Origin of the sequence: Kitasatospora sp. MAA4, assembly GCF_029893355.1 — a bacterium.
Classification (GTDB): Bacteria; Actinomycetota; Actinomycetes; order Streptomycetales; family Streptomycetaceae; genus Kitasatospora.
In genome coordinates this window covers 284,694-340,259 of sequence record NZ_JARZAI010000006.1, presented here as the reverse complement: position 1 = coordinate 340,259, position 55,566 = coordinate 284,694, and the positions used below count along the sequence as shown (strand labels likewise).

The 55,566-nt window shown below is 69.6% G+C and carries 48 protein-coding genes and 1 pseudogene (1 of these 49 cut by a window edge); 21 read left to right on the top strand and 28 right to left on the bottom strand.

The genetic code is table 11. The features are described 5' to 3' along the window. Window positions 1–166: 166 nt before the first annotated feature. Window positions 167–688: pseudogene (locus P3T37_RS11620) on the bottom strand (site-specific integrase); the annotation flags it as partial. 1,273 nt (window positions 689–1,961) lie between these two features. Here P3T37_RS11620 and P3T37_RS11615 point away from each other — a divergent pair. The 5 genes from P3T37_RS11615 to P3T37_RS11595 all read left to right on the top strand — a co-directional run bounded on the left by P3T37_RS11615 (window position 1,962) and on the right by P3T37_RS11595 (window position 7,557). After that, a complete protein-coding gene (locus P3T37_RS11615; RefSeq protein WP_280723436.1) occupies window positions 1,962–4,070 on the top strand; it encodes an ATP-binding protein in 2,109 nt (702 codons plus the stop codon). Window positions 4,071–4,548: 478 nt separating this feature from the next. Continuing rightward, on the top strand, window positions 4,549–4,743 hold the full coding sequence (locus P3T37_RS11610; protein WP_280723435.1) for a hypothetical protein: 195 nt from the start codon (window positions 4,549–4,551) through the stop codon (window positions 4,741–4,743). A gap of 116 nt (window positions 4,744–4,859) precedes the next feature. Beyond that, window positions 4,860–5,492, top strand: a complete 633-nt coding sequence (locus P3T37_RS11605) for an RNA polymerase sigma factor (protein WP_280723434.1) — start codon at window positions 4,860–4,862, stop codon at window positions 5,490–5,492. Then, window positions 5,489–6,304, top strand: coding sequence for a hypothetical protein (locus P3T37_RS11600; protein WP_280723433.1), 816 nt, complete (start codon window positions 5,489–5,491; stop codon window positions 6,302–6,304). Before P3T37_RS11605 ends, P3T37_RS11600 begins: the two co-directional genes overlap by 4 nt. Before the next feature lie 455 nt (window positions 6,305–6,759). After that, complete coding sequence (locus P3T37_RS11595; protein WP_280723432.1) at window positions 6,760–7,557, top strand: hypothetical protein; 798 nt, start codon at window positions 6,760–6,762, stop codon at window positions 7,555–7,557. Window positions 7,558–7,604: 47 nt separating this feature from the next. On the opposite strand, the gene pepN is transcribed toward P3T37_RS11595, so the two are convergent. The 7 genes from pepN to P3T37_RS11560 form a co-directional block, all read right to left on the bottom strand. Continuing rightward, window positions 7,605–10,208 (bottom strand): aminopeptidase N, encoded by a 2,604-nt coding sequence (gene pepN / locus P3T37_RS11590; protein ID WP_280723431.1) that lies wholly within the window; start codon window positions 10,206–10,208, stop codon window positions 7,605–7,607. A gap of 48 nt (window positions 10,209–10,256) precedes the next feature. Next, complete coding sequence (locus P3T37_RS11585) at window positions 10,257–12,188, bottom strand: S9 family peptidase (protein ID WP_280723430.1); 1,932 nt, start codon at window positions 12,186–12,188, stop codon at window positions 10,257–10,259. Window positions 12,189–12,199: 11 nt separating this feature from the next. After that, the gene (locus P3T37_RS11580) at window positions 12,200–14,158 is read right to left on the bottom strand and encodes a M13 family metallopeptidase (RefSeq protein WP_280723429.1); all 1,959 of its coding nucleotides are present in this window, start codon (window positions 14,156–14,158) and stop codon (window positions 12,200–12,202) included. After that, window positions 14,158–15,435, bottom strand: coding sequence for an MFS transporter (locus P3T37_RS11575; RefSeq protein ID WP_280723428.1), 1,278 nt, complete (start codon window positions 15,433–15,435; stop codon window positions 14,158–14,160). The genes P3T37_RS11580 and P3T37_RS11575 overlap by 1 nt, the downstream gene beginning before the upstream one ends. An 8-nt stretch (window positions 15,436–15,443) precedes the next feature. After that, window positions 15,444–16,697, bottom strand: coding sequence for a cupin domain-containing protein (locus P3T37_RS11570; protein ID WP_280723427.1), 1,254 nt, complete (start codon window positions 16,695–16,697; stop codon window positions 15,444–15,446). A 143-nt stretch (window positions 16,698–16,840) separates the two neighbouring features. Beyond that, window positions 16,841–18,034, bottom strand: a complete 1,194-nt coding sequence (locus P3T37_RS11565; protein WP_280723426.1) for a cupin domain-containing protein — start codon at window positions 18,032–18,034, stop codon at window positions 16,841–16,843. Window positions 18,035–18,762: 728 nt separating this feature from the next. Continuing rightward, window positions 18,763–19,254 carry a tetratricopeptide repeat protein gene (locus tag P3T37_RS11560; protein WP_280723456.1) on the bottom strand — a complete coding sequence of 164 codons (492 nt, stop codon included), beginning with the start codon at window positions 19,252–19,254 and terminating at the stop codon, window positions 18,763–18,765. 437 nt (window positions 19,255–19,691) lie between these two features. On the opposite strand from P3T37_RS11560, the gene P3T37_RS11555 reads away from it, so the two are divergent. Next, window positions 19,692–20,981, top strand: a complete 1,290-nt coding sequence (locus tag P3T37_RS11555) for a Zn-dependent hydrolase (RefSeq protein WP_280723425.1) — start codon at window positions 19,692–19,694, stop codon at window positions 20,979–20,981. A 68-nt stretch (window positions 20,982–21,049) separates the two neighbouring features. Continuing rightward, window positions 21,050–21,634 carry a TIGR00730 family Rossman fold protein gene (locus P3T37_RS11550; protein ID WP_280723424.1) on the top strand — a complete coding sequence of 195 codons (585 nt, stop codon included), beginning with the start codon at window positions 21,050–21,052 and terminating at the stop codon, window positions 21,632–21,634. 117 nt (window positions 21,635–21,751) lie between these two features. On the opposite strand, the gene P3T37_RS11545 is transcribed toward P3T37_RS11550, so the two are convergent. Further along, window positions 21,752–22,207, bottom strand: coding sequence for a MarR family winged helix-turn-helix transcriptional regulator (locus P3T37_RS11545; RefSeq protein WP_280723423.1), 456 nt, complete (start codon window positions 22,205–22,207; stop codon window positions 21,752–21,754). A 59-nt stretch (window positions 22,208–22,266) separates the two neighbouring features. Between P3T37_RS11545 and P3T37_RS11540 the strand changes: the two genes are divergently transcribed. Then, the gene (locus P3T37_RS11540; protein ID WP_280723422.1) at window positions 22,267–22,617 is read left to right on the top strand and encodes a hypothetical protein; all 351 of its coding nucleotides are present in this window, start codon (window positions 22,267–22,269) and stop codon (window positions 22,615–22,617) included. Continuing rightward, on the top strand, window positions 22,614–22,886 hold the full coding sequence (locus tag P3T37_RS11535) for a YrdB family protein (RefSeq protein ID WP_280723421.1): 273 nt from the start codon (window positions 22,614–22,616) through the stop codon (window positions 22,884–22,886). Before P3T37_RS11540 ends, P3T37_RS11535 begins: the two co-directional genes overlap by 4 nt. Before the next feature lie 13 nt (window positions 22,887–22,899). Here P3T37_RS11535 and gatB read toward each other — a convergent pair whose 3' ends face one another. The 9 genes from gatB to P3T37_RS11490 all read right to left on the bottom strand — a co-directional run bounded on the left by gatB (window position 22,900) and on the right by P3T37_RS11490 (window position 30,280). Further along, window positions 22,900–24,369 carry an Asp-tRNA(Asn)/Glu-tRNA(Gln) amidotransferase subunit GatB gene (gene gatB / locus P3T37_RS11530; RefSeq protein ID WP_280723455.1) on the bottom strand — a complete coding sequence of 490 codons (1,470 nt, stop codon included), beginning with the start codon at window positions 24,367–24,369 and terminating at the stop codon, window positions 22,900–22,902. Between the two features lie 14 nt (window positions 24,370–24,383). Further along, window positions 24,384–25,874 carry an Asp-tRNA(Asn)/Glu-tRNA(Gln) amidotransferase subunit GatA gene (gene gatA, locus P3T37_RS11525; RefSeq protein ID WP_280723454.1) on the bottom strand — a complete coding sequence of 497 codons (1,491 nt, stop codon included), beginning with the start codon at window positions 25,872–25,874 and terminating at the stop codon, window positions 24,384–24,386. 17 nt (window positions 25,875–25,891) lie between these two features. Then, a complete protein-coding gene (gatC, locus tag P3T37_RS11520; RefSeq protein ID WP_280723420.1) occupies window positions 25,892–26,188 on the bottom strand; it encodes an Asp-tRNA(Asn)/Glu-tRNA(Gln) amidotransferase subunit GatC in 297 nt (98 codons plus the stop codon). Between the two features lie 14 nt (window positions 26,189–26,202). Beyond that, window positions 26,203–26,748, bottom strand: coding sequence for a nitroreductase family protein (locus P3T37_RS11515; RefSeq protein ID WP_280723419.1), 546 nt, complete (start codon window positions 26,746–26,748; stop codon window positions 26,203–26,205). Window positions 26,749–26,788: 40 nt separating this feature from the next. Further along, window positions 26,789–27,859, bottom strand: coding sequence for an aromatic ring-hydroxylating dioxygenase subunit alpha (locus P3T37_RS11510; RefSeq protein WP_280723418.1), 1,071 nt, complete (start codon window positions 27,857–27,859; stop codon window positions 26,789–26,791). Between the two features lie 28 nt (window positions 27,860–27,887). Continuing rightward, window positions 27,888–28,400 carry a nucleoside deaminase gene (locus tag P3T37_RS11505; RefSeq protein ID WP_280723417.1) on the bottom strand — a complete coding sequence of 171 codons (513 nt, stop codon included), beginning with the start codon at window positions 28,398–28,400 and terminating at the stop codon, window positions 27,888–27,890. Between the two features lie 66 nt (window positions 28,401–28,466). Further along, complete coding sequence (locus P3T37_RS11500) at window positions 28,467–29,516, bottom strand: ParB N-terminal domain-containing protein (RefSeq protein ID WP_280723416.1); 1,050 nt, start codon at window positions 29,514–29,516, stop codon at window positions 28,467–28,469. Window positions 29,517–29,641: 125 nt separating this feature from the next. Then, entirely contained in the window at window positions 29,642–29,815 is a 174-nt protein-coding gene (locus tag P3T37_RS11495) for a hypothetical protein (RefSeq protein ID WP_280723415.1), read from the bottom strand. A 156-nt stretch (window positions 29,816–29,971) separates the two neighbouring features. Further along, window positions 29,972–30,280 carry a hypothetical protein gene (locus P3T37_RS11490; protein WP_280723414.1) on the bottom strand — a complete coding sequence of 103 codons (309 nt, stop codon included), beginning with the start codon at window positions 30,278–30,280 and terminating at the stop codon, window positions 29,972–29,974. Between the two features lie 597 nt (window positions 30,281–30,877). On the opposite strand from P3T37_RS11490, the gene P3T37_RS11485 reads away from it, so the two are divergent. The 7 genes from P3T37_RS11485 to P3T37_RS11455 all read left to right on the top strand — a co-directional run bounded on the left by P3T37_RS11485 (window position 30,878) and on the right by P3T37_RS11455 (window position 37,861). Then, window positions 30,878–32,089, top strand: a complete 1,212-nt coding sequence (locus P3T37_RS11485) for an MFS transporter (RefSeq protein ID WP_280723413.1) — start codon at window positions 30,878–30,880, stop codon at window positions 32,087–32,089. A gap of 53 nt (window positions 32,090–32,142) precedes the next feature. Further along, the gene (locus P3T37_RS11480) at window positions 32,143–32,577 is read left to right on the top strand and encodes a hypothetical protein (RefSeq protein ID WP_280723412.1); all 435 of its coding nucleotides are present in this window, start codon (window positions 32,143–32,145) and stop codon (window positions 32,575–32,577) included. A 28-nt stretch (window positions 32,578–32,605) separates the two neighbouring features. After that, window positions 32,606–33,385, top strand: a complete 780-nt coding sequence (locus tag P3T37_RS11475) for a methyltransferase domain-containing protein (RefSeq protein WP_280723411.1) — start codon at window positions 32,606–32,608, stop codon at window positions 33,383–33,385. Between the two features lie 4 nt (window positions 33,386–33,389). Further along, on the top strand, window positions 33,390–34,469 hold the full coding sequence (locus P3T37_RS11470) for an HAD-IIIC family phosphatase (protein WP_280723410.1): 1,080 nt from the start codon (window positions 33,390–33,392) through the stop codon (window positions 34,467–34,469). 17 nt (window positions 34,470–34,486) lie between these two features. Then, window positions 34,487–35,368, top strand: coding sequence for a factor-independent urate hydroxylase (gene pucL, locus P3T37_RS11465; RefSeq protein ID WP_280723409.1), 882 nt, complete (start codon window positions 34,487–34,489; stop codon window positions 35,366–35,368). A 223-nt stretch (window positions 35,369–35,591) separates the two neighbouring features. After that, window positions 35,592–36,482: a helix-turn-helix transcriptional regulator gene (locus P3T37_RS11460; RefSeq protein WP_348533232.1), complete on the top strand. Its 891-nt coding sequence runs from the start codon at window positions 35,592–35,594 to the stop codon at window positions 36,480–36,482. Between the two features lie 89 nt (window positions 36,483–36,571). Then, window positions 36,572–37,861, top strand: coding sequence for an NAD(P)-binding domain-containing protein (locus P3T37_RS11455; RefSeq protein ID WP_280723407.1), 1,290 nt, complete (start codon window positions 36,572–36,574; stop codon window positions 37,859–37,861). 35 nt (window positions 37,862–37,896) lie between these two features. Here the strand turns inward: P3T37_RS11455 and P3T37_RS11450 are convergent, their stop codons facing one another. The 6 genes from P3T37_RS11450 to P3T37_RS11425 form a co-directional block, all read right to left on the bottom strand. Then, complete coding sequence (locus P3T37_RS11450) at window positions 37,897–39,030, bottom strand: tryptophan dimethylallyltransferase family protein (RefSeq protein ID WP_280723406.1); 1,134 nt, start codon at window positions 39,028–39,030, stop codon at window positions 37,897–37,899. A 225-nt stretch (window positions 39,031–39,255) separates the two neighbouring features. Further along, a complete protein-coding gene (locus tag P3T37_RS11445; protein WP_280723405.1) occupies window positions 39,256–40,614 on the bottom strand; it encodes a cytochrome P450 in 1,359 nt (452 codons plus the stop codon). Between the two features lie 15 nt (window positions 40,615–40,629). Further along, window positions 40,630–41,241 carry an ATP/GTP-binding protein gene (locus P3T37_RS11440; protein ID WP_280723404.1) on the bottom strand — a complete coding sequence of 204 codons (612 nt, stop codon included), beginning with the start codon at window positions 41,239–41,241 and terminating at the stop codon, window positions 40,630–40,632. Then, window positions 41,216–41,593 carry a DUF742 domain-containing protein gene (locus P3T37_RS11435; protein ID WP_280723403.1) on the bottom strand — a complete coding sequence of 126 codons (378 nt, stop codon included), beginning with the start codon at window positions 41,591–41,593 and terminating at the stop codon, window positions 41,216–41,218. The genes P3T37_RS11440 and P3T37_RS11435 overlap by 26 nt, the downstream gene beginning before the upstream one ends. Continuing rightward, the gene (locus P3T37_RS11430; protein ID WP_280723402.1) at window positions 41,590–41,991 is read right to left on the bottom strand and encodes a roadblock/LC7 domain-containing protein; all 402 of its coding nucleotides are present in this window, start codon (window positions 41,989–41,991) and stop codon (window positions 41,590–41,592) included. The genes P3T37_RS11435 and P3T37_RS11430 overlap by 4 nt, the downstream gene beginning before the upstream one ends. Beyond that, the gene (locus tag P3T37_RS11425; RefSeq protein WP_280723401.1) at window positions 41,988–43,193 is read right to left on the bottom strand and encodes an ATP-binding protein; all 1,206 of its coding nucleotides are present in this window, start codon (window positions 43,191–43,193) and stop codon (window positions 41,988–41,990) included. Before P3T37_RS11425 ends, P3T37_RS11430 begins: the two co-directional genes overlap by 4 nt. Window positions 43,194–43,606: 413 nt before the next feature. On the opposite strand from P3T37_RS11425, the gene P3T37_RS11420 reads away from it, so the two are divergent. The 3 genes from P3T37_RS11420 to P3T37_RS11410 all read left to right on the top strand — a co-directional run bounded on the left by P3T37_RS11420 (window position 43,607) and on the right by P3T37_RS11410 (window position 47,680). Beyond that, window positions 43,607–44,536: a LamG domain-containing protein gene (locus P3T37_RS11420; protein WP_280723400.1), complete on the top strand. Its 930-nt coding sequence runs from the start codon at window positions 43,607–43,609 to the stop codon at window positions 44,534–44,536. 214 nt (window positions 44,537–44,750) lie between these two features. Then, window positions 44,751–46,115, top strand: a complete 1,365-nt coding sequence (locus P3T37_RS11415) for a cellulose binding domain-containing protein (RefSeq protein ID WP_280723399.1) — start codon at window positions 44,751–44,753, stop codon at window positions 46,113–46,115. A 44-nt stretch (window positions 46,116–46,159) separates the two neighbouring features. Further along, window positions 46,160–47,680, top strand: coding sequence for a polysaccharide deacetylase family protein (locus P3T37_RS11410; protein WP_280723398.1), 1,521 nt, complete (start codon window positions 46,160–46,162; stop codon window positions 47,678–47,680). 54 nt (window positions 47,681–47,734) lie between these two features. On the opposite strand, the gene P3T37_RS11405 is transcribed toward P3T37_RS11410, so the two are convergent. Then, the gene (locus P3T37_RS11405) at window positions 47,735–49,195 is read right to left on the bottom strand and encodes a glycosyltransferase (RefSeq protein ID WP_280723397.1); all 1,461 of its coding nucleotides are present in this window, start codon (window positions 49,193–49,195) and stop codon (window positions 47,735–47,737) included. Then, entirely contained in the window at window positions 49,192–50,463 is a 1,272-nt protein-coding gene (locus P3T37_RS11400) for a nucleotide sugar dehydrogenase (RefSeq protein WP_280723396.1), read from the bottom strand. Before P3T37_RS11400 ends, P3T37_RS11405 begins: the two co-directional genes overlap by 4 nt. Window positions 50,464–50,834: 371 nt before the next feature. Here P3T37_RS11400 and P3T37_RS11395 point away from each other — a divergent pair, with 371 nt between their 5' ends. Continuing rightward, window positions 50,835–51,833 (top strand): NAD(P)-dependent oxidoreductase, encoded by a 999-nt coding sequence (locus tag P3T37_RS11395; protein WP_280723395.1) that lies wholly within the window; start codon window positions 50,835–50,837, stop codon window positions 51,831–51,833. A gap of 6 nt (window positions 51,834–51,839) precedes the next feature. Here the strand turns inward: P3T37_RS11395 and P3T37_RS11390 are convergent, their stop codons facing one another. Then, a complete protein-coding gene (locus tag P3T37_RS11390) occupies window positions 51,840–53,135 on the bottom strand; it encodes a chitinase (protein ID WP_280723394.1) in 1,296 nt (431 codons plus the stop codon). Between the two features lie 175 nt (window positions 53,136–53,310). Between P3T37_RS11390 and P3T37_RS11385 the strand changes: the two genes are divergently transcribed. Then, a complete protein-coding gene (locus P3T37_RS11385; RefSeq protein ID WP_280723453.1) occupies window positions 53,311–54,192 on the top strand; it encodes a polysaccharide deacetylase family protein in 882 nt (293 codons plus the stop codon). Here the strand turns inward: P3T37_RS11385 and P3T37_RS11380 are convergent. Then, a protein-coding gene (locus P3T37_RS11380) for a molybdopterin cofactor-binding domain-containing protein (RefSeq protein WP_280723393.1) crosses the window boundary here: on the bottom strand, window positions 54,165–55,566 show its 3' portion. Its footprint extends 1,367 nt past the window's final position; 1,402 of the gene's 2,769 nt are visible here — the last part of the coding sequence; its start codon lies beyond the right edge, outside the window; its stop codon occupies window positions 54,165–54,167. The genes P3T37_RS11385 and P3T37_RS11380 overlap by 28 nt on opposite strands.

Genomic DNA, 55,566 nt, shown 5'->3' with positions numbered 1-55,566 from the left:
GCAAGACGCTCGACTGGGATACCCCAGCCGAGCGTCTACGTGATCTACTCACCACCTAGAACCAGTGGTGTTGCGACGACCCCTGGAACCCAAGGGGGCATGATCCCTGGACTGGGCCTCTTGCTTTTGGTGGGCCGATTTGGGCCCCGTGCCCCCTGCGTGCCCGTTAGGCCGAGGGGGCCTCTTCGCCGGCGGCGGTCGTGCCCCGGCCGAGCTTCTCGTTGATCGCCGCATCCATGCCGTCAGCGATCTTCTTGTCGCGCTCGCTGGTGGCGTGTTGGTAGATCAGCGCCGCGCGGACGGAGGCGTGCCCCATACGAGCCATCAGCTCTTTGAGACTAGCGCCAGTGGTGGCCGCCAGGGTGTTGCCGGTGTGCCGCAGATCGTAGAACCGGAAGTCGGGCATGCCCGCCTTGTCGCGGGCCTTCTTCCAGATCCGGCCGAAGGACGTGCGACGGAACGGGGCGCCCTTCTCGCCGACGAACAGCAGACCCTTGGGGCCCTTCTCGGCGAATTGGTCGAGGTGCGTCCTGACGTCGGGCAGCACCACGGCGGGGATGGTCACGGTGCGCTTCCCAGCCTCGGACTTGGTGTCGCCCACGACGCGTCGGCCGGTGTTCAGCTCGGGAGCGGCGAGGCGAACGCGGACGGTGGCGGCGGTGAGGTTGATGTCCGAGCGGCGAAGCTCGGCGAGTTCTTCCGGGTGATTTGTTGCCCTAGATCATGCTTGGACCAGAGCGGACACGATGCCGACGCAGTCACTCCGTCACTTGCGAAGCTAGCAAGGGCGTTATGCGGGTCATCACCGTGTGGCCAGAATCTGAGCCACAATCAGTCCAAGCCCCTTAGCCATCCTCACGGGTACAGCATTGCCGATCTGCCGCTCGATCGCTCCGTAGTTACCCGAAAACCTGTATCCGACGGGGAAGGTCTGAAATGTTGCGGCTTCCCTGAGGGTCAGTCCCCGATTCTCTGTCGGGTGAACAAACCTTCCACAGGCTGGCGTAGTGCAACGAGTAGTCATGGTGGGGGCAGGCTCATTCAGTTTTACCCGCCCGTACGATGAGGCGGCAGAGCGCCCCTTTACTTTCTGATGGCATGCCAGCTGATGTTCAGTGGGGAGATCGAACCTGCCTCCCCCGATCGGAATAGCAGCAATGCGTGCAGCAACGGCTTCACTCGGCTGTCTGGTGATCCCAAGTGGGTCGCCAGGGCGGCTGAAGCGAGCAAGCTGGGCGAGCGCTTGGCCAGCGGTCCGAGTGTTGCGCGAAAAGCTTTTTGGAAGAAAGTCCATCAGGGCCGCAGAGGGATCTATTGTCCGATTTCCTCGGATGCCAACGAGAATGAATCGCTTTCGCCTCTGGGGGACGCCAAATGATGCAGCGTCTAGCGATGACTCTATAAAGCTATATCCGATTGCTTCAAGTTTGGAGATCAGCTGACCCAGTCGCCTGTCACGCCTAAGGCCGGGGACATTCTCAAGCAGAATTGCTCGCGGCTTCATCTTTTTGACAAATCGCGCAATATCCAGGACCAGATCATTGCGCTGTTCGTCAATTTGGCCGCTGGCAAGAGTCGAAAATCCCTGACACGGTGGGCACGCCTTCAAGAGGTCGAGCTGCCCGGCCTTCAATCCAGAAACCTTCATGAGAGTCGAAGGACTGATCTGCCTGACATCTGCCTCGAACAGGCGGACGCGTGAATGGTTCGCTCGATAGGTCTCGGCGGCCTCGGGATCGTTCTCGACTGCAGCGAGAACACTGAAGCCGGCATCCCGGAGGCCCTGCGTAGCACCTCCGGCCCCAGCGAAGAGGTCAATGGCACTTAGGGCAGGCATGGCGCGATCTTAGCGTGTCACACCAGCAAAAGCACGCGAATCGGTAGCGCGGCAGTCACCCATGGTTCACACTGACGTACTCAGAGGAACCTTCCCAGCGGGATGCGCGAGAGGGCGTGGCAGCATGACTGACCATGGCGTAGCCAAGGATGACTTCGGGGCTGCTGAGGGTGCGCTGTTCGCGGCGACGCTGCCTAGCCAGCCTGGGCCCGGACGACGAAGTGCAACGTCTGACTCAGGCGAATCGGACAAACCGTATGTTATGCGCATTAGTCGTCTCACAGTCGACAAACTGGGCATCAAGATGTACGACCGTGTCGCAGCTGTGCTGGCCGAGGTAATCGCTAATGCATACGACGCTGATGCAGAGAACGTGACTGTTTCTCTCCCATGGGGAGTGTTTCTTGCGTCTCAACCCGGACATGCGCCAGTCGGACCGTACGAGATCACCATCACGGATGACGGCCATGGAATGACGCCCGAGGAAGTGAATCGACACTATCTAACCGTGGGATCCGACAGGCGAACTCGCTTTGGCAAGGATTGTTCCAGAGACAAGAGCCGGCCAGTCATGGGCCGTAAGGGCATCGGCAAACTGGCGCCGTTCGGAATTTGCGAAACGGTAGAAGTGATCACCGCGGGTGGGGACAAGACTGAGCGCGGCTATCGTGTCGCGCATCTAATTCTGTCGCTCAATGACATTCTAGACGACACTGAAAGTGATTATCACCCCCAGCCGGGCGAAGTAAATGGAACGTGGGCGCCGAGTCGAGGCACAACCGTCAAACTGCGAGACTTCCGCAGAAAGCGCGTGCCCAGCGGGGAGGAGCTCGATAAGCAGCTCTCCGCCCGATTCGGAATTCAGCGAACTGACTGGGATGTCGAGATTGTCAACTCCCTTCCCATTCTCTTCGAAGAGTCTTTCCATCTGGGGCAGCTGAAGATTGATCTCCTCGAAGCTACTCGGATGGATGTCAGCGATCGGTTCGTAATGACCGATTCCGGCGATCGTTTGCCAATTTCCGGCTGGCTGGCCTATACGCGAAAGCCGTATAAGGACTCGGCCATGGCGGGGGTTCGCATCTTCTCTCGCGGGAAGATCGTCTCTCAGACTCGCGACTTCGGTATTGCCTCCGGATTTCATGGCGAATATAGTATTCGCTCGTATCTGGTTGGAGAAATCCATGCTGAATGGTTGGATGAAGACGAGGATCTAGTTCGCTCTGACCGTCAGGACATCATCTGGAGTTCTGAATACGGTGAGGCTCTCGCCCGGTGGGGCCAGGACACGATTAAGGAGCTTGCAAAACGCGGAAAGACAGCTCTCAATGAGCAGGGGTGGAAGGACTTTGAAGAGGCATCCCAGCTCTCAGTCCGCCTAGAAAGTGATGCGCCGGGCGACAAGAAATTCCAGGAGTCGGTAACGGCGGCAGCGAAGCTGCTAGTCACGAATAGGGATCGAGAAGCGCTAGCCGATAAAGATCACGTGGAGCAGATTTACCAACTTGCCAAGAATATTGGCCCACACAAGTCGCTGCTCGATGCTCTTCATTCGGTCTCCGAAACATCTGAGAGTGCGCTTGATATCGTAGTTGGGCTTTTCGAAAAAGCCCGAGTGGCTGAAATGTACTCCCTTGGCCAGGTGGCGCATGAGCGGATCGAAGTGCTCAATAAGCTCTCGGCTCTCATCACGGATGGGGCTACGCTTGAGCGGCCACTGCAAGAGCTGATCGAGCAAGCTCCTTGGCTACTGGCACCAGAGTGGACGCCGCTCGGCATGAATGAGTCTCTGGAACGAGTCCGTCGATCGTTCGAGGTCTGGTACCAGAAAAAGACCGGGACTGCGCTGGTGACATCTGCTATCAATCGCCAGAAGAAGGAACCGGATTTTGTGCTGCTGCATGACTCCGGAACTCTCTGGATCGTTGAAATTAAAAGGATGAACTACCATCTCACTGACGCCGAGTATCTCCGAGCCGTCGACTACCTGAGTGACCTGAATCAGTTTCTTAATGATAATCCCACGCTCGGAAATCAATTCCCTGTCAGGAAACTGACGATCGTGGCTGATCACATCAACCGGCTTAGCAGTGTATCTAAGTCTTCCCTGAATCAAGACCCTCGCATTAATGTCCGCGGATGGCACGAAATCCTGGACGATACTGAGAGGGCGCATCGAGACTTTTTGGCGAGAGTCGACGATGTGCGTCGTACCGGTGGCAACGGCAACTAGATCGCAGATGTTGCTCAGTGTGCCGTCGACGGTTGCGTGTGCTGGAGCTGCCGGCGGCATGTCTGATGTGGGGGCGTGCCCTTCGCGTGCCCGAGCGGTAAACCACGGGCAGCTGAGGCCAGTCGAGGGGCTGAAGATGGGGCCGCCAAGATGTCCATAATGGCAGGTCAGGCCCCTTGTTCAGGAGTCTAGTTGGCGAAGATTCCCAAGCTTGTAGCGCGAGTTCGATTCTCGTCGCCCGCTCAGCGCAAAGCCCAGGTCATTGACCTGGGGCTTGCTTGTTGTCTAGACCAATTCCGGGTGCGCCCGCGACAGCTGTCCACCCGGGGAGCCGGGTGGACAGCTGTGCCACTCATCGACGGAGCACGTTGCCGACACTGGGCTCCGAGATGACTCGGGCGATGTACGCCGCAGCCCGGGACAGCGAGCGACACAGCGGACGGGAGGCGAGCGAGAGTCACAGACCGCGGCGGCCCCGGTGCGCGCACCCGACCCGCACACGAAGGCGTCGCTGGTGGCCGCCCTCACCGACGCCGTCCGCGACTGCGACGAGCGGGGCCTGCGCCGGCTGCTGGCCCGCTTGGCCGAACAGGTCACCATCGCCGACCTGCACACCCTTCGCGACGCACTCGGCCCCCGGCGCCACCGCGGCCGGCGGCCAGGCCCCCGATAGCCGGTACGGAACAGCCACGCCGGGACGGCGGCCCGTCCGATCGCCTGTGAGGCAGGTCATAGGAACCGGAGTGGGTGGGGGACCAGATAGGGGGCGTGGACTCTTCAGATCGAGATGTGCGCGCGCGGGTGCGGGCCGGTGACCGGGACGCGTTCGGCGGGCTCTTCGACACGCATGCGCGCGCGGTGTACAACCACGTGTTCCGGCTCACTGGGAACTGGTCGACGGCGGAGGACGTGATGTCGTTGACGTTCCTGGAGGCCTGGCGCCGGCACGACCGGGTCGAGGCGGAGGGCGGGTCGCTGCGGCCCTGGCTGCTGGGCATCGCCACGAGACTGGTCAGCAACCAGCGCCGGGCCGCCCGGCGGCACTGGCAGGTACTGGCGCAGCTCCCGCGGGCACGCGAGGACGTTCCCGACTTCGCGCAGGAGGTGGCCGGACGGATCGACGACGCGGCGCGGATCGCGGTCCTGCACCAGGCGCTGGCGCGGTTGCGCCGTCCGGACCGTGAGGTGCTGGCCTTGTGCGTGTGGGCGGGCCTGGACTACCAGGAGGCCGCCGAGGCCCTGGGCGTACCGGTAGGCACCGTGCGCTCACGCCTGTCCCGGGCCCGGGCCCGGCTGCACCGTCTCGCCGAGACGGCCCAGCGCCGGGTGCAGCGGGAAAAAGTGGAACCCGGCCGCAGCCGGAACCAGATCCAGGGTGGGTCCGCGAGCGCGGCCCCGTCCCCGAAGGAGGTACACCAGTGAACGCCGGACAGCGGCCGGAGCCGGTCGAGCGCGCGGAACTGCTCGGGCAGGTGCCCGTGCCGGCCGAGCGTGACCTCCCCGCAGGACGCCACGCCCTACACCGGGAGCGCCTGATGCGTCAGATCGACCTCGACCTCGACACCCCCATCCCCACCCCAGCCCCCGCCAGGCCGCGCTTTCGGCGGCGGCTGGCTGTCACCCTCGCCGGTGCGCTCGTTGTGGGTACGGCCGTGGCCGTGGTCGCGACACAGTCCTCGCGGGGCGGCGGCAGCGGGCCGCTGAGCTCTGCGGAACTGGCCAGCTGGACGGGCGTCCCGGCACCGCTGGCCGCTTCGACGGGCCCGGGCGCCATCGCTGAGAAGTGGTGCCTGGACCGGATGACCGCCGGCCCCGGCGCCGGGGCACCCGTCACGATCACCAACGCGGACCTGCGGGGCAAGGTCGCCTCCATGATCGTCAACCGCGGTGGCAACGCCATGCTCTGCTACGTCGCCTCGGAGACCAGCGGTCTGTGGGAGGCGATCGACCCGGTGAAGCCCGTGGCACCCGATGCGGTCACGGACGACACGGGCGGCTCCCACGGTGACGGGGACGCCACGTTCAACTACGCGCAGGGCTCCGTCGGGGCCGACGTCAAGGCGATCACCATGCAGGTCGCCGGACGTACCTTCCAAGTCACCGTGGCGGACGGCCGCTGGACCGCCTGGTGGCCCGGCTCCACGTCACACGCCGGCGTCCCCGACACGGTCACCGTCACCCTCTCCGACGGCACCACCCGCATCGTCAGCGGCAGCTCGCTCATCGCCAGGTGAGACTTCCGGGTGCGCCGGAGGCAACCGCTGAGCGCCGCCGGGCCGGGCCGGCCGAGACTCGTCCGGCGGCCACCCGGCCAGGGCCGTGGGGGCGGACTCCCCGGCGGCCCGGTAGCGGAGCACGGCGGGCGGCGGGGCCTGCCGCTGCCATTCGGATGACCGTTCCCGCCGGTCGCGCGGGGCACGGTGCGCCGACGCCCCCGTCGGCAGGGGGTGCACGACTAGCGCACGAGTAGGGCCGGTATGCAGAGGTCAACAGGGGCAAGGAGAGGCGCCGAGTCGCGGTGCGGCGCGTGCCGTGCGCCAGGTATGCGAACCGCTGCCGGTGACCAGGGGTGCAAATCGCCGCAAGGGGGCGCGCGTGGGGCACTTCTGGCGTCCTGCAAGCATGTCCGGTCACATCAGGACAGATTGCGGATGCCCCACCATGGGCGTCCTCAGGGGAAGGGACGCCCATGGCACAGGCGGTCATTGCGTTGCTCGGCTTCGGCGCGTTGTTCTTGGTGGTCGGACTGGTCGGGGGAACTGCGCCGGTGCAGTGGGTTCCGGTGATCGCCACCATGAAGCGCTGGGAGAAGTGGCTTTGCGAGGCCTTAGGGGTCGTCCTGCTCTTCAGCGGCGCCGGGGTGATCTACGTCGCGGTCTCCCCCGCGAGCAGCAGTGCCGCGCAGGCCGCAGGTTCGTCACACTCGCCCACATCTACACAGACGCCGAGCCCCACGCCGACGCCAACGGGCATGCCAACGGACACGCCGACGCCTACAGACACGCCGACGCCAACGGACACGCCGACACCTACCGACACGCTGACGGACAGCGCCGGCGCGCAGCCTGCGCAGGTCACGCTGACGAACCTCGACCCGACTGCCGTACGAGGGGGTCTCGTGCACGAGGCGGTGAAGATGCAGGGGATCGAGTACGGAACGGCCGAGGTCATGGGGTGCACCGCCGACGAGTCGGCCATCACGTGGGACGTGTCCGGCTACACGAGGATGACGCTCACCCTCGGGATCCCGAGCGACGACCCACCGAGCGAGGTGAACGCCGCCGTGAGAGTCATGTTCACCAACCACGGTGACGGCGTACCCCTGGTACCGACCGCGACCTCATCCGTCGGTCACACGGTGGCCCTCACCGTGCCGCTCAGTGGCGTGGATCAGTTGACGATCGGGTGCACCGACGTGCCGGGGCCGTCCGGGTCGGGGAATTCCAGCATCCGCGTCGCCCTCGCGAACGCCACCCTTCTGCAGTAGGAACTCGCCACCTGGGGCTTGCTTGTTGTCTGGATCAGGTGGGTGGGTCAGTGGCGGTCGGAGGTTCGGTCGGCGGCTTGGGCCTTGAGGGCGCGTTCGATGCCGGCGCGGGCCTCGATCATCTTGCGGCGCAGGGCTGGGGCCGGGTCGGTGGTGGTGAGCCAGGTGTCGGTGGCGTCCAGGGTGGCCTGCTCGATCTGGAGGGCGGGGTAGAGGCCGACGATGAGTTGCTGGGCGATCTCGTGGCTGCGGGTCTCCCAGATGCCCTGCACCGCGGCGAAGTACTTGGCGGTGTACGGCGCGAGGAGCTCGCGCTGGTCGGCCTGGTTGATGCCGGCGATGACCGCGTCCTGGACGTAGTTGGTGAGTTGGTCGCTCTCCACCACCGAGGCCCAGGCCTCGGCCTTGGCGGCGGCGGTCGGGCGGGCGGCGCGGCAGCTGGCGGCGTGTTTCTGGCCCTCGGCGGTGTTGTCCCGCTGCACCTCGGCGTCGATCGCCTTGTCGTCGGCGCGGCCGGTCGCGACCAGGCGGAGGAGCAGTGTCCAGCGGAGCTCGGTGTCGACGGCCAGGCCGTCCAGTTCCACCGAGCCGTCCAGCAGTGCGGCGAGCAGGTCGAGTTGTGTGTCGGAGTGTGCCGCGCCGGCCAGGGTGCGGGCCCAGGCGAGCTGGTGGTCGCTGCCGGGGGCGGCTGCGCGCAGCTGCTGTTCGGCGGTGGTGGCCCAGCGGGCCTGGCCTTCGGTGCGCCAGGTGGGGTCGGCGTAGGCGTCGAGGGCGAGCTTGACCTGGCGCTGGACGGACTGGACGACGCCGATGTCGGACTCGCGGGGCAGGCCGGCGATGGCGAGGGCGAGGTAGTCGCGGGTGGCCATCTCGCCGTCGCGGGTCATGTCCCAGGCGGCGGCCCAGACCAGTGCGCGCGGCAGCGTGTCGGTGAACGCGCCGAGGTGCTCGGTGACGACGGCCAGCGAGTGGGCGTCCAGGCGCAGCTTGGCGTAGGAGAGGTCGTCGTCGTTGAGTAGCACGACGGAGGGTCGCGGGCGGCCGGTCAGCTGCGGGACGGCGGTGCGTTCGCCGTCGACGTCCAGTTCGATGCGGTCGGTGCGGACCAGTTGGCCGTCGGTCAGCTGGTAGCTGCCGATGGCGATGCGGTGGGGGCGCAGGGCGGCCTGGCCCTTGGCGCCGGCGGGCAGCGCGGGGGCCTCCTGGACGACGGTGAAGGAGCTGACCAGGCCGTCGGCGCCGATCTCGATCTCGGGGCGCAGGATGTTGATGCCGGCGGTCTCCAGCCAGGCCTTCGACCAGGACTTGAGGTCGCGGCCGCTGGCCCTCTCCAGGGCGCCGAGCAGGTCGGGCAGGGTGGTGTTGCCCCAGGCGTGCTGCTTGAAGTAGGCCTGCAGGCCCTTGAAGAACGCGTCCTGGCCGACGTACGCCACCAGCTGCTTGAGGACCGAGGCGCCCTTGGCGTAGGTGATGCCGTCGAAGTTGACCTGGACGTCCTCCAGGTCGTTGATCTCGGCCATGATCGGGTGCGTGGACGGCAGTTGGTCCTGCCGGTACGCCCAGGTCTTCATCTGGTTGGCGAAGGTGGTCCAGGAGTTCGGCCACTTCGACTCCGGTGCATCGGCCTGGCAGGCCGCCTCGGCGAAGGTGGCGAACGACTCGTTGAGCCAGAGGTCGTTCCACCACTGCATGGTGACCAGGTTGCCGAACCACATGTGGGCGAGCTCGTGCAGGATGATGCTGGCACGCAGCTCGTAGGAGGCGTCGGTGACCTTGGAGCGGAAGACGTACTGGTCGCGCAGGGTCACCGCGCCGGCGTTCTCCATCGCGCCGGCGTTGAACTCCGGTACGAACAGCTGGTCGTACTTCTCGAACGGGTAGGCGCAGCCGAACTTCTCCTGGAAGTAGGCGAAGCCCTGCCTGGTGACCGCGAAGATCGCCTCCGGGTCCAGGAACTCCCGCAGTGAGGGCCGGCAGTAGATGCCGAGCGGGACGCTCTGGGCGCCGTCGGTGTACTCGTCGAAGACGCCGACGTACGGGCCGGCGATCAGCGCGGTGATGTAGGTGGAGATCCGGCCGGTCGGGGCGAAGTTCCAGACCTGGGTGTCGCCGTCGCCGTCGCCGTCGCCGTCGCCGTCGCCGATGGGCTGCGGGGTGGGGGAGTTGGAGACCACGACCCAGCCGCGCGGGGCGGTCACCGTGAAGGTGAAGGCGGCTTTGAGGTCGGGCTGCTCGAACGAGGCGAACACCCGGCGGGCGTCCGGGACCTCGAACTGCGTGTAGAGGTAGGTCTCGCCGTCGACCGGGTCGACGAAGCGGTGCAGGCCCTCGCCGGTGTTGGTGTACGCGCAGTCGGCGACCACCCGCAGCTCGTTCTCGGCGGCCAGGCCGGTCAGCGCGATCCGGCTGTCCACGAAGCAGGACAGCGGAAGCGACTCGCCGTTCAGCACGATCTCGTGGACGGCCGGGGCGACCAGGTCGATGAAGGTGGCGGCACCGGGCTCGGCGGCCGTGAACCGGACCACGGTGGTGGACCGGAACGTGCCGCCGTCACGGGCCGAGCTCAGGTCGAGCTCGATGTCGTACGCGTCCACGTGGAGGAGCTGGGCCCGGGTCCGGGCCTCCTCACGGGTCAAGTTGGTGCCGGGCACCGGCAGGTCTCCTTCGTCGGGTGGTGGGGGTTCAGCTGGCGGCGTGCCTCACAGGTGGCGGCCCCACCACTCCAGGATCGCGTCGAACCGGGCCAGCCGGTGGCTCGGCAGACCGGTGCGGGACATGTCGTGCCCCTCGCCGGGGAAAAGCAGCATCTCGACCGGAACCTTGCGCAGCTTCAGCTCCGTGAAGAGGCGCTGTGCCTGCTCGGTCGGGCAGTGCCGGTCCTCCTCCGACTGGATGATCATCATCGGGGTCTGCATCCGGTCCACATGGGTGAGCGGGCTCTGCTCGGCCCAACTCTCCCGGTCAGCGCCGTAGAGGGCGACCGCGAGGTCGAAACCGGCGTCGTTGGTCGCGGCGTAGCTGTCGATGGCGTACGCGCCGCGCTCGCCGATCACGGCCTTGAACCGGTCTCCGTGATGGGCGTTGAACCAGGCGGCCATGTAGCCGCCGAAGGAGCCGCCCATCACGCCGACGCGCTCGCTGTCCAGGTCGGGCGAGGTGAGGGCGTGGTCGAGGATGGCGAGCAGGTCGACGGTGGACTTGTTGGCGAGGTCGTCCATGACGTACGAACCGTGGGCCTGTCCGTAGCCGGCGCAGCCGCGCGGGTTGCCGAGGATCACGGCGTAGCCGGCGCTTGCGTAGACCTGGGCCTCGTCGAAGGCGGCCGGGCCGTTGAGGGTGTAGCCCCACTGGGTGAAGGGTCCGCCCTTGATCTGGAGCAGGACAGGGTGCGGGCCGGGTCCGGCGGGACGGACGATCCAGCCGTGCAGCGGGTAGCCGTCCGGGGCGGTGGCGGTGAACTCCTCCATCGGCAGCAGACCGCCGCGCTCGCGCAGTTCGTCGCCGTAGGGCGTCAGGACACGCTCGGTCCCGTTCTGCCAGACCAGCAGGTCGCCGCCGCTCTCGGCACTGGCGACGACGGCGGCGATCGTCACGCCGTCGGGGGTCTCGGCGACGGCGTAGCCGTTCACCTGGCGGTGGCCGACGATCACGGGCTTGGGCTCGCCGCCGTCGTAGGGCACCAGGATCAGGTTGACCTCGCCGCGCCGGTCGTCGCCGAAGTAGACGCCCTCGGTGGTGGGCCAGATGGTCTGGCTGGCGAAGCTGAGGTGACGGTCCTCGTCGGTGAAGCGAAGCGGCTCGGCGGAGCCGTCGACGGGCACGGTCCACAGGCCGTAGCAGGCGGTGGCGCAGGGGCGGTTGTGCTTGTCGAGCTCGGTGCCGACGAAGATCACGGACGAGCCGTCGGGGGCGAAGCGCGGGGTGAACGCGTACATGCCGCCGTTGGTGACGGCGCGCAGGCCGGTTCCGTCCGCGCCGACGGCCCAGATGTCGTTGCGGAAGTCGTCGCCGGCCTCCTCGTGGCGGGCGGAGATGAACACCAGCTGCCGGCTGTCCGGGCTCCAGGTGAGGTCGCCGTTGTCCGCAGGGCCGCTGGTGATCCGCACCGGCGCAGCGGAGGTGTCGAACGGGTCGATGACGAAGATCTGGCGGGGCCGGTCGACGGTGTAGCCGAGGCCGTCCGTCTGGTAGCGCAGGGTGGTGATCCGGCGGGGCTTCTCCGCGCGCGGGTCACCCGTGTAGCGGCCGGCCTCGGGGACGCGGCTGGTGTAGGCGATCCGGCTGGAGTCCGGGCTCCAGACCGGCTGGCCGGCGCCCATCGGCTCCTCGGTGACGGGGTACGCCTCGCCGCCGTCCATCGGCAGCAGGTGGATCTGCGGGCGGCCGTTGGAGCCGGCACGCAGGAACGCGAGGTGGCGTCCGTCGGGGGAGAAGGCGGGGGCGCCGTCGTGCGCGCCCTGGGTGATGCGGCGGGCCGGGCGGGTGCCGCTGGTGTCGAGCAGCAGCAGTTCGACGGAGTACGTGTCGGCGGCGATGTCGGGGCGGCTCACCTCGACGACGGCGTGGCGGCCGTCGCCGGAGAGGGTGGGCCGTCCGAGGGCGGGGAGCAGCTCGATGTCGGTGGGAAGCATGGGTGTGGACCTCACAGAAGGGAGAAGCGCGATTCGGGGTCGAGGAACAGGCCGTCGCCGCTTGTCAGGTGGAAGGCGTCGTAGAACGCCGCAACGTGGCTGAGCACGCCGTTGCAGCGGAATTCGGCGGGCGGGTGGCGGTCGGAGGCGAGGCGTTGGGCCATCCGCTCCGGGGTGGTCTTGGCGCGCCACATCGACGCCCAGTGGACGAAGAACCGCCGGGTCTGCTCGGGGTCGCTGCCGGTGTGCCGGGTGAAGGCGGTGTGCGCGACGGTCACGCCGGCGACGTCGGCCATGTTCTCGCCGACCGTGCGGGCCCCGCTGACCTTGCGTCCGCCCTGGCCCTCGGGCTCGTACCGGTCGTACTGGTCGATCAGCAGCTGGGTGCGGCGGGTGAACTCGGCGCGGTCCTCGGGCGTCCACCAGTTCCGCAGGCGGCCGCGGCCGTCGTAGCGGGAGCCTCTGGCGTCGAACGCGTGGGACATCTCGTGGCCGATGATCGCGCCGAGGACCGCGAAGTTGCGTGCCGGGTCACCGGCGGGGTCGAAGACCGGCGGCTGGAGCAGCCCGGCGGGGATGACCACCTGGTTGAGCCCGTGCCGGTAGTACGCGGTGACCTGATGCGGGTGGACCTTCCACTCGGAACGGTCGACAGGGCGGCCGAGGCGGGCGAGCTGGCCCGCGAGGTGCAGGGCCCGGCCGCGCGTGACGTTGCCCATCAGGTCGGTCGGGTCCACCCACTGCTCGTGCTGCACCGCCCTGCTGCGCGGGTGACCGATCTCGAAGACCATGCTGTCGAGCTTTTCCAGGGCTGCGGCGCGAGTGATCGGCGCCATCCACTCGGCGCGTTCGAGGCGTTCGCGGAAGCTGCTCCTGAGCGCGTCCGCCAGCTCGGTGACGGCCTCGACGGTGCCCGGGGCCAGGTGCTGGGCGAGGTAGCGGTCGGCCACGGCGTCACCGGCGAAGGTCTCCACGAAGGAGATGGCCCGCATCCAGCGGGGCCTGGGTTCGGTGAAGCCCTTCAGGGTCCGTCCGTAGAACGCGAAGTTGTCCGCGAACACCTCGCGCGGGCCGAACGGCACCATCTCGTGGACGTAGCGCCAGGAGAGCCAGAGCTTGAGTTCGTCCAGGCTGTGCGAGGACCACCAGGCGTCGAGGGCGTCGGGGAAGCCGGGCTGACGCACCCGGACGGTCGCCTGGGACGGTACGTCGCCGAGGCCGCGAAGCCACGCCGCCCAGGGGAAGCCCGGTGTGCGCGAGGCGAGTCGGGCGACCGTCGAGGCCAGCGGCTGCTCCGGGCGGGTGCCGGCCGCGGGGAGCGTGTGGAGGTGTGCCAACTCCGTTTCCAGGCGCAGGAGTTCCCTTGCGGCGGTGGCCGGGTCGGGCAGGCCCGCGTGCGTCAGCATCACCGTCATGTGCTCGGCGTACTGGGTGCGCAGTGGCCGGCCTTCGTCGCTCCGGTACGCGGCCGGCGGGAGGCCCAGGCCGGCCTGGGAGAGGACCAGGACGTACTCGTCCGCGTCGGCGGTGTCCACCGCGACCGAGAAGTCCAGTGCTCCGCCGATGCCCTGGGCCTGGAGCCGGCCCATCGCCCCGGCCAGCTCCGCGGGGTCGGCCGCCGACCGGATGGCGGCGAGGCCGGCGTCGAGAGCCGTCGTGCCCAGCCGCTCGATGCGGTCCTCGTCCATGAAGCTGGCGTGCAGGTCGGCGATCTGACGACTGGCCGGGGTGCGGTCGGCGGTGTGCTCGTCGACCGTCCGCCGGATGACCGCCTCGGCGTCGTCCTGCACCTTGTCCGCCAGCAGCGTCAGAGTGGTGGCCTCGGCCCGGTGCGCCGGCAGGACGTATGCCTGGCTCCAGCGCCCGTTGACGTACCGATAGAAGTCGTCCTGCGGCCTGATGGCGGGGTCGAGTTCCAGGTCGCCCGGCTGACCGGCAGGAGCCGGCGCCAGGTCCGAGGCCACCGTCATCAGACGGCCTCGCCCAGGCGGGCGCCCGCCGGGGCGCTGTCCGTGGCGGCGCTGTCCGCGGTCCGCAGGACGCGACTGGCGAAGGCGCCCAGGGCCACGAGGGTGAACAGGCCGGCGGCCAGGAAGCCGAAGCGCGGCGTGGCGAAGCTCATGATCGCGCCGCCGACGAGGTAGCCGATCGCCGGGCCGGTGTTGGACACCGCGCCCAGGGCGGCGAAGGCCCGGCCGCGGTGGGTGTCGGGCACCCGGACGTTGAGCAGGATGTGCGTCACCGTGGCCTGCGCGCCGTTGCCGATGCCGCCCACGAAGTAGAACGGCGCGATCCACCAGACACTGGGGGCCAGTCCGGCGCCGAGGATCGCCACGGCGATGCAGACGAACGAGCCGATCAGGAAGACCTCGTGGCTGAACCGCTTGACCTTGCGCACCAGCAGCCCGCCCGGGAGCAGGCCGAGCATCCAGGCCGACATGATCAGGCCGTAGGTCTGCTCGGAGGCGCCGAAGGTCTGGCGGACGTAGAAGACGATCAGGACGTTGATGATGCTCGCGGCCGCCATGACAGCGCCGCTGAGCACCAGGACGGCGCTCAGGAAGCGGTCCGATCGCACCTTGTAGGAGGACTCGCTCTTGGCGGCGGTCTTGGCGCCGGCGCCTGCCGCGGCGCCGCGGCCCTTGTGCAGCCGGGTCCTGATGAGCAGTCCGCCCGCCACGACCGCCGTGAAGCTGACCGCGTCGGCCCACAGCGGGACCGACACACCGAAGTGGCTGATCAGGAAACCGGCGATGCCGGGGGCCGCCACCATGCCGGCCATGGCCGTGGTCTGGGAGATCGAGGACGCCCGCGGGACGTTCTCCTTGCCCACGATCGCGCTCGGCAGCGCGCCGAACACCGGGTGGGTGAAGGCGAGTCCGGAGGACAGCAGGACGGACAGCGCGATCAGGACGGCGGGCGAGGTCCACATCGTCATCGCGACGCAGATCAGGGCCTGCAAGGAGCCCACCGTGACCATCAGGGTGCGGCTGTCGAAGCGGTCCGCGGCCTTGCCCGTCACCGGCGAGAGCAGGACGGGGGGAACGGTCGCCGCGAGCAGCAGCGCCATCACGGAGTAGGAGCTGGCGCCGTTGGCCTGCAGCTGGAGGGCGATCGCGGTCGCGGCGATGATGTCACCGGCGAAGGACAGCCCGCGCATCCCGGCCAGGAGGTAGACGTCCCGCCAGGCGACCTTCGGCACGGGCGGTGCCTGCTCGACGACGGGTGTGCTGGTGTCGACAGCCATCTCGTGGCTCACTTCCTCTTCTCGGCAAGAACTTGGGTGGTCGCACCGGTCGGTGCGCTTTCGGTGACATCACGGGCCTCGGCAGGCCCGACGACTTCGAGCACGCCGAGCCGGGCCAGTTGCCGGGCGGCGGCGAGTGAGCGAGCCTCGCCCGCTCCGGGGAGCAGCTCGGCGGCCGGCAGCGGGTGCCCCCCGGCCAGGGACCCGATGGCCGCCGCGACGGCGTCGGGCACCGCCAACCGGTGGCCGTTGACCTGGATTCCGGTCCGGCCACCGTCGCCGGCGCCGATCTGGACCGGCATCGCGCTGCGGCGCACCAGGGTGTCGGCGGCCACCGCGTCCACGGCTGCCAGCCGTGCGAACTCCCGCTTCCCGGCCGCGCCGCCGGCCCGGCCCAGGGCCGCCAGCCGCCTCGTCTCCGCTGCCGCGTCGAGGCCTGCGAGCCGCTCGGTCAGCACCCGGAGCCGGCCCGCCAGTTCAGCGGAAGCGGTCTCGTGCCGGCCGTCGCCGAGGCAGGGGAAGGCGTGGAACTCGTCGTCCTCGACGAGGGCCGCGACCGTCTCCTTCACCAGGTCGCGCCAGCGGCGCGGTTTGACGCCCACCGACAGGTGCACCGACAGCTCGCTCCTGGCGGCCGCCGCGTGCGGGGTGCCGTGCGGCACGTAGAGGACGTCGCCCGGAGTGAGCGTCACCTCCAGGACGGGATCGCCGAGCTCCTCGAGCGTGTACGAGCCCTCGTCGCCCGGTCGGACCTGCGGCGTGTCCCAGACCCGCCAGGTCTTGGTGCCGTCCACCTGCACGACGTACACGTCGATCGAGTCGCGGTGCGGTGAGAAGCCCTCGGTGCGGGCCGGCGTCGCGAAGAGCACGACCTCCGCCTCGCACGCGAGCGCCTCGGTGAACGGCTGCGCCAGGCGGCGGGCCGAGGGCAGCACGTGGTTCAGCGCGTTCCAGGTGACCGTGCCACCCGAACGGAACAGCTCGTACACCTTCTGCGGGTTCACGGCCTCCGCGAGCGCCGCCCCCCGGGCCACCGTGCGCGTGTAGGCGCTGCTGGGCACACCCTTGCCGCCCTTGGTCACCCGCAGGTACGAGGGCGGCGTCGTCTCCAGGGCCAGGATGTCGTCGAGCTGCCGGACCGAGGGCAGGCCCTCCAGGCGGCCGGCCAGAGCCCCCGTGCGCAGCAGCGGCTTCTTGTTGAAGTACTCGGCGAGGAACTCGTCTCGACTGCCGACGAAGTCCTCGAAGGAATAGGTCTCCACCTGCTCTACCTCCCGCTAGTGGATCCGGACGGTCACCGTCGTGCGGAGAGGAACCGCCGGGAGGGCGCTGCGGACCCACCGGTGTGGTCGGTGGGCCGCAGCGCCCTCGCCGGTCCCTTCTCACGGGGCCGGGCGACGATGCGTCAGCCGGCGGAGGCCAGCTCGAAGACGCCCAGCCGGGTGAGTCCCTGCGCGGCCTTCGTGGAGCGGAGCGCCTCCACACCGGGGAACACATCCGACGCCGCGATCGACGCATCCGGGCCGAGCGCGGCCAGGGTCTCGACGATCGGCGTGGGCACCGCGATCTTGTGGCCGTTGACGGTCAGCTCGGTACGGCCGTTCTCGTCCTGGCCGAAGGTCAGCGGCGCCTTGCCGCGCCGCAGCAGGTCGTCGGGGCCGAGGCCGTCCAGGTTCGCGATCGCCTCGAAGGCGCTTCCGCGGGAGCTGCCGTCCATGTGCCGGCCCAACTCGGCCAGCCGGTCGAGTTCCCCGGCCGCCTCCACGGATTCCAGCCGCGCCACGAGCGCGCGGACCTTCTCCTTGAACACCGACTCCACGGTCGCGTCGCGCAGCTCGCCGATGTACGGGTACTCGTTGAACTCTTCAGCATCGGCGACGAGTTCCTCGAAGGTCTGCTGAAGCAGGTCCTTCCACATCCGCGGCCGCATCATGATCGACAGGTGCAGCGAAGCCTTGCCCTCGGCGGCGGCCGCGTGCGGCGTGCCGTACGGCAGGTAGAGCACGTCGCCGGGCTCCAGGGAGACCTCGATCTCCGGCTCCCCGAGTCCCTCGAGGGTGTACTGCGCGGCGTCGCTCAGACGCTCGGCCGGCGGGTTCCACAGCTTCCAGTGCTTGGTGCCCTCGAGCTGGACGATGAACAGGTCGACCGGGTCGTGGTGGGGCGGGTAGCCCTTCTTGCCGGTCGGGGTGAGGAACGCGACGGAGTCCGTGCGGACGGCCATCCTGTCGCTGATGAGCCGGGTGAAGTCACGCAGCTCCGGGACGATCTGGTTCAGCGAGCACCAGGTGACGGTGGCGCCGGCGCGGAACAGCTCGTAGATCTTCTCCGGGTCGACCACGTCGGTGACGGTCTGGCCCTGGATGACCACGTTGCGGGTGTAGCCCTGCTCGGGCACACCGGTGCCCTTGAGGTTGACCTTGATGTACGGCGGTCGGACAACCTCCAGGTTGACCAACCGGTCCAGCTTGCGGAGCGAGAGTATGTCGCGCGGGTCCCCCGGCACGGCCTTCTTCCGCAGCATGGGCTTTTTGTTGAAGTACTCGGCGAAGAAGACGTTCTCGTCTCCCACCAGGTCAGTGAATGCGTAGTCCACCATGCCTGCCTCCCATTCGGATTGAGATCTACAAGGCCGGGGTGGCCCGTGAACATTCAGGGAGGGGTGGCGCCCCACGAGGCGCCACCCTTCACCTGCGAGTTACTGCACTACTCCAGGGTTAATTACTGGATGTTGGTGTAGTACGAGGTCGCGAGGAGCTCCTCGGCGGTCTCGATGAACTCGATGTCGTCGAAGTCGACGTTCTCCATGGTGCACTTCCCTTCGTATCTCCCCGGGGTCTCCCGGGGCAGTGATGAAATCTTGTCGCAGCGGCCGGATATGCGTCAACCGATCAACATTCACGGTGAACACTGTCCAACTGATCGCCGAATGCGGTCGGACACCGGAAAACAAAAAAGCGAAGGGGCGGCGTCATGACGACGCCGCCCTTCACTCGTTCAAGCTACAGGAACAATTACTGGATGTTCGTGTAGTACGAGGTCGCGAGGAGCTCCTCGGCGGTCTCGATGAACTCGATGTCGTCGAAGTCGACGTTCTCCATGGTGCACTTCCCTTCGTATCTCCCCGGGGTTCCCCGGGGCAGTGATGAAATCTTGTCGCAGCGGCCGGATATGCGTCAACCGATCAACATTCACGGTGAACACTGTTCAACTGATCGCCGAATGCGGTCGAACACCGGGAAAGCAAAAAGCCCGGATGCCGTCCATCGACGGCATCCGGGCTCACGTGTGTTCTCGCACCGGCGAGGTGCGCATGCCTCGGCCTGCTTACGCGGGCTCCTGCCCCTCGGACAGCAGCCGGCCGTAGTTCGCCAGCGAGCGGTTGTACCGCGGCAGGTGCTTGGCGAGCGCGACGAGTGCCAGCGTCAGCGCCTCGCGCTCCCGGCCCAGGTCGGCGAGTGCCAGCGCCAGGAACCCGGCGACCGCGTCGTCGAGCTGGTCGGATCCCTCCCCGAGCTCCTTCGTCAGCAGGGCGACGCTCTCCTCGGCCTGACCGAGGTTGCGGATGGAGCTGGACAGCTGGATCACCGCCCTGCGGCGGCGCACCCCCGTGAGGCCGACAGCCAGCGCCTGCCGGTAGAGCGGGGCCGCCCGGTCCGAATGGCCGGTGGAGTCGTTCGCGCAGGCCAGCTCGAACAGCGCCCGGGCATCGCCCTCGGGCAGCTCGCCGGCCAAGGCCTGGACCTTCGCGAAGAACTCCTCGCCCTCGTGGTCGTCGATCGTCGCCCACAGAGCGGCGACGCGCTCCTCCCAGGCCATTTCGAATGTGGTCACAGCGTCAGCCTCTCTAGGGTCCGTCCATTGCGAAGGGGCGGCGTCATGGCGACGCCGCCCTTCACTCGTTCAATCTACAGGAACAATTACTGGATGTTCGTGTAGTACGAGGTCGCGAGGAGCTCCTCGGCGGTCTCGATGAACTCGATGTCGTCGAAGTCGACGTTCTCCATGGTGCACTTCCCTTCGTATCTCCCCGGGGTTCCCCGAGGCAGTGATGAGATCTTGGCCCGCCGACCGGATCCCCGTCAACCGGTGTTCAACTGCACGGATATCGCGGTTGGACACGTGCGGGACGGGTCTCCTTGACGGAGGCTTCGCGGTCTGCCAAAGATCTGCTGCCGAAAGAATTCCCAGGGAGATCTTTGGGGTGTCGCTCCCGCAGGCGGGCGGCCCTGGCGCGCACGTGAATGGAGCAACAAATGAGTGACATACTCGTCCAGCCGGTGCTGCGGTCGCCCGAGATCGATGCCGGCCGCCTTCTGCACCGTATTCGGGAGCTGGCGCGCATCGGCCTGGACGACAGTACGGGCGGAATTACCCGGGAAGGCTTCAGCGCCGCCGATCGCAGGGCCCAGGCGTACCTGATGGGCCAGGCCCGCGAGGCCGGCCTGGCCCCGGCCGTGGACGCCGCAGGGAATGTCCTCATCCGCCGGAGCTCGTCCGACGGGCACAGCACCGACCGGCCGGCCATCCTCATGGGATCCCATCTGGACACGGTCGTGAACGGCGGCCGACTCGACGGCGCGTACGGCGTGCTCGCGGCACTCGAAGTGCTGCAGGCCTGTGCCGAGGCGGGCGTCGAGTCACGCTACGACCTGGTCGCGGCCGCCTTCGCCAATGAGGAGGGCGCGCTCTTCCCCCAGCCGTTCTGGGGGTCGATGGCGCTCGCCGGACGGCTGGCGGACCTGCCCCGGGAGCCGCTGGACCACCGCGGCCGGCCACTTCGCGACGCCCTGCGGGCAGCGGGCGGCGACCTGGACGCGCTGGGCAGTGCGGTCTGGCCGCACGGCTCGGTGGCGGCCTACCTGGAGCTCCACATCGAGCAGGGTCCGGTCCTGGAACGGGCGGGCCACTCGATCGGGATCGTCGAGGCCATCACCGGACGCTCGTTGCTGACGATCCAGGTGCGCGGCAGCGCGGGCCACTCGGGCACGACCCCCATGGAGGGGAGGCACGACGCGCTGGCCGCGGCGGCCCGGGTGGTGCTGGCCGCGGAGGAGATCAGCCGGGGGCAGGGCCTGTGCAGGGTCGCCACCGTCGGCCGCGTGGACCCGCACCCGAACACGCCGAACACGATCGCCGGCGCCGTCCGGATGACCGTGGACCTGCGCGACACCGACGCCGGCCGGCTGAGTGCCGCCGAGCGGGCACTGCGCACCGCGCTCCAGCGGATCGCGTCCCGGACCGGGACCGAGATCGACGTGGTGGCGGACACCCGCTCGGCGCCGGTCGCGGCCGACCGCCGACTGCGCGCGGCCATCGCGCACAGTGCCGACGAACTGCGGCTGTCCCACATGCCGTTGCCCAGTGGGGCCGGACACGACGCGCAGATCGTCGCCGATATCGCCCCCATCGCCATGATCTTCGTTCCCAGCATCGGCGGGCTCAGCCATGTGCCCGAGGAGGACACCAAGCCGGCGGACCTGGTCGGTGGCGCCCAGGTCCTGCTGCGCACCGTGCTTCGCGCCGCTGCGACCGAGCGCATCTGACCCACCCGCCCGGCTGATCCGGGCGGCACCCGCAGGACATGACCCAACCCAATCAACAAGGAGCACTCATGCGGACGACAGTTGGACCGGGCACGAGCATCGCGGTGTTCTGCGGCGCTCGACCCGGTGTTCACCCGGACCACCTCGCCCTCGCCCGGGACCTCGGCGCGGAGCTCGTCCGCCGAGGCGCCGGCCTGGTGTACGGCGCAGGCGGGGTCGGTGTGATGGGCGCGATCGCCGACAGCGTCTTCGAGGCCGGCGGCGACGTCACCGGGGTGGTCCCGGGCGTGCTGCGCGAGCGTGAGCGTTCCGAGGAGCCGCGCGGGACGATCCACGTGGTCTCCACGATGCACGAGCGCAAGTCGCTGATGTACCGCCTCGCTTCGGGGTTCGCCGTGCTGCCCGGCGGCATCGGCACGCTCGACGAACTGATGGAGGTCGCGACCTGGAACCAGCTGGGGATCATGGCCAAGCCCATCGTGGTCGTCAACCACAAGGGGTTCTTCGATCCCCTGCTCGCACTCCTCGACCACCTCGTCCGGGAGGGATTCCTGGCACTGCACGAACGCCGTCTGATCCAGGTCGCCCACACCCCCGAGGACGCCTGCGACCTGCTCGGACTGCCGGTACTGACCGCTGCTGCGGCGGCCTGAAGCGCTGAGGGTCCGGACGGCCGTGCGACGGCCGTCCGGATTCGACTGCCGGACCGGAAAACGCCGTTGGCCACCCCTGAGGAGGGGTGGCCAACGGCGTTTCGGACGCGTCAGACCCTAGCCGGGGAGCTGCTGCTCGCCCAGGGCGCGCAGACCGCGGGCGAGTGAGGAGCGCTGTGTCTCGCTGAGGCCCGCGGTCAGCTCCGCGTCCACGGTCTCGGCCGCGCCGACGCAGCAGGCGAGCAGCCGCCGTCCCTCGCCGGTCAGGCTGAGGACCTGCCGCCGCCGGTCCTCCGGATCGCGCACCCGCTCGACGGCGCCCAGCTCCTGCAGTTGGTCCGCGAGGGCGACGATCAGGCTGGGCGCCACCCCGAGTCGGCTCGCCAACTCCTGCTGCGAGGCCGCGGCCCCGGCATCGAGCGCGGCGAGCACTCCGGCGTGCTTGGGCTTGAGCCCGAGCGCCTCGACCTGCGCCGCGAAGCGGTCGGCAGCCAGGGTGCCGAGCGTGCCCAGCTGGAAGACGACGGTGGCGCGGAGCGCCTCTGCGCCCTTGTTTCCCTTGACATCACTCATGCGCAGAATGGTACCGTCCAACTATCGTTCAGAGCTCGAATGATTATGGGGGAGATGAGATGGACACTCTGCTTGCCGCCAACGCCCTGGCCGCGCTGGTGAGCGCGGGATCGAGCGTCGCCGGGGTGCTGCGCCCGGGGCTGGCTCTGCCGAAGGGGGAACCGGTCACCGTGGGGACGGACCTGTACGCACGCGCCTACGCCGCCCGGGCGGTGCCGCTGGGGTTGGCGGCGGCCCTGCTGGCGGCGACCGGAACGAAGGCCGCCGTCTGGCCCGTGCTGGCCGTCGCGGGACTGGCCCAGGTTGGGGACTCCGCGATCGGCGCCAGGCATCGGAACGCCGGCATGGCCCTCGGTGCGGGAGCCTTCGCGGTGCTTCACCTCGTGTCCGCCTGGTGGCTGGCCCGATGAGCGCGGTGGTGGACGTCCTCGCCTTCGCGTCGGAGCTCGCGGTCTACGGAGCAGCGGTGTGGTGGGCCTGGACCCTGCGTCGCCCGCGGGCGCTCCGACTGGTCACCGCGGTGGTGGCGGCGGGTCTTCTCGCCTTGGTCTGGGGGGAGTTCGCGGCCCCCACCGCCACCCGTCCGTTGCACGGCGCCTGGCGCGCCGCCTTCGAGCTCTGCTGGTTCGGCGCGGGCGCGCTGGCCGCCTTCCGCGCCTGGAAGTCGAAGCCCCGCTAGGCGGCGTCGGAGCTCAGGCGGCGCCGAGCTTCTGCAGGATGAGGTCCTTGACGCGGGCGGCGTCGGCCTGGCCGCGGGTGGTCTTCATGACCGCGCCGACCAGGGCGCCGACCGCGGCGACCTTGCCGTCGCGGATCTTGTCGGCGATCGCCGGGTTGTCCGCGATGGCCTGGTCGACGGCCGCGCCGAGCGCGGAGTCGTCCGAGACGACGGCCAGGCCGCGCGCCGCGACGACCTCGTCCGGCTCGCCCTGGCCGGCCAGCACGCCCTCGATGACCTGGCGGGCCAGCTTGTCGTTCAGCTTGCCCTCCGCCACCAGCGCACACACCCGCGCCACCTGGCCGGGGGTGATCGGCTGCTCGGACAGGTCGGTACCGCTCTCGTTGGCCCGCCGGGCCAGCTCACCCATCCACCACTTGCGGGCCTGGTCGGCGGGGGCACCGGCCGCGATGGTCTCCAGGATCGGCTGCACCGCACCGGCGTTCAGCACCGACTGCATGTCCTGGTCCGACAGGCCCCACTCGCCCTGCAACCGGGCCCGGCGCAGCCGCGGCAGCTCCGGCAGCGCGGCCCGCAGCTCCTCCACCCACGCAAGGGCCGGGGCGATCGGGACCAGGTCGGGCTCGGGGAAGTAGCGGTAGTCCTCGGCGTTGTCCTTGATCCGGCCGGCCGTGGTGGAGCCGTCCTCCTCGTGGAAGTGCCGGGTCTCCTGGACGATCGTCCCGCCGTCGTCCAGCACCGTGGCGTGCCGCATGATCTCGAACCGGGCGGCCCGCTCCACGCTGCGCAGCGAGTTGACGTTCTTGGTCTCCGAGCGGGTGCCGAACTTCTCGCGGCCGTGCGGGCGCAGCGACAGGTTGACGTCGCAGCGCATCTGGCCCTTGTCCATCCGGGCCTCGGAGACGCCCAGCGCCTTGATCAGCTCGCGCAGTTCGGCGACGTAGGCCTTGGCGACCTCGGGGGCCCGCACGCCCGCGCCCTCGATCGGCTTGGTGACGATCTCGATCAGCGGTATGCCGGCCCGGTTGTAGTCGAGCAGCGAGTGCGAGGCGCCGTGGATGCGGCCGGTGGCGCCGCCGATGTGCGAGGACTTGCCGGTGTCCTCCTCCATGTGGGCGCGCTCGATCTGCACCCGGAAGATCTCGCCGTCCTCCAGCTGCACGTCGAGGTAGCCGTTGAAGGCGATCGGCTCGTCGTACTGCGAGGTCTGGAAGTTCTTCGGCATGTCCGGGTAGAAGTAGTTCTTCCGCGCGAACCGGCACCACTGCGCGATCTCGCAGTTCAGCGCCAGGCCGATCTTGATCGCCGACTCCACGCCGATCGCGTTGACCACCGGCAGCGACCCGGGCAGGCCCAGACACGTCGGGCAGGTCTGACTGTTCGGCTCGGCCCCGAGGGTGGTCGAACAACCGCAGAACATCTTCGTCCTGGTACCCAGCTCGACATGGACCTCCAGGCCCATCACCGGGTCGTAGGAAGCCATCGCGTCGTCGTAGTTCACAGCGCTCCGATCGTCCGGAGCGGTTCGCCCCACTTGTCGTCGAGTGCGGCCTCGACGGCGCCGCCCACCCGGTACAGGCGGTCGTCCGCCATCGCGGGAGCGATGATCTGCAGGCCGACCGGGAGACCGTCCTCCGGGGCGAGCCCGCAGGGCAGCGACATGGCCGCGTTGCCCGCGAGGTTCGACGGAATCGTGCAGAGGTCGGCCAGGTACATCGCCATCGGGTCGTCCACCCGCTCGCCGATCGGGAACGCGGTGGTCGGCATGGTCGGCGAGACCAGCACGTCCACGCCCGCGAAGGCCGCGTCGAAGTCGCGCGAGATCAGCGTGCGGACCTTCTGGGCCGAGCCGTAGTAGGCGTCGTAGTACCCGGAGGAGAGCGCGTAGGTGCCCAGGATGATCCGGCGCTTGACCTCCGGGCCGAAGCCGGCTCCGCGGGTGAGCGCGGCGACCTGCTCCGAGGAGGCGAGGCCGTCGTCGCCGACCCGCAGGCCGTAGCGCATCGCGTCGAAGCGGGCCAGGTTGGAGGAGGCCTCGCTCGGCGCGATCAGGTAGTACGCCGGCAGCGCGAGAGTGAACGACGGGCAGGAGACCTCGACGACCTCGGCGCCCAACTCGCGCAGCAGCTCCACGCTCTCGTTGAACCGCTGCATGACACCGGCCTGGTAGCCCTCGCCCGCGAACTCCTTGACCACGCCGATCCGCATGCCGCGCACGTCGCGCAGCTTGGCGGCCGCGACGACGGCCGGGACAGGCGCGTCGATGGAGGTCGAGTCCAGCGGGTCGTGGCCGGCGATCGCCTCGTGCAGCAGCGCCGCGTCCAGCACGGTGCGGGCGCACGGGCCGCCCTGGTCGAGCGAGGAGGAGTAGGCGACCAGGCCGTAGCGGGAGACCGAGCCGTAGGTCGGCTTCACACCCACCGTGCCGGTCAGGGCGGCAGGTTGGCGGATCGAGCCGCCGGTGTCGGTGCCGATCGCCAGCGGCGCCTGGTACGCGGCCAGCGCCGCGGCCGAACCGCCGCCGGAACCGCCCGGAACGCGGGTGAGGTCCCAGGGGTTGCGGGTGGGGCCGTAGGCGCTGTTCTCGGTGGAGGACCCCATGGCGAACTCGTCCATGTTGGTCTTGCCGAGGATGACCACGCCCGCGTCCTTCAGACGGGACGTCAGCGTCGCGTCGTAGGGCGGGATCCATCCCTCCAGGATCTTCGATCCGCAGGTGGTCGGCACGCCCTTGGTGGTGAAGACGTCCTTGAGCGCGAGCGGCACGCCGGCCAGCGGGCCGAGCTTCTCGCCGCGCGCCCGCCTGTCGTCGACGGAACGAGCGGTCGCCAGCGCGCCTTCGGTGTCGACGTGCAGGAAGGCGTTGACCAACGTGTCGACGGCGTCGATCCGGTCCAGGTGGGCCTGGGCCACCTCGACCGCGCTGACCTGGCCGCTCGCGATGGCGGTGGCCGTGTCGGCGGCGGTGTACTTGATGAGGTCGGTCATGAGGTCGGTCATGGGTGTTAGTCCTCCCCCAGAATCTGCGGCACGCGGAAACGCTGCTCCTCGGCGGCCGGAGCACCGGACAGCGCCTGCTCCGGGGTGAGCGAGGGCCGGACCTCGTCCGCGCGCATGACGTTGGTCAGCGGCAGCGGGTGGGAGGTCGGCGGGACGTCCAGTCCGGCGACCTCGGAAACGCGGGCGACCGCGCCGATGATCACGTCGAGCTGCTCGGCGAAGTGGTCCAGCTCCTCCGCCTGCAACTCCAGACGCGACAGCCGGGCGAGGTGGGCGACCTCCTCGCGGGTGATGCCGGGCATGGAGTGCCTTTCGTCTACTGGTGAATCCGGGGGAAGGCCGACACGCGGGAGGCGACATCCGCCATCGGCTTGCGGAGGAGTCGGCGCGCGGTCCGGGGGGTGCCGATGCTCAGCGCTCCCAGCAGCCTCTCGCCGGCGGCGAGTCCGAGCACGGTCCGGGCCGCCGGGCTGGTGGCGAGACGCCCGGTCCGCCAGATGCTGCCGTAGTTGCGGGCGTGCAGCAGGAGCATCAGCGCATGGGCCATGGCGCTGGTCGCGGCCAGCTGCTCCCACTCCGGGACGTCGTGGTCCTGCTCCGGAGCGAAGACCAGAGCCGCGAGCATCGGGGCGCCCAGGATGCCGCGCTCGATCTGCGGCCGTTCCTCTGCGCCGGCCTCTTCTGCGAGGCAGTCGGCGAGGGCTTCGCGGTCGGTCCCGTGCAGGGTGATCCAGCGCCAGGGGCGGAGCGTCCCGTGGTCCGGGGCGGCGGCCGCGCCTCGCAGCAGGTAGGTGAACTCGCCTGCGCTGGGCGATGGTTCAACCAGAACCTGTTCGCTCCGCCGGGTGAGTATCGCTGTCATGACATCCATGGAGACCATCGCCTAGGTGGGGGAGAGCGGACTAGGAGATCCATCCGCGGTGCTGGGACTCTCGTGCTGCCGGGCTGTGATCGGCAAGCGCCTTGCGGTACTCGACCGCGACGCGGTCGAACTTCAGGTGCAGCTCGTCGGCGATGTCCATCGGCAGCTGCTCGGGGCGCTGGCTCTCGACCACGACCCGGTCCTGCTCGGCCAGGGTCTCCTGGAAGGAGATGTAGACCTGGTCGTCGCCCTCCAGGTCGAAGTCGCGGGACTGGTAGCAGTAACCGATCGAGGTCTGCTCGTCGACCGGCTGCGCCGCGAAGAACAGCACCCGGCTGTGCCCGGTGTCCGGGTAGTGGCTGCGCAGGTGGATCGCGTGCGGGAGTGACAGCACGTAGGTGTTGGTCATGGTGCCGGCCGCGTCCTGGAGATCGTTGACGCCTCCGGCGGACGGCACGTTCATGGTCAGGTTGTAGCGCAGTTCGTGGCCGGTGCGCTGGACCGTGTGCTCGGGCACGACCAGGTCGCTGCGCATCCCCAGCAGGCCGTCGTGCAGCCAGCCCAGGTGGCCGAAGTCGGTGAAGTTCTCGACCATGCGGGCGGCGTTGGTCCGCCAGGTGTACGGGGGGCAGGCCGCATGGCGGAAGCCCGAGTCGTCCCATTCGGGGAAGTCGGGGATGTCCGCCCGCGGTTCGCCCAGGCACACCCAGATCAGCCCGTAGCGCTCCTCGCAGCGGAACGCGGGGACCGCCGCCCCCGCGGGGATGGGACGGTCCGCCGGCAACTGCGGAATCGAGGTGCAGCGGCCGTCTCCGGTGAAGCGCCAACCGTGGTACGGGCAGGTGATCTGCCCGTTCTGGACCTCGCCGAGGGAGAGCGCCGTCCCGCGGTGCACGCAGAGGTCGCGCAGGCAGCGGGCGGTGCCGTTCTCGTCGCGCCACAGCACGAGGGCGCGGCCCAGAAGTACGGTCTGTCGCGGGGTTGTCGCGAGGTCCGAGGCGTACCCGACCGGGTGCCACCAGTCGAGCATCGGGTCGGACTGGGTGAGTTCACGGCGGGTCAGGCCGCGGAGCCGGTTCTGTGCGGGCACTTCGCGCGCGGGGACGGTCATGGGAGGCAGCGCTCTTTCGTCGGCGGGGCTAGTAGTCGATCCGGTCCGCGTAGGACGTCCAGGTCTCGAAGGGCCGGCTCGCGCGGCGGTGGGGAAGCCGGGTGACGGGCACGGACCAGGTGGAGCGCGGCCGCTCGAGCAGCTGGTAGAACTCCAGGTCGTCGAAGCCGGCGTCCGCCGCGTCGTGCCGGTCGGCCGCGAACACGACTCGCTCGACCCGGGCCCAGAGCACCGCCGTCAGGCACATGGGGCACGGCTCGCACGAGCTGACCAGCAGTGCCCCGTCCAGTCTGAAGTCCCCGATGGTGCGGCAGGCCGCACGGATCGCCATGATCTCCGCGTGCGCGGTCGGGTCGTGGGATTCGGTGACGCGATTGCCGCTCTGGCCCAGGATCTCGCCGTCGCGCAGGACCACCGCGCCGAACGGACCGCCGCCCGCGCCGACGTTCTCGACGGCCAGGTCGAGCGCCAACCCCATCCAGGCTTCCTCCTGAGCGGAGCTTGGGTTCTGGGTGACCACGGGCCATTGGGTGATGGACATCGGAAAGCCCCTTCAGATGTGGATGTACGGGAGGTTGGAGAGTGCGGCGAGGCCACGCCGCGGAGCTCAGCCGGACTCCGCCTCGACGAACTCGTCCTGCTTCAACGCGTCGGCGAGCCCCTTCCAGACGTCCGAGAACCCGCGCATCAGCTCCGACATCGGGCCCTTGCAGTGCACGGGGACGACCGAGGCGATCCGCTTCTGGTCCCGGGCGACGAGGGCGCAGGCCTCCAGCATCCGCAGGACCGTCCGCCCCGACTCGTTGAACCGCAGCGAGGGATCGCGCCGCAGTGCGTCGAACATCGACAGCAGCTCGGCGGGTGACCTCATCTCAAGAACGGCATGGCCGGCCTCGGCGTGCTGCACCTTGCGCCGTGGGAGCGGCTCGACGGAAGCCAGCACGCGCTGGCGGGACGGCACGGGGTCGTCACCGCGGAGCATGCGGTCCCGGACGTCGGCCACCGTGGCCGGCGAGATGCCGGCCTTCTTGCCGATCTGGCGCAGCGACGCCTCCGGGTTCTCCCTGATCAGCTGGCTGGCGAGGGTGCGGGCATGCGCGCAGTTGAGCGGTCTGGCCCGGCCGTCCCGGCCGATCCTGGTCGCTCCCGGCTCCTGGCCGTCGCCCAGCCGGCGGCGAACCTCCGCGACCTTTGGTGCCGACAGGCCGGCGATGGATGCCACGGCCCGGTCCGACCACTGCGGATGGGACGTGAGGATCCGCGTGACGGCCGCCACCCGGTCGTCCAGGGACAGCGGGCGTCCCTGGGCGACGTTCATGGCGACCGACAGGAGGTACGCGTCCTCCTCGTTCCCGTCGAAGAACCGGGCGTCGATGTGCTCCTGCCCGCGCAGTGCGGCGGCCCGCACCCGATGCACGCCGTCGACGACCTTCATCGTCGCGCGGTGCACGGTGATCGGGGGGAGGGCCGCTTCGGTCTCGGCGAGCGTGCGGGCGTACTCGAGATCCTCACCGGCCACGCGCGGGGTCGAGACGATGGTGAGTCCGTCGAGCCGGACGAGCTCGACCGGAAGGTCCCTCAGCCCTTTGTCCCGCAGCGCGATCAGGTAGTCCGAATTCTCACCCGCGGCATCCACCGCTCGCTGACGCGTATTCACACCGACTCCTTGTTGGCACAAGTCAGGGCATGGCCATAAGCAAATGAAATGGATAGGCTTGCCATAGAACAACAGCATGACGCGGGCAATTCTCCGGCCGACGCGTGCCCGCAACAGCGCGGAGGTCACGCCCCCCAGGTCAGGTCGCCGGGGACGACGGGCGCGGGCGCGGCCACCGCTGCCACCGGTGCGTCTGCCCGAACGGCGGTGTTCGCTCCGGCCTCCTGATGAGCCGGCGCGAGCAGCACCAGGCCCGCGGCGATAAGGGGAAGAACGAGGGTGCGACGAATGACGGACATTGCAAGTGCTCCTATAGTCAAGCGATTTTCCCAGCTCCGACACCATGAACTCTGCCCTCGAACGGGCCCTGCGGGAAGGGTTCCGCCCTGGACAAAATATGCACTGGCATATTTTGTCCAAGTTGACCTGGCGGACCCGGTCCGGTACGCCGTCGCCTACTCCCTGAGCAGCCTGTCGTAGTAGGCGGCCGGCACGGCGGCCCGGCAGCTGAGGAGCCGAAACCCCAGCAATTCCGGACTTGTCTCCAGAGCGCGCACAGACAGATCCCGGGCGGTCTGCTCCGCCTCCGCCAGGGAGGCGCTCAGCAGGAACAGGCCCAGTACCGCCCCCCCGACCGCGTCCGGATGCAGCACGACGTGCTCAAGGCGGTCCGCGGGCCGCGCACATCGCCTCGCGATGTCCTCGGCACCCTCGGGGAAAACGGCACCGCTGTCCGCGGCGAACTGAGCATGGATGAGATACACGCATCAATGGTCATTGAATATCAATCGCGGCGATAGCCTGCCAATGTGGACAATTTATGCCACGGCCGGAACAGTCCTCCCGGCGCCCGGACCGCCACGGCCACGGGGACCGGACGCGGACCGGGTGCAGGTCAGGGGCCAGGGTCCCCCGACCGGAGTGCCCGGAGGCGAATCCGTTCAACTGCCAACTGCTGTCACTTGGGCACTTCGGGAATTGGCTGTTCCCGTGTTCAGGCGCTCGTTGACTCCGATAATCGTGACTGCCTAGCCTCGGAGCCACGACGGAGCCCGCAAAGCTCCAGGAGATTTCAATGAAACTGGGAGACATCTCATGCAGAAGAGAATCGGAGTCAGCGAACTCCAGAAGGCCATTCGTGCTGCTGCCGCCCGCGTCCAGGCGGCCCCTGCCGCGGCGAGCTACCGCTACGAGATGGGCGGCTGACCGACCTGACTGAGCGACGGCCCGGCAGGAGGAGTACGTCCGGCATGGACGCACAAGAGAACGTTCTCCTGGGCGTCCGTGCCGGCTCCGGCGGGCAATCCCTTTCCACCATCGCCACCGCGGCTCGCGGGCAGGATCGAACGGAGCGGCTTCGGATGCCGGCGACGCAGCACCATCCGCGCACCTACCGGGAACTCTTCCGGACACCTGAGTTCGGCGCGCTGTTCCTGTCCGGCACGGCGTACGTGACGGCACTGACGGTCAGTGGTCTGGCCCTCGGCGTGCTGATCTACTCAGCGACCGCCTCACCGCTGCTGGCCGCCCTCAGCATGTTCGGCCCCTCCCTCGGCCACCTGCTCGGCGCGAGCGCGCTGCTGTCGGCGGCCGACCGGCTACCGCCGCGCGCGGCACTGGCCGGCCTGGCAGCGGCCTTCGGCGTGGGAACCGCGGCCCAGGCCACCCCCGGCCTTCCCGTGTGGGCCGTCCTCGCCCTCGTCCTGAGCTTGGGAACGCTGTCGTCCGTGGGCGTCGGCGTCCGCTTCGCGCTGCTCAACGAGATCCTCCCGAGGGAGAGTTACCTGCTCGGCCGCTCGGTGCTCAACATGGCGGTCGGCGTGGTGCAGATCGGCGGATTCGCCGTCGGCGGCGTCCTCGTGACCACCCTGTCCCCGCGCGGTGCCCTGCTGGCCGGCGCGGCGCTGTTCCTCGCGTCCGCGGCCGCCGCCCGTCTCGGCCTCACCAGGCGCCCCCCGCGGGCCACCGGCAGGCCGTCCGTCAGGGCGACCTGGCGGAACAACGCCCTGCTGTGGTCCTCCTCCGCCCGCCGCCACATCTACCTGGCCCTGTGGGTGCCCAGCGGGCTGATCGTCGGCTGCGAGTCGCTGTTCATCCCCTACGCTCCGCAGCACGCCGGGCTCCTGTTCGCCTCCACGGCGGTCGGCATGCTCGCCGGCGACACCGTCCTCGGCCGCTTCGTTCCCCCCGGCCGACGCGCACGGCTCGCCACTCCACTGCGTCTGCTGCTCGCCCTCCCGTACCTGGTCTTCGCCTTCCACCCGGTGCTGCCCCTCGCGGTGGCCGCCGCGCTCCTCGCCTCGGTCGGGTACGGGGCGAGCCTGGTGCTCCAGGAACGCCTGATGGCCCTGACGCCGGACGAGTTGAGCGGGCACGCCCTGGGCCTGCACACCTCCGGGATGCTCGCCGTGCAGGGTGTCGCCGCCGCCCTCGCCGGTGCGCTGGCCCAGTACACCTCACCGGCCAGGGCGATGGTCCTGCTGGCAGCGGCCTCCGGCACGGTCACGCTGGCTCTCACCCCCGGCCTGCGCTCGCTCTTCCTCGCGCCGCAGCCGTCCCCTGCGGCGCCCTGAAATCCCGCCCGGTCCGTCCCCTTCAAAGTCCCCTTCAGAGGAGGGAACCCCCCTTGGACGATCAAGAGAACGTCGCATGGTGCCCGAGTGCCAAGCCGGACCGGCCGGAGGCGGTCGTGCTGGGCATCCATGCCGACTCCGACGGCCTGACCTATCTGGACACGCCGGTGCCCGCAGCCGAGGCGGTGGCCCTGCTGCCGCCGGACGTCATCCCCACCCGAGTGCTCCGCTTCGCCGGCCACTGCTACGCCTCCTGCCACCAGCGCATCGGTGACAGCTGCGGGCTGGTCACCAAGACCGCCCTGCACGCCCCGGCCGTGGAGGACTCCAGCCTCCCGCGCTGCCACCTCCGCCCCCGCTGCAAGTGGTGGCAGCAGACCGGAGCCGACGCATGCAGGCGCTGCCCCCTCGTCGTCCACGACGTCCGGGTCGACGACGAGCTGTCGATGCGCATCGCGAACCCGAACGTGGCAGCCGACCAGGTTTAAGGGCTGTCTGACATCTCATGGAGAGACCATGACCACGCAACTCACCACCGCACCCGGCCGGATGGACGACCAGCGGGGCGAACCGCGGATCGCCGACGTCTTCGGCGAACTCGTCACGCGCTGCTGGGCCGACGGCGGTCGCCCGGGATCCGTCTTCGAGGTCCTGGAGCGGATCGACGGCGCCATCTCGGTCAACGACACGGCGCACTGGTTCGCCGACCCCAGCCAGTGGCACGGGCCCGAGCGCTGGGCCTGCGAGCAGGCCGCCGGCCGGATCCTCGACATCGGTAGCGGGCCCGGGCGGCACGCGACCGTCCTGGCCGCCGCCGGCCATGACGTGCTGTGCCTCGACTCATCCCCGGGGGCGGTCGCGGTGGCCAGGCAGCGCGGTCTGGAGGTGGTCCACGGTGAGCTCGGCGGATCCGAGGCCCTGGGCACCTTCGACACACTGCTGCTGCTGGGCAACAACCTCGGCTTCCTGCAGAGCAGGGAGGCGGCCCCCGGGGTGCTGGCCCAGCTGGCACAGCTCGCCCACCCGGGCACGCAGATCCTGGCGACCACCCGCGATCTCCAGCACACCCGGATCCCGGAACACATCGCCTACCGCGAACGGAACCGCCGCGCCGGGCGCCTTCCCGGCCAGAACCACGTGCGCATCCGCCATCTGGCCACCGCCACCCCGTGGTTCGACTACCTCTTCGCCTCGGTCGACGAGGTGGCCGAACTCGTCCGGGACAGCCCGTGGACGCTGGCCGACTCCCGTCAGGAAGGGACAGCCGTCGCAGTCCGGCTCGTCCTCGGAGGCTGACGGCATGCCCGAGCACCCCTCCCCGGTCAAGTGCCTGGTCTGGGACCTGGACAACACCCTGTGGCACGGAACTCTCCTCGAGGACGACACCGTGCAGGTGTCCGAGGACGTCCGCAGGGTCATCGAGGTCCTCGACTCCCGCGGCATCCTGCAGTCGGTCTCCAGCAGGAACGACCACGACCTCGCCTGGCAGCGCCTGCAAGAACTGGGCCTCGCCGAGTACTTCATGTTCCCCCAGATCAACTGGGGGGCGAAGTCCAACGCCGTCCGTGCCGTCGCAGGCCAGTTGAACTTCGCCCACTGCGCCATGGCGTTCATCGACGACCAACCCGCCGAACGGGCCGAGGTCAGCTACCAGCTGCCCGACGTCCGCACCTACCGCGCCGAACAGGTCCGGTCCCTGCCGGAGCTACCGGAGTTCAGCCTGGAGACGGTGACCGTCGAGTCGGCCCATCGGCGCCGGATCTACCAGGCCGGCTTCCAGCGGGAAGCCGAACAGGAGACCTTCGCCGGGCCGGACGAGGAGTTCCTGCGGACCCTGGACACGACGATGCGCATCAGCCGGGCGACCGGCGAAGAACTGAGCCGGGTCGAGGAGATCACGCTGCGCACGACCCGGATGAACGCGACGGGTGTGCACTACTGCGAGGCGCGGCTGCGCACCCTGCTGGCGGATCCCGGCCACGAGCTCCTGGTCGTCACCATGGCGGATCGATACGGCCCGCACGGCACCGTCGGTGTGCTGCTCCTGGAGACCCACCCCACCGTGTGGCATCTCAAGCTGTCGGCCACCTCCTGCCGGGTCACCTCCTTCCGCGCCGGCGAGGTGGTCCTGGAGTGGTTGAGCGACCAGGCCGCGCAGGCCGGGGTGCATCTCGTCGCCGACTTCCGGCCGACCGAGCGCAACCAGCTGATGGCCGGCGCCTACCGGTCCGTCGGATTCACCGACGACCCCTGCCACTGCGTCGGCGCTCTCGGCGCGCCCGTCGACGGCGAAGGGATCCAGCGCCTCCATGCGCACCCCGCCCGTCGGGACGCCCCGACCACCATGCGACTCACCGCACCGGACCTCACCACCCACTAGACGGTCAGGAGCCGACGATGGCCCACGTGCTCGGTCAGAACCAGTACGGCAAGGCAGAGAACCGGATCGTCCGGGTCCACCGCGACGGCATCCGTCACGAGATCAGGGACCTGAACGTCTCGGTCGCCCTCCAGGGCGACTTCGAGGACGTTCATCTCACCGGTTCGAACGCCAACTGCCTGCCCACCGACACCACCAAGAACACCGTCTACGCCTTCGCCAGGGAGTACGGCATCGAGTCGGCGGAGGCGTTCGGCATCACCCTGGCGCGGCACTTCGTCGACGCCACCGCGCCGGTGCGCAGCGCCCGGATCCGGATCGAGGAGTACACCTGGAACCGGATCTCGCAGGACACCGGCCACTCCTTCGTGCGCGACGGCGGCGAGGTCCGCACCAGCGAGATCGGCTACGACGGCGAGAGCGTCCAGGTGGTCTCCGGCCTCAGGGACCTGGTCGTGATGAACACGACCGACTCCGAGTTCTCGGGCTACCTCAAGGACGGGTACACCACCCTGCGGGAGGCCTACGACCGGATCCTGGCCACCCAGGTCACCGCCCGCTGGGCCCACGGCTACCGGGGTCGGGACGGCGAGGCCCAGCCGGACTGGAACCGCTCCTACGCGCAGGTGCGCCGCCACCTGCTGGAGGCGTTCGCGCAGACCTACTCCTACTCGCTGCAGCAGACGCTGCACGCGATGGGCACCCGGGTGCTGGACAACCGCGCCGAGGTGGACGAGGTCCGCCTGGAGCTGCCCAACAAGCACCACTTCCTGGTCGACCTCTCCCCCTTCGACCTGGAGAACGACAACGAGGTGTACTACGCCGCCGACCGGATGTACGGCCTGATCGAGGGCACCGTGCACCGCGAGGGCGTCACCCCGGTCATCCCGGTCGCCTGACCCTACCCCCCCCGAGTGTGCTGAGCCAGAGGGATCCATAGCCCACGAGCTATGGCATTCAACAGGGTGGGCCAAAAGGCTTTTCTCACATATGCTTCGTCGCTGTCAATCGTCGTAACATCTTCGATGAGAGCACTGAATGCTGAAAACCCTGGGTCTTGATCCCCTGTCGGAGCAGATCTATCGTTCGATGCTGGCCCACCCGGGGGAGGGTATAGGTGAGTTGGCACTACGTCACGGGACTGGTGCGGCAGAGGTCCGCGAGGCTCTGCACCGGCTCAGCACGCTCTCGCTCGTCCGCCCGTCGGAGAGTGACGGCACCGGGTTCCACGCGGTCGCTCCGGCGCTCGGCATGGAGCTGCTCCTCGCTCGTCAGCAGGCCAAGGTCGAGGCCTCCCGAGTGGCTGCCGCACAGCTCGTCGCCGAGTACTCGGCGCTCGGGCCGACCGGGAGGGAATCGGACTCCGAGCAGCTGGTGAGCGTCGAGGAGATCCGCGACCGGCTGGCACGGTTCGGGGAGACCGCCGAGTCGGAGGTGATGACCTTCGCGCCGGGCGGCGCCCACTCCGCTGCGGACCTGGCCGCGAGCCGCGAGCCCAACGCGGCGCTGCTCAGCCGCGGTATCCGGATGAGGACCGTCTACCTGGACAGCGTCCGCAACCACCAGCCCACCGAGGAGCACGTCAGCTGGCTGAGCGCCAGGGGCGGCGAGGTGCGGACCACCGCGAGTCTGCCCATCAGGCTGATCATCATCGATCGCAAGCAGGCCCTGCTGCCCGCCCAGGTGACGGACGCCCGCAAGGGAGCCGTACTGGTCCGCAGCGAGGGGACCATCGCCGCGCTGTGCGCCCTCTTCGAGTCCGTATGGGCGGCGGCAACCCCGTTCGGCACCAAGCCGGAGCCCGACCCCCAGGGCCTGACCCGTCAGGAGGCCGAGGTCCTGCGACTGCTGGCCAGCGGGATGACGGATGAGGCCATCTCGAAGAAGCTCGGCGTCTCTCCCCGGACGGCTCGGCGTATCGCCGCCGATCTGCTGGAGCGCCTCGACGCGCGAAGCCGCTTCGAGGCCGGGGTCCATGCCGTCCAGGACGGCTGGCTTCCTTCCACGCGATAAGTCCACATAGGTGTGGGGCGTGAATATGCTGGGCAATCAAGAGCCGTCCTAGCTCGGCTACTTGTCGCATTTGTCCTGTGGAGGAACCCTTGAGCGTGTGTGTGATAGGCGCGGGCCTGTCGGGGTTGGCAGCCGCGTACGCGCTCAGCGGGAGAGGGATCGACTTCGTCTGCCTGGAGAAGGCGCCGGATGTCGGGGGTATCTGGCGGATGCCGGGGGCGGGTGAGGCGGGTCCGGCGTACCGGGCGCTGCATCTGAACAGTGCCAAGCAGCTGACCGGGTTCGCCGACTTCCCGATGTCCTGCGAGCTGCCGCTCTACCCTCGGCACAGTGATGTCGCCGCCTATCTGCGGTCCTTCGCCGAGTGGGCCGGGCTGCTGCCGCGGATCGAGCTGCGGACCGAGGTGCTCTCCGTGCGGAAGAGGCGCGGCGGGGGGTGGACGGTCACCAGCCGGGACGCGTCAGGTGGCAAGGTGGTCCGCACGTTCGACCAGGTGATCGTCGCGTCCGGGCACCATTCGGAGCCGGCTCTGCCGAACCCCCTTCCGCCCGGCGCGAGTTCCTTCGGCGGAACGATTCTCCACTCGATGGACTACCAGGACGGCCGGGACTTCGCCGGGCAGCGCGTGGTCGTGGTGGGCCTCGGGGCGTCGGGGGTGGACATCGCCGCCGACCTGTCGCGGCACGCCGAGCGGACCGTGCTCTCGGTCCGTCGGGGGCTGCACATCGTGCCGAAGCAGATGTACGGCATGTCCGTGGACCTGATCGCCGAGGCGTCGTGGTTCACCGGTAGGTCCTTCGAGGAGCAGCAGCGCTTCGTGGAGGAGTCGCTGATGGTGGCGCGCGGCAGGCTGTCGGACTACGGGCTGCCCGAGCCCGACCACCCGATCTTCTCGTCGGCCGTGACGATCTCGGACGAGATCCTCAGCCGGATCCGGCACGGCGCGGTGCTCCCGAAGCCCGCGATCGCCTCGCTGGACGGCGACCGGGTGTCCTTCGCCGACGGAACCTCGGTCGAGGCGGACGCGATCGTCTACTGCACCGGCTTCCGGATGGCCTTCCCGTTCCTCGCCGCAGGGTGTCCGACGGGTCCGCAGGGGCCGGTCGAGCTGTACCGGCGGATCGTCGCGCCGGATCGGCCCGGGCTGCTCTTCGTCGGCCTGATCCGCCCGGTGGGCTCGATCACGCGCCTGGTGGAGGCACAGGCGCGGTGGGTGGCGCGGATCGTCGACGGGGACGTCGCGCTGCCGTCCGCGGACGTCATGCGCAAGGAGATCGACGGCTACCTGAGCGGTATCGCGGAGCGCTACGGGCTGACCGAGGGCACGTCCGTGCAGGTCGACGTCGGCCCGTATCTGCGGGAGCTGAGCGAGGCGTAGCGGACAGGCGGCAGGCCCCCGACCTGCCGCCCCTCTCAGCGAACGGCTGCGATCAGCGGCGCCGACACGGCCGGTGGCCGCACCTCGTAGGCCTCCGAGGAGATGTACACCATCACCCGCGGCGGACGGCCCTGCTGGTGGGCGAGCGCCAGGTAGGCGATGAGGCCCGCGCCGTCCTCCAGGCGCCGCGAGGTGACGGCGGCCAGGGCGTCCACGAGCTGGGCCGAGTCGATGCCGTAGCGGTCCAGCAGGACCAGCGCCCGGCCCAGGGCATCGCCGTCGTGCCGGACGTAGTCGCGCACCGGGACGTAGAGGGTGAAGCCGCCCGGCAGGCCGGTCGCCGTCTCGGTGAAGGCGTGGCAGGCCTGGACGGGCCGGCGGTCGAGCAGGGTGTCCTGGCCGTCCGCAAGCCCGGAGGCCGCGCGGAAGAACGCCTCGGTCTCGGCGGGATCGGGGCCGTCCTCCATCCGGGACAGGCTCCCCGCGGCCGCGGCCGACAGGTCGTGGTGCGCGGTGTACACCTTCACCCGGGGGACGTCCCAGTCGCCCAGGTCCAGGGCGAAGAAGAGGACGCGGTCGGACTGCGGCAGCGTCGCGAACGCCTGGTGGTGGCCGAGCCGGCGCAGCGCCTCCCGCACCGTGTCGGCAGCGCGGGCCGCTCCGGACGCTGAGGGGTTCAGGTACACCTTGACCCGGGGGGCGCCACCGGGACGCAGCTCCAGCGCCAGCCACAGGGCCAGCGGGCCCTGCGGGGACAGCGGGAAGAAGAGGTCCTGGAGCTCGTCGAGCCGGTCGGTGGAGAAGTTCCAGCGCTGCGCGAGCTCGCGGACGACCGCGAGCCCGGCGCGCCCGCTCTGCGCCAGGCCGCCGTGGCCGCCGCCCGGCTCCAGCAGCACGCGCAGGGTCGGGGCCTCGCCCGGTGCGAAGGAGAGCGAGAACTCCACCGGCGTGTGGTCGTCGGAGAGGAAGGAGCTGCTGCCGGAGCCCAGACCCAGCGGCCGCATGGCGGTCGGGCCCAGTGCCGCGGTCAGGGTCTGCGCGTAGCCGGCGGCGGCGGCTTCGCCCAGCCCCACGACCTCGCACAGCCGCAGCAGTTGGCCCGCCGTGTGGCTGCCGAGCGTCTGGGCGGTGAGCGTCCTGGCGGAGGGTCTGTGCCGGAGGCCGATCACTGGCGCCCCTGCCGCAGAGCGGAGGCCACAAGCCGATACCCGCCCGATGGGGCGGGTATCGGCGGGTGTGACGCCTCGGGGTGCTGGGTCAGATCGGCATCGCTGGAAACGGGTTCCATGACACCCTCCTGGTTCTGGATCAATGACGGGGGGACTATCGCGCTGCTCAATACCCCCGTTGTTGAACCTTCATGCACCGGTCAAACGCCCGGATCTGTCAGGCTGTCACTTCGTCAGCCAGTTGAGGAACTGACTCCAGCGCCCGCCCCGTTCGGACGTGGACGTGCGGTTCTGCTGGGTTGTCTGCTCGGCGCGAACGGACGGCTCCGGGCGGGCCTGCGGGGCGGGTCGGCGGGCGGCCTCGACCGGGGTGAACCGGGTGGGCAGCGCGGTGAGACCCCGGCTGAAAGGACCGGGACGCCAGGTCAGGCTCGCCTCGGGCACGGCGAGTTGGATGTCCGGGAGCTGGTTGAGCAGGTTCTCGATGGCGCTCACCGAGATCTGCCGGGCCGGGTCCTTGGACGGGCAGGCGTGCGGGCCGGCGCCCCACGCCAGGTGGGCCCTGCTGCCCGCCTGCCGCTCCGCGCTGAGCATCGGGCTGTTGTTGGCGGCGGCGAAGCTGACCAGCAGGAGATCGCCCGCCCGCAGCTGCTGTCCGGCGAACTCCATGTCGGCCGCCGGATAGTGCGGCGCGAGGTTCGACATCGGCGGGTTCTCCCACAGCGTGTCGTCGATGGCCTCGTCGATCAGCCCGCCGGTGTGCGCGTACGCGTCGTGGGTGAGCAGCCGGTGCAGCGTGTTCCCGATGAGGTTGCCCAGCGCCTCGGTGCCGGCGGCCAGCAGGAGGGCGAGCTGGTGGACCATCTCCTCGTCCGTCAGCTTGGCCTGGTGCTGCATCAGCCACGAGGTGACGTCGTCACCGGGCCTGGTCCGCTTGAGCGCCACCAGTTCGCCCACCGCGCCGAACAGCACCGCGGCCGCGTTCTCGGCGTTGATGCCGTCGAACATCCCGGAGATGCCGAAGAGCACCCGGTCGCCGATGTCGGCCGGGCAGCCGAAGAGCTCGTTGAACACGAAGAGCGGCAGCTGCCGGGCGTAGTTGCCGAGCAGGTCGGCCGAACCGCGGTAGCCGAACTGGGCGATGAGGAAGTCGGACACCTGCTCGGTGCTGCGGGCCAGCTTGCGCGAGTCGACCCGGGCCATGCTGTCGGTGACCGCCTGGCGCAGCCTCAGGTGGTCGGCGCCGTCGCTGAACATGGCGTTGGGCCGGTAGGCGAGCAGCGGAACGACCGGGCTGTCCGGCGCGACCTCGCCCTCGTTGAAGGCCCGCCAGCGGCGCGCGTCCTTACGGAAGGAGGCGGAGTCCTGCAGCAGTTGCAGGGCGGTCGAGTAGTCGGTGACGAGCGTGGCCTCCACCCCGGGAGCGAGTTCGACGGGCGCGGTCGGCCCGTAGCTGCGCAGGTAGGAGTAGTAGGCATGCGGGTCGGCCGCGAACTCCGGTCCGTACAGCGGGACCCGGGCGCCGCTGCCGTGGGCCGGGCATCCGGGCGGGGGCGCCACCGAGGCGGAGGATCGAGCGTCCATGTCTGCTTGTTGCTCCTAGCTGGCACGGTCCAGCAAATACCGGACCAGTGTGGTCAGTGCGGCGGCCGACGACTTCTCGTCGCGCGCGTCGCAGGTGACGACGGGGGTGTCGTCGAGAAGATCGAGTGCCTCCCGCAGCGACGCCTCGGCGCGCTGCGGATTGCCGTCGAAGTGGTTCACCGCGATCGCGTAGTCGAGGCCGTACTGCTCGATGAGGTCGATCACGGCGAAGGAGTCGGCGAGCCGCTCGGGGTCGACGAGGATCAGCGCGCCGAGGGCGCCGCGGGCCATGTCCTCCCACATCTGCACGAAGCGCAACTGGCCGGGCGTGCCGAACAGGTAGAGCACCACCCGCTCGCTGACGGTCAGCCGGCCGAAGTCCATGGCGACCGTGGTGGTGGTCTTGCCCCGGACTCCCTTGAGGTCGTCCACCGCCGCCGCCGCCCGAGTCATGGTCTCCTCGGTGGACAGCGGTTCGATCTCGGAGATCGAGCCGATGAACGTGGTCTTGCCCACCGCGAAGTGGCCGACGACGAGGATCTTCACAGCCGTCTGGGTCGCTCCGCCCTGGACGTAGTCCTGCTTGTCCAGGCTCTGTCCGTCAGCCGAACTTGGTCTGAAGACCATGGAGTACCTCCTCCAGGAGCCGCCGGTCCGCGTCGCGGGCGCGGGGCACCGGCGCACGGGTGATCAGGTGGCCGCCCTCGGTGAGTCCGGCCAGGACGATCCGCACCACGCCCAGCGGCAGTTTGGTGTGCCCCGCGATCTCGGCGACCGAGAGGTAGCCGGCGGAGCAGATGTCCAGCAGCCGCTGCTCCTCCGGTGACAGCTGCTGAGGCCGCCGGTCCTCGTCGGGCGCCGCCGTCACCAGCGTGATCAGGGACAGCTGCTGCTCGTCGGGCAGCCCTCGCCCCTTGGTGATGACGTACGCCCGGACTAAGCCGTCGGACGCGAGCTCGAACTCCTCGGGAGCTGTCACTGGAGCGCCCCGAAGTTCTCGCGCGGCGGCGCCGCCAGGACCTTGCCCAGCTGGCCGACGAGCTGCTGCATCCGGAAGGTGATGTCCTGCATGTCGATGTCCAGCGAGGCGGAGACGCCGAGGTAGGCGCCCTCACCGGCGGAGATCAGGAACACCCAGCCGCCGTCGAACTCGACCAGGGTCTGCTGCCACCGCTGGCCGGGGTCGCCGCAGAAGAACCCGAGCGACCGGCTGAGCGACTGCACTCCGCTCATCGCGGCGGCGACCCGGTCCGCGTTGTCCTTGTCGAACTCCTTCGTTCGGGCCATCAACAGACCGTCGGCGGAGATCAGGACGGCGTGCAGGGCCCCGGGAATCTCCAGGGCGCTGTCGAGCATCCATGACAGATCGTCGTTCACGAGACCTCATGCCCTTCACTGCTTGCGCCACGTGTGCTGGTGGCCTGGTCCGCGTCGTCCGGCTGCGTGGCCCGGCCGGACCGGGTGCCCCGCTGGAAGGCGCCCATGATCGCCGCGGTGTCCGAGCCCGAGCGGGCCGAGGCGGCCGGGACGGGCGTGGTGGGCGGCACGATCGCCATCGGCCGCTTGCGCCGCCGAAGGGGTAGTCCGTCGGCGGTCTCGCCGACGACCTCGGGCTCGGACCCCGCGGCTGGTGCCGCCGCCGGTGCCGGTGCCGGGGTCGGGGCTGCTGCCGGCGCCGGGGCGGCCGGCACGGGCGCGGCGGGGACCCGCTTCTCCGGCATGTTGGTGAGCAGTTCGTGCGGCAGCAGGACCACGGCGCGCACCCCTCCGTAGGGAGAGGAGGAGTCCACCGACACCTCGAAGTCGAATCGCTCGCAGAGGACGCCGATCACCGCCATGCCGAACTGCGGCGGATTGCCGAGCCCCGCGACGCCCGAGACCCGGTCGCTGCTCAGCAGCTTCTCGGCGCGGGCCCGCTCCTCGTCGTTCATGCCGACGCCGGCATCGTCCACGACGATGACGACGCCCTTGGGGACGGTCCGGATGTTGATCTCGACGACGGTGTCCGGGCTGGAGTAGCTGGTCGCGTTGTCGAGCAGCTCGGCGAGCGCCAGCGCCACCGGTTCGACGGCCCTGGCGGAGACGCCGAAGTCCACCTGGGAGAGGATCTCCACGCGCCGGAAGTGCCGGATGCGGCCCTGCGCGCTGCGCACCACGTCGTAGACCGAGGCGGTGTCGCGGTGCCGGCCCAGCCAGCCGCCGCAGAGCACCGCGATGGACTGCGCGCGTCGCCCGAACTGCGAGTTGGTGTGGTCGACTTCCAGCAGATCCTGCAGAATGGCCGACTCCCCGTACTTGCCCTGGAGTCGGGAGAGGATCAACTGCTGTTCGGCGGCAAGGCCTTGCAGGGTCCGCATAGCGGACTTCAACACAGTCTTTGTCGCCTCGTCAGCCTGTTCCTTGGCTGATTCGACGGACTGGGTATATTGGTTCTCCAGATCGGAGTAGTGGTCCCGGAGGCCGTCGATCTCCTGCCGCAACGCCAGAGCCGCCTTGCGCTGGCGGACGACGAGGGCGACCACGGCGACAAGGACGAGGGCAAGAGCCCAAAGCACTGGGTTCGCTGTGTATTTCGTCATAAGACTCTCTTCAGGCGACTGACTGCCGACCGCTATATCCCAGCCATTGCAGGGTGAACCCGCCGCTCCGCAAGCTCGGTGATCGTATCATCGGCTGAACATGTCACCTGAGCCTGTCCAGGTATGAAGATGCGTCTCTTACGCGCAGGGCAACCGGAGTTGGCGCAATCGGCGACCCGGGCCGCCGCCGCGGCCAACGCAATGTGACGCTCAGTCGACTTCCAGGTGATGGTGCGTCCGAAGTGGCGGGGGAGTCGGATGGGAGAGCCGGCGGACTTTCGAGCCTGCGACCGGCGGCTTCGCGACGGGGGATCCGTCGGTGGCCTCCGCTCCGATTGAGAGGCCTCGGGTGGGGGAAAAACTTCGTTACCCCGGTGTTTGCAGGTGATCCGAGGTGGCTTAGGGTTCGGCCCATGGAGAGTGCCGGCGGAAACGGGGGAAGCGTGAGCGGCGGCCAGAACGGCAACGGTGGCTGGGGTGCGCCGGGCTTCGGGCCGGTCGGGAGTACCCCGGACTGGGCGGCGATGGCCGAGGCGACCGAGCGTGCTGCGCGCCGCAAGCGGCTGCTGCGCGTCGGCTTCGGCGCGATCGGTGCTCTGGTGGTGGCCGGGATCGTGGTCGCCGCGCTGGTACTGGGCGGCCCGCTGGGCAAGAAGAAGCCGCAGCCCGCGCAGCCGGTGGCCGCGAACTGCATAGCGCCGACCCTCGCACCGACCACGGGCAGTAACGACCTGCGGCTCGGGGCCTCGGCCCAGGTCGGCACCGTCGACGGCCACAGCGGTCTGGCACTGACCACGCACGGCACCCCGGACGGCTACGCCGAGGTCAACTCGACCGTCGTCAACACCTGCACGAGCTTCACGGTCTCCGCCGTGGTCCGCAACAGCGCGCCGGACGAGCCGCGGGCCGCCGTCTCCCAGGGCAGCGACGGGTTCTTCTCCTTCTACCTGGGCCGCGACATCGTGGGCACCCACGACCAGTGGGTGTTCAAGGTGCAGACCGCGGCCGAGAGCGGCAAGGCCATCCAGGCGCTGTCCACGGACCCGGCCACCGTCGGGCAGTGGACGACACTGACCGGTGTGTACGACGTCAAGGCGCAGACCATCTCCCTGTACGTCGACGGCGTGCTCGCCAAGACCACCCCGGCGCCGGGGATCCTGTCCACCAACGGCCCGATCGAGGTCGGCCGTGCGCGCTTCAAGTCGCACTGGGTGGACTCGTGGAACGGTTCGATCGCCGACGTCCAGGTGTGGGACCAGCCGCTGACCGCGGACAAGATCGCCCAGGTGGCCAAGACCCGGTCGGCGGATGTGCCGGCGCGGGCGACCTGGTTCAGGTTCTGAGGCGGAGCAGAGAGCACGTGACCGGGCGCTGGGGCCGAGGCCCCGTGGGGGGCGCGGACCGGGTGGCTAGGATGGCCGCTGCATGCGGTCATCTCTGACCATCATATGAACGTGCGGCCTCAGTAACGCGCTCGCACCTGTACTAGGAGCCTTCGTGGGATCTGCCGGCAGCGCGTCTCGACGCGTGTGGAGCGCACTCAAAATACTGCTGCTGGTGTGCGTGCTCGTCGCCGCCGGCTACCTGCTCTACCCGGTCTGGCGCGCCGCCCATCCCACGCCCCCGGACCTCACCGTCCGGTACCGCACCGACCCCACGGCCGTGGTCGCGGTGGCCAAGCCGCAGCTGGAGGTCATCAACACCTCCAAGAAGACGGTCTCCCTGAGCGACGTGACGGTGCGGTACTACTTCACCGCCGACGGCGGCTCCGCGTACGGCTTCGACTGCGTCGACGCCGCGATGGGCTGCTCGAACCTCTCCGGCACCATCGTCCCGCTGGCCAACCCCACCGCCGACGCCACGGACTACCTCCAGCTCACCTTCGCGGCGGGCGCGGGCACCCTGGCGCCCGGGGCGAACAGCAAGGGGATCAACCTCCAGCTGTTCCGGCTGGACCACCAGAACCTGAACCAGGCCAGCGACCACTCGTTCAACGCCAAGGACACCACCTTCAAGCCGTCCAAGCTGGTGACCGCCTACCTGCGCGGCGCGCTCGCCTGGGGGACCGCGCTGCCCGGCGGGGCCGACTCCGGCGCCGCGGGGCAGCCCTCGGGGGCGCCCACCCCGAAGCAGTCCGTCCCGGACGGCGTGGTGTTCGACAACTTCCACTACAGCGGCCCCACCGACCCCGCGCTGATCAAGCACGGGTGGCGGATCCGGACCAGCAAGGGCGGCCCGGGCATTCCCGACACCTGGTCGGCCGCGGGTGTCAGCTTCCCGGCCGAGCCGGACGCGCTGGGCGGCCAGGTGCTCCAGCTGCAGGCCGCCACGGACGGGACGAAGGAACACACCACGCAGGCCGAGGTGCAGAGCGCGAACACCCCGTTCCTGACCGGCACCTACGCGGCCCGGATCTACTTCAGCGACGCGCCCACCACCGGCAACCCCGGCGACCACGTCAACGAGTCCTTCTACACGATCTCGCCCGACGACTCGCTCTACAGCGAGCTCGACAACGAGTACATGCCCAACGGCGGCTGGGGCTCCAAGGGCCCGGTGCTGGACACCACGACCTGGTTCAGCGCCAAGACCGGCGACCGGTCCACCCTGCGCCACAACATCAGCCTCCAGGGCTGGCACACCATCGTGATGACCGCCGTGAACGGCGTGGCCACCTACTCCCTGGACGGCAAGGACCTGTTCAGCAGTTCGGGCAAGTACTATCCGCGCGAGGCCATGGTGGTCAACTTCAACACCTGGTTCGTGGATCTTCCCTTCGCCGGACCGCGGGCCTGGGACACGAAGGTCAACTGGTTCTACTACAACGCCAAGCAGGCGATGTCCCTGGCGGACGTCCAGAAGACGGTGACGGACTTCTACGGCGACGGCACCAACTACGTGAACACCGTGCCGAAGCCCTGAGAGCCCCGCCTCCGCCCGTCCCCGCCCCACAGGAGTCCATCATCATGAGCAACGAGCCGGTTCAGAGTCCTGCCGAGCAGGACACCCCGGCCGCCGGTTCCGCCGGGGCGGTGAGCCGGCGCTCCGCGCTGCGGCTGGCCGGTGCGGGCGGGCTCCTCGCCGCGGGTGGCGCGCTGCTCACGGGCTGCGGGGACAGCGGCTCGGGCGGGACCTCCTCGACGGCGACCACGGCGGCGCCGTCCGCGACCGGCTCGGCGAAGGTCTCGGCCGCGGACCAGCCCCTGATCACGCCGGCCGGGCACACGCCCAGCACCCGCCGCGCCACCTGGTCCCAGGACTTCCAGGCCGACCACGGCTGGACGGTGGCCGGTGCGGGCACCGCGTCGTCCCAGCTGAACGACACGGCGGTCTTCCTGAGCGGATCCCAGTCGGTCCGGGTCACCACCGACGGGTCGGGCCGGCAGAGTTACGTCCGCCGGGTCGGCATGCCCAAGATGGACCTGACCAACAAGATGATCAGGTTGACCTTCCGGGTCGAGGACGTGACCCATCTGAGCAAGCTGGCCTTCTACCTGGGCACCGACTCGCTGGCGAACAACTTCCGCTGGCAGTTCCACAACCACTCCGCCAGCGCGGCCAACTACGTGCAGTCCGGCGAGTGGGTGGTCGTGCACCTCCAGTGGGCGGACGTCCAGGGCGTGGTCGGATCGCTGGGCCTCTCGCCGCTCGGGGTCCCCTCCACCACCTCCGGCTTCACCGACATGTCGTTCGCCGCGTACGACGACGCGAGCGGCCCGGTGACCTTCCACCTCCAGGCGATCGAACTGCTGCCGGACACCCGCACCACGTTCTCCCGCGGTGCCGTCTCGATCACCTTTGACGACTCCTACGCCTCGGTCTACAGCCTCGCGATGCCCGCGATGAAGACGCACGGTTTCACCGGCACGATGTACAACATCGCGCAGGCGGCGGGCACCAGCAACTACCTGACCATCGACCAGATGCGCTCCCTGCAGGACTCGTCGGGCTGGGAGATGGCCGGCCACGCCTACTCGTCGTCGGCCCACAACGCCGGCTACAACCAGCTCACCTCGCAGCAGGTGGACGACGACATGGGTCAGCTGCGGGGCTGGCTGGACTCCAACAAGTTCACCAGCCAGCAGTTCGCCTATCCGCACGGCGCCTTCCAGAAGACCTCGGACGGCGTGCCGGTGGACCGGATCGCCAGCCGGCACTTCAGCACTGCCCGGTCGATCATCTACGAGACCGTCGAGTCGTTCGTGCCGGCCATGCCGTACCGGCTCAAGGCCCTGACCGGGCTCAACGACGGCCCGACCGGCACGGGCGGTGAGGGTCTGGCCCAGGTGACCGGCAAGGGCGCCAAGCTCGACCGCTGCGCCCAGAGCGGCGACTGGCTGATCCTCTGCTTCCACGAGCTGGTGGTGGGGACGCCGAACTCCAGCACGCAGATCAGCCAGGCCGGCTTCGCCACCGTGATGGAGGCGATCGCCGAGCGCGGGATGCCCGTCGTCACCGTCTCGGAAGCCATGAAGCACTACGCCTGAGAACGACGAAGGTGACCGGATCCCCGTGGGATCCGGTCACCAGGTCGATACCCCTCAGGCGTGGCTCGGCTCGGCCTCGTCCTCGCTCCACATGGCCGAGTAGTCGTCGCTCTCGCCGCCCTGCGAGGAGATCTCCACGCCGCCCTGGCGGGTGCCCCAGGTGCCCTTGTTGAGGGTGAGCAGCGCGTACATCCGCAGCGGCGTCAGCAGCGTCAGCTGGATCACGCCGTACACCGGCGCGAGCATGAACATCCCGAAGCGCTTGATGAGCCCCATGTTCCGGCGCGGGAAGTCCAGGTAGCGGACGTTGCGCAGGTAGCCCATCAGGATCATGAACATCCCGTAGTCGCCGATGTGCCGGACGAACGCGGTCGGGTTCATGATCGGGCTGACGATCAGTGAGTACATCATCGCCGTACCGAAGGTGAGCCAGAGGCCCATCTCCATGACGGTCAGCCAGAAGGCGGGCCGCGACTTGCGCTGGTTGCGCAGCGCCCAGAGGGACTCGCGGAAGAACGACTTGTTCCAGCGGACCTGCTGGCGCAGGAAGTGCGGCAGCTTCTCGGGGACGGCGGTGTAGCCCACGGCCGTCTCCTGGAACACCACCTGACCTTCCGTCAGGCAGTAGTTGGTCATCCGGCGGTCGTCGCCGAAGACCGCCGGCTTGCCCAGGAACTGCTGGTTGAGGAAGTCCGGGAGGTACTTGCGCACCAGGTCGCCGCGGTAGGCGGACAGCGCGCCGCAGCAGCACAGGACGGAGTTGAGCTGCGAGTAGGCGGCCCGCTCGAAGAGGAACGAGTTGCCGTAGCGCAGGTCCTGAAGCCGGGTGAAGATGTTGGCGTTGTGGTTGAGGGCCAGCACCATGCCGGTCGAGGCCATCACCTTGTCGTCGATGAGCGGGACGATCAGCTCGCGGACGGTGTCCCGGGTCAGCACGGTGTCGGAGTCGACGCAGAGGAAGACGTCCGACTCGGGGGCGTCCAGGAAGCCGCGGGCCAGGGCCTCGCGCTTGCCCTTGTTCTCGGGCTGCGCGCTGACCTTGAACACCACCCCGGCCGCCTCGAACTCGGGCGCGATCCGCCGGGCCATCCCGAGGCCGGCGGGGTCCGCGCTGGCGTCGTCGATGATGTGCAGCTCGTTGGGCAGGCGGCTCTGGGCCAGCAGGCTGCGCAGGCCCTGCTCGAAGGTGGCGGGGTCCTCGTTGTAGATCGGGATGACCGCGGTCACCCACATCCGGTCCAGCCGCGCGGACTCCCGCGTCGTCGCCCGCCGTGGGCGGTAGAAGAGCGCCAGGAACATCTTGATCGACAGCAGGCCGATCGAGATCAGCGAGTAGACGTGGACCGTGGAGGTGTCCATCTTGGTGGCGATGAAGAAGGCGAGCGCCGCGAACACGACGTAGGAGACCTTCAGATGCCGCTTCTTGCGGTGCCCGCGCCGGCCGCCGCGCCCGCGGGCCGCCTCGGCCGCGGGGGCCGGCCGGTTTCTGCGGGTGTCGTTGTCGGTGACCGTCACAGCTGGACCGCCCGCGGATGTCCGGCGGACTTCCCACGGGTGTCGAAGAGCAGCTCCGCGCGGTCGGCGAGCTCCGTGACGTCGATCTCGCTGTGCGGCTGCAGCAGGATGGTCAGGTCCGCGCCGGCCGCCTCCGCCAGGTAGTCGGTGATCCGCTCGATCGGGGTCCCGGCCACCTCCCAGGCGGGCACGTTGCGGTCGTAGTAGCGCAGGTCGGCGCCGCGGCGCAGCAGTTCGACGGCGACGGCGGTGGCCGGCGTCTCGCGCTGGTCGGATATGTCGGGCTTGTAGGTGACGCCGAGCAGCAGCACCCGGGACCCCTTCATCGGCTTGCTGCGGTCGTTGAGCAGGTCGACCGCGCGCTGCACCACGTGCACGGGCATCCGCTGGTTGATCTCCTGGGCCAGTTCGACGAACCGGAACGGGATACCCAGCGACTTCACCTTGTAGGAGAGGTAGTTCGGGTCGATCGGGATGCAGTGGCCGCCGACGCCCGGACCCGGGTAGAAGGGGGCGAAACCGAACGGCTTGGTCGACGCGCAGCGGATGGCGTCCCAGAGGTCGACGTCGATCTCGCGGCAGAACATCGCCATCTCGTTGACCAGGGCGATGTTGACGTGCCGGTAGGTGTTCTCCAGCAGCTTGGCCATCTCGGCCTCGCGCGGGCTCTTGGCCTCGACCACCTCGCCCACGAACTGCTCGTAGAACCGCCGGGCCGCCTTGGTGCACTCGGACGTGCAGCCGCCGACCACCTTGGGGGTGTTCTCCAGGCCGAAGTCGGGGTTGCCGGGGTCGATGCGCTCGGGCGAGAACGCCAGGTGGAAGTCGACGCCGACCCGCAGGCCGCCGGCCTCCAGGGCCGGGCGGACCACGTCGTCGGTGGTCCCCGGGTAGGTGGTCGACTCGAGGACGACCAGGGTCTCCGGGCGCAGGTGCTGCGCCACCGCGGCGACCGCGCTGTTCACGGCCGCCAGGTCGGGCGCGCCGTGCTCGGTGAGCGGCGTCGGCACGCAGATCACCACGGCCTTGGCCGAGGAGATCGCGGCGGCGTCGGTGGTGGCGCTGAAGCCCTGGCCGAGCATCTCCGCGAGCTGGCCGTCGGAGATGTCGTCGATGTGCGAACGCCCCGCGTTGAGCCCGTCGACGACCGCGGTGCTGCGGTCGAGCCCGACCACGCGCAGACCGGCGCGCGCGGCCCCCCGCGCGAGCGGCAGGCCCACGTATCCCAGGCCGACCACAACAAGATCAGTGTCCCTGCGGGAACTCATGACGGGCACAACTCCAAAAGCTTGTATCAGCGCCCGGAAAGGCGCTTTGCTACGGGCGGCACTCCACCCGAAACCGGCGCCGACGGTGCGGTGTACCTCACCCTCAGATCGAATGCCAGGCGACACGCAGGACTGCCGTGAAGATGCTCGCACGGCGGGATTGGGGTGGTCTGCGCAGAAGACGAAGGTGAAGAGTGAGGCGCATCACATTCGATCGGTGAACCCGCCGGTATGTCACGGGTCTTGGTAGTTGATGCATAAACAAGGTGGTTGGAGAGTTTCGCCCGAGTTATCCGGGTATAGGGGACGGATTTCCCTTTTGTCTCCGTCTAATCTGGCACCGCCGAGGTTTCCCAGTGTGGAGGTCAGCCGTGAGCGAGCACAGCACACCAGCGGACGAGCGCCGAATCGTCGTCACCGGCGGGACGTTCCCCGAACCGGCCCTGCGCGCGCTGCGGGAGGCCGGCTTCGAGGTGCGGACGGTCGGCGGCGACCTGGACGAGGAGGGCGTCGTACAGGCGCTCGACGGCGCCTGGGGCTATGTGCTGGGCGGCTCGGAGCGGATGACCGCCAAGGCCTGGGACCGGCTGCCGGACCTCGCGGCGGCCTGCTTCATGGGGACCGGCTACAGCTCCTTCCTGGAACTGCCGGCCGGCCCGTCGCCGATCCGCTTCAGCTACACGCCGCACGCCAACGCCGTCGCGGTCGCCGAGTTCACCGTCGCGCACCTGCTCGACCTGGTGCGCGCGGTCTCCCGGACGGCCGCCGAGGTCGCCGCCGGGCAGTGGAGCGAGCGCGCCACCCCCTCACTGGTCGGCGCCCGCCTCGGCATCGCCGGGATGGGCCACATCGGCCGCGAGGTCGCGCGGATGGTGCACGCCGCCTTCGGCACCGAGATCGTCTACTGGAACCGCTCCCGCCGCCCCGAGCTGGAGGCCCTGCCCTACCGGGCGGTCCCCTCGCTGCTCGACCTGTTCGAGACGGCCGACGTGGTCTCCGTGCACTTCGCGCACGAGCCCGGGCAGAACGACGGCGTCATCGGCGCCGACCACCTGCGCGCGCTGGGCCCGGACGGCTACCTCGCCAACCTCTCGCGCGCCAACGTGGTCGACCCGGCGGCCCTGCGCAGCGCCCTCGCCGAGGGCTGGATCGCCGGCGCCTCGATCGACGGCTACTACACCGAGCCCACGCCCTCCCCGGCCGCCGACCCCTACGGGCTGCTGCGCTTCGTGCCGGACCGCCTGCTGGTGACGCCGCACAGCGCGTACCACAGCGCCCAGGCGGTCCGCAGCATGGCGGACATGGCGGTCGGCAACCTGCTCGCGGTGGGGCGCGGCGAACCGGCGCCCCACCCGATCCCAGTCCCGTAGGACGGGTCAGTTCAGCAGCCACCGAGGGGTGGTCTGGCTGCGCTCCGGGAGGTGCGGGCCGGCCACCGGCGGCGTGAACGGCGTCGCCAGCGGGGTGCGAACGGGTGCGGGTGCCGGTGCGGGCGGTGGCAGCTGGACCACGGCCGCCGGGTGCGGCTTCCACAGGTCGACGGCCACCACGGGCGGCCCCTGGAGCGCCGCACCGGCCTGCGCCTGCACCGGCGCCTGCACCGGCGCCGGCGCCGGAGGGGCGGAAGCCGGCGGCGGCGGTGTCTGCGCGGGAGGCGGGGGCGTCGGCGGGTTGAGGATGTGGGAGAACTCGTACGGGTGCTGGCTCGTCCCGCTGCAACCGTCGGCGGACGTGCGGCCGGACCCGCAGGGCCGGTCGCGTCCCAGCGCCCAGAAGGAGAGCAGCCGGATGCCCTTGTCGGTGGCGAAGGCGGCCAGCCGAGTGGCGTCGTCGGTGCTGAAGACCTCGCCGGCGGAGTCGTTGACGCCCAGTATCGGGGTGACGCCCTGCATGGCCCACAGCTGCTCGGGCGTCTTCTCCGGCCAGATCCGGCCGAGTTGGGTGTGCAGCCCGTTCGCGGCCGAGATGGCGGTGTCGCCCATGTCGATGTCGGTGGAGGCGAAGTCCATGGTCATGATGTTGACCATGTCGACCGCCAGGCCGTGGCTGCGGGCGTTGCTCAGCAGGTCGACGGCGTCGGGGGAGAGGCCCCACGGGTTGACCGGCAGGGTGTAGTGGACGGAGAGGGTGCGCCCGGCCGCGGCGTACTCCCGCTGAAGGTCGCCGAGCGCCTGGTTGCGGCGGTCGTCGCCGGCCTCGTCGTCCAGCGTCGTGCCCTCGATGTCCAGGTCGATGCTGGTCAGGTTGAAGGTGTCCACCACGCGCCGGTAGGCGGCCTTGAGCGAGTCCACCGAGTCGCAGGCCAGGGCGAGTTCGCGTCCCTTGCCGCCGCCGAAGGAGACGATCACGTCACCGCCGGCCGCCCGCAGGTCGTTGATGGCGGCGGGCCAGTCGCTGTCGTCCAGCGGGATGGTGCCGTCGAGGGCGCCGTTGCAGCCGCCGTCGCTCACCACGAAGGCCAGCGTGAAGTACTTGAGCCCGGTCTCGGCGCGGGCCCGGGCCAGCGCCCGGGCGGAGCCCCAGGTCTCCACGTAGGGGGCGGCGAAGCGGGACGGGAAGCCGGGGCCGGGCCCGACCGCCGCGGCGAACGCCTGGTCGCCGACACCCAGCAGGGTGCAGGAGGCCAGGACCAGGGGTGCGAGGAGACCGGGGGAACGTAAGGGGCCGAGCATGGTTCGCTCCTGGAGGTCAGGGGACCGATCACTGCCGCAGTATCAGTCGGGGTCGGCCCGCAGGCGCGTTCGACTCGCTGCGGTGTGCTCCGGCTGGGCCATGCGGGGGGAGCCGGTGCGGGGTCGGGCGGGTCGGGCGTCGCGGCGGGCCGGGAGTGGCGAGACTCGGTCCGTGATGATTGATCATCAGATCGGGTTTTCGCGTCGGTTCCTGCTCGGCGCGGGCGGCGCCGCACTGCTCGCCGGCTGTGCTCCGGCCGGTGGCGCGCGGACGGCTTCCGGCTCGGCTGCCAGCCCGGCTGCCGGCTCGGCTGCCAGCCCGGCTGCCGGCTCGGCTGCTCCGGTGAGTGCGAGTGCTGCCGCGGTGAGCGCGAGCCCTGCCGCGGAAGCGCCGCCCGCGCCGGTCGACCGTCCCGAGGGTGCGCCGGACGTGCCGGAGTACCGGCTGCACGCCGGGCCGATGACGCTGGCGCTGACCTTCGACGACGGGCCGGCCCCCGCCAGCACCGCGCAGATCCTCGCGACCCTGCGCCGGTACGGCGTCACGGCGACGTTCTTCATGATCGGCGCCAACGTCGCGAAGTACCCGGACGTGGTCCGCCAGGTCGCCGACGAGGGCCACCGCCTGGGCAACCACACCTGGTCCCACCCGGACCTCGGCACGCTCTCCGCCGCCCGGATCCGCGAGGAGCTCGAACGCACCGGCGAGGCCGTCGCGCGCGCCGGGCGGACCGATCCGCCGAAGCTGTTCCGCGCGCCCTACGGCAACTTCAGCACCGCCTCGCTGGCGGTCGCCGCCGAGCTGGGCCTGCGGCCGATCTCCTGGTCGGTCGACCCCGAGGACTGGTCAAGACCCGGGACGGACGCGATCGTGGAGCGGGTGATGACCGGGGCCCGTACCGGCTCGATCGTCCTGGAGCACGACGGTTGCCTCATCGACGAGGCCGTCCCGACCCCGGGCGGCCCCGCCGACCGGACGCAGACCGTCGACGCGCTGGCCCGCTACCTGCCCCAACTGGTCGACGCCGGCTACCGCTTCGCCGCCGTCGGCCCGTGAGCACGCAGCTCGGCGAGGGCCTGCCAGACCTTGTCGCGCAGGAACGGGGCCTCGGTGAAGCGGACGCCGGTGGCGTCGCGCAGGGCGTTGGCGAACGCGGGCGGGACGGGGTTGAAGGGGCTCTCGCTCATCGACTTGGCGCCCAGCGGGCCGATCGAGTCGGAGGTCTCGGTGAAGTGGACCTCGGTGCGCGGCACGTCGGCGTAGGCGGGTAGGCGGTAGCGGCGGAAGGCGGCGGTGGTGATCTCGCCGCTCTCGTCCATCAGGACCTGCTCGAAGAGGGTCGCGCCCAGTGCCTGGGCGACGCCGCCCTCGACCTGGCCGCGGCACTGCATCGGGTTCATCACCTTGCCGGCGTCGGCGCCGTGCACGCTGCGCAGGATCCTGATCTCGCCCGTGTCCGGGTCGACCGCGATCCGGAACCACTGCGAGTTGAAGGCCACCGAGCGGGGGGAGCCGCCCCAGTGGCCGTCGGCCGTGAGCTCGACGCCCTTGCCGCGCGCGGCCTCGAAGATCTCCTTGAGCGAGAGGAGGCGCCCGTCGCACTCCACCGAGTCCGCGGTCAGCCGCAGCAGGCTGCGCGGGGTGCGGGCGTACTCGGCGGTGAAGGAGAGCAGCAGCTCGGCGAGCGCGTTGGCGGCCTTCATCACGGCCTTGCCCGCCACCACCGTGCCCGCCGATCCGAACGCACCGGTGTCGTGCTTGACCACGTCGGTGTCGGACTGGCGGATGGCGATCCGGTCCACCGTGGTGCCCAGCGCGCCGGCGGTGATCTGCTGGTGGACGGTGGTGGTGCCGTTGCCGAACTCCGCGGTGCCGACCGCGATGTCGTACGTGCCGTCCTCCAGCAGCTTCACGGTGGCGTCGGCGAAGTGGCCGCCGGGCGGGCCGGTAGCGATCGCGGACATCGCGAAGCCCTGTCCCACCAGCCAGCCGGGCGGGGCCAACTCCGCGCTGCGGTCGTCGGCGAGGGCGTTGCGGACCACCTGGAGGCACTGGTCGAGGCCGTAGCTGGCGATGTGCAGGTCCTCCTCCTCGCCGCAGGGGCCCTCCATGTGGTCGCCGGGGCCGATCACGTTCCTCTCGCGCAGGACGAGCGGGTCGATGTCCAGGCGCCGGGCCAGCTCGTCCATCGCCGACTCCAGGGCGAAGGTGACCTGGCCGAGCCCGTAGCCGCGGAACGCGCCGGCGGGCACGCCGTTGGTGTAGACCGAGTACGCGTTCACCTTCTTGTTCGGCGCCTTGTACACGCCCATCGACTCGCCGACGCTGTGGAACATCACGGCCGGGCCGTGGTTGCCGTACGCGCCGGTGTTGGCGACCACCCGGAACTGCAGGGCGGTCAGGAGGCCGTCGCTCCGGGCGCCGACCTTC

Bases quoted from the DNA above. Each gene is read 5' to 3' on its own strand.
- P3T37_RS11615 (WP_280723436.1), top strand. From the start codon at position 1,962: ATGACTGACCATGGCGTAGCCAAGGATGACTTCGGGGCTGCTGAGGGT.
- P3T37_RS11595 (WP_280723432.1), top strand. From the start codon at position 6,760: ATGGCACAGGCGGTCATTGCGTTGCTCGGCTTCGGCGCGTTGTTCTTG.
- P3T37_RS11585 (WP_280723430.1), bottom strand. From the start codon at position 12,188: ATGCTTCCCACCGACATCGAGCTGCTCCCCGCCCTCGGACGGCCCACC.
- P3T37_RS11580 (WP_280723429.1), bottom strand. From the start codon at position 14,158: ATGACGGTGGCCTCGGACCTGGCGCCGGCTCCTGCCGGTCAGCCGGGC.
- P3T37_RS11575 (WP_280723428.1), bottom strand. From the start codon at position 15,435: ATGGCTGTCGACACCAGCACACCCGTCGTCGAGCAGGCACCGCCCGTG.
- P3T37_RS11565 (WP_280723426.1), bottom strand. From the start codon at position 18,034: ATGGTGGACTACGCATTCACTGACCTGGTGGGAGACGAGAACGTCTTC.
- P3T37_RS11560 (WP_280723456.1), bottom strand. From the start codon at position 19,254: ATGGCCTGGGAGGAGCGCGTCGCCGCTCTGTGGGCGACGATCGACGAC.
- P3T37_RS11555 (WP_280723425.1), top strand. From the start codon at position 19,692: ATGAGTGACATACTCGTCCAGCCGGTGCTGCGGTCGCCCGAGATCGAT.
- P3T37_RS11550 (WP_280723424.1), top strand. From the start codon at position 21,050: ATGCGGACGACAGTTGGACCGGGCACGAGCATCGCGGTGTTCTGCGGC.
- P3T37_RS11545 (WP_280723423.1), bottom strand. From the start codon at position 22,207: ATGAGTGATGTCAAGGGAAACAAGGGCGCAGAGGCGCTCCGCGCCACC.
- P3T37_RS11540 (WP_280723422.1), top strand. From the start codon at position 22,267: ATGGACACTCTGCTTGCCGCCAACGCCCTGGCCGCGCTGGTGAGCGCG.
- P3T37_RS11535 (WP_280723421.1), top strand. From the start codon at position 22,614: ATGAGCGCGGTGGTGGACGTCCTCGCCTTCGCGTCGGAGCTCGCGGTC.
- gatB (WP_280723455.1), bottom strand. From the start codon at position 24,369: ATGGCTTCCTACGACCCGGTGATGGGCCTGGAGGTCCATGTCGAGCTG.
- gatA (WP_280723454.1), bottom strand. From the start codon at position 25,874: ATGACCGACCTCATCAAGTACACCGCCGCCGACACGGCCACCGCCATC.
- gatC (WP_280723420.1), bottom strand. From the start codon at position 26,188: ATGCCCGGCATCACCCGCGAGGAGGTCGCCCACCTCGCCCGGCTGTCG.
- P3T37_RS11515 (WP_280723419.1), bottom strand. From the start codon at position 26,748: ATGACAGCGATACTCACCCGGCGGAGCGAACAGGTTCTGGTTGAACCA.
- P3T37_RS11510 (WP_280723418.1), bottom strand. From the start codon at position 27,859: ATGACCGTCCCCGCGCGCGAAGTGCCCGCACAGAACCGGCTCCGCGGC.
- P3T37_RS11505 (WP_280723417.1), bottom strand. From the start codon at position 28,400: ATGTCCATCACCCAATGGCCCGTGGTCACCCAGAACCCAAGCTCCGCT.
- P3T37_RS11495 (WP_280723415.1), bottom strand. From the start codon at position 29,815: ATGTCCGTCATTCGTCGCACCCTCGTTCTTCCCCTTATCGCCGCGGGC.
- P3T37_RS11485 (WP_280723413.1), top strand. From the start codon at position 30,878: ATGCCGGCGACGCAGCACCATCCGCGCACCTACCGGGAACTCTTCCGG.
- P3T37_RS11475 (WP_280723411.1), top strand. From the start codon at position 32,606: ATGACCACGCAACTCACCACCGCACCCGGCCGGATGGACGACCAGCGG.
- P3T37_RS11470 (WP_280723410.1), top strand. From the start codon at position 33,390: ATGCCCGAGCACCCCTCCCCGGTCAAGTGCCTGGTCTGGGACCTGGAC.
- pucL (WP_280723409.1), top strand. From the start codon at position 34,487: ATGGCCCACGTGCTCGGTCAGAACCAGTACGGCAAGGCAGAGAACCGG.
- P3T37_RS11445 (WP_280723405.1), bottom strand. From the start codon at position 40,614: ATGGACGCTCGATCCTCCGCCTCGGTGGCGCCCCCGCCCGGATGCCCG.
- P3T37_RS11440 (WP_280723404.1), bottom strand. From the start codon at position 41,241: ATGGTCTTCAGACCAAGTTCGGCTGACGGACAGAGCCTGGACAAGCAG.
- P3T37_RS11425 (WP_280723401.1), bottom strand. From the start codon at position 43,193: ATGACGAAATACACAGCGAACCCAGTGCTTTGGGCTCTTGCCCTCGTC.
- P3T37_RS11420 (WP_280723400.1), top strand. From the start codon at position 43,607: ATGGAGAGTGCCGGCGGAAACGGGGGAAGCGTGAGCGGCGGCCAGAAC.
- P3T37_RS11410 (WP_280723398.1), top strand. From the start codon at position 46,160: ATGAGCAACGAGCCGGTTCAGAGTCCTGCCGAGCAGGACACCCCGGCC.
- P3T37_RS11400 (WP_280723396.1), bottom strand. From the start codon at position 50,463: ATGAGTTCCCGCAGGGACACTGATCTTGTTGTGGTCGGCCTGGGATAC.
- P3T37_RS11390 (WP_280723394.1), bottom strand. From the start codon at position 53,135: ATGCTCGGCCCCTTACGTTCCCCCGGTCTCCTCGCACCCCTGGTCCTG.
- P3T37_RS11385 (WP_280723453.1), top strand. From the start codon at position 53,311: ATGATTGATCATCAGATCGGGTTTTCGCGTCGGTTCCTGCTCGGCGCG.